This is a genomic window from Bradyrhizobium sp. FW305-F6 (assembly GCF_058782905.1).
Genome location: NZ_JBYSYD010000014.1, coordinates 1 through 40,374, shown reverse-complemented (window position 1 = coordinate 40,374; position 40,374 = coordinate 1). Strand labels below are relative to the sequence as shown.

General features: G+C 59.0%; 40 protein-coding genes and 8 pseudogenes. 29 read left to right on the top strand and 19 right to left on the bottom strand.

Annotation, left to right across the window (positions count from 1 at the left end; genetic code table 11):
• Positions 1-74: 74 nt before the first annotated feature.
• Positions 75-198, bottom strand: a pseudogene (locus AC3WLX_RS35660) (type IV secretory system conjugative DNA transfer family protein); the annotation flags it as partial.
• 410 nt (positions 199-608) lie between these two features.
• Here AC3WLX_RS35660 and AC3WLX_RS35655 point away from each other — a divergent pair.
• From AC3WLX_RS35655 to AC3WLX_RS35635, 5 genes are read left to right on the top strand one after another with little or no spacing between them, the layout of a single operon-like run.
• Positions 609-1,415, top strand: a complete 807-nt coding sequence (locus AC3WLX_RS35655) for a ParA family protein (protein ID WP_492339291.1) — start codon at positions 609-611, stop codon at positions 1,413-1,415.
• On the top strand, positions 1,405-2,385 hold the full coding sequence (locus tag AC3WLX_RS35650) for a ParB/RepB/Spo0J family partition protein (RefSeq protein WP_492339290.1): 981 nt from the start codon (positions 1,405-1,407) through the stop codon (positions 2,383-2,385). The genes AC3WLX_RS35655 and AC3WLX_RS35650 overlap by 11 nt, the downstream gene beginning before the upstream one ends.
• A complete protein-coding gene (locus AC3WLX_RS35645; protein WP_492339289.1) occupies positions 2,382-2,810 on the top strand; it encodes a hypothetical protein in 429 nt (142 codons plus the stop codon). The genes AC3WLX_RS35650 and AC3WLX_RS35645 overlap by 4 nt, the downstream gene beginning before the upstream one ends.
• Entirely contained in the window at positions 2,801-3,319 is a 519-nt protein-coding gene (locus tag AC3WLX_RS35640) for a MobC family plasmid mobilization relaxosome protein (protein WP_492339288.1), read from the top strand. Before AC3WLX_RS35645 ends, AC3WLX_RS35640 begins: the two co-directional genes overlap by 10 nt.
• Positions 3,316-4,389 carry a relaxase/mobilization nuclease domain-containing protein gene (locus tag AC3WLX_RS35635; RefSeq protein ID WP_492339287.1) on the top strand — a complete coding sequence of 358 codons (1,074 nt, stop codon included), beginning with the start codon at positions 3,316-3,318 and terminating at the stop codon, positions 4,387-4,389. Before AC3WLX_RS35640 ends, AC3WLX_RS35635 begins: the two co-directional genes overlap by 4 nt.
• Before the next feature lie 79 nt (positions 4,390-4,468).
• Here AC3WLX_RS35635 and AC3WLX_RS35630 read toward each other — a convergent pair whose 3' ends face one another.
• Positions 4,469-5,557, bottom strand: coding sequence for a recombinase family protein (locus AC3WLX_RS35630; protein ID WP_492339292.1), 1,089 nt, complete (start codon positions 5,555-5,557; stop codon positions 4,469-4,471).
• Positions 5,558-5,671: 114 nt separating this feature from the next.
• Positions 5,672-6,010: a hypothetical protein gene (locus tag AC3WLX_RS35625; RefSeq protein ID WP_492339286.1), complete on the bottom strand. Its 339-nt coding sequence runs from the start codon at positions 6,008-6,010 to the stop codon at positions 5,672-5,674.
• Positions 6,011-6,054: 44 nt separating this feature from the next.
• On the opposite strand from AC3WLX_RS35625, the gene AC3WLX_RS35620 reads away from it, so the two are divergent.
• A complete protein-coding gene (locus tag AC3WLX_RS35620) occupies positions 6,055-6,555 on the top strand; it encodes a hypothetical protein (RefSeq protein ID WP_492339285.1) in 501 nt (166 codons plus the stop codon).
• 352 nt (positions 6,556-6,907) lie between these two features.
• On the opposite strand, the gene AC3WLX_RS35615 is transcribed toward AC3WLX_RS35620, so the two are convergent.
• From AC3WLX_RS35615 to AC3WLX_RS35605, 3 genes are all read right to left on the bottom strand, one after another.
• On the bottom strand, positions 6,908-7,090 hold the full coding sequence (locus AC3WLX_RS35615; RefSeq protein ID WP_492339284.1) for a hypothetical protein: 183 nt from the start codon (positions 7,088-7,090) through the stop codon (positions 6,908-6,910).
• Positions 7,091-7,105: 15 nt separating this feature from the next.
• Positions 7,106-7,450, bottom strand: a complete 345-nt coding sequence (locus tag AC3WLX_RS35610) for a KTSC domain-containing protein (protein WP_492339283.1) — start codon at positions 7,448-7,450, stop codon at positions 7,106-7,108.
• 79 nt (positions 7,451-7,529) lie between these two features.
• The gene (locus AC3WLX_RS35605; RefSeq protein ID WP_492339282.1) at positions 7,530-9,014 is read right to left on the bottom strand and encodes a tetratricopeptide repeat protein; all 1,485 of its coding nucleotides are present in this window, start codon (positions 9,012-9,014) and stop codon (positions 7,530-7,532) included.
• 175 nt (positions 9,015-9,189) lie between these two features.
• Here AC3WLX_RS35605 and AC3WLX_RS35600 point away from each other — a divergent pair, with 175 nt between their 5' ends.
• Positions 9,190-9,384, top strand: coding sequence for a hypothetical protein (locus AC3WLX_RS35600; protein ID WP_492339281.1), 195 nt, complete (start codon positions 9,190-9,192; stop codon positions 9,382-9,384).
• On the opposite strand, the gene AC3WLX_RS35595 is transcribed toward AC3WLX_RS35600, so the two are convergent.
• From AC3WLX_RS35595 to AC3WLX_RS35585, 3 genes are all read right to left on the bottom strand, one after another.
• Positions 9,381-9,995 carry a hypothetical protein gene (locus tag AC3WLX_RS35595; RefSeq protein WP_492339280.1) on the bottom strand — a complete coding sequence of 205 codons (615 nt, stop codon included), beginning with the start codon at positions 9,993-9,995 and terminating at the stop codon, positions 9,381-9,383. The genes AC3WLX_RS35600 and AC3WLX_RS35595 overlap by 4 nt on opposite strands.
• Before the next feature lie 264 nt (positions 9,996-10,259).
• Positions 10,260-11,078, bottom strand: coding sequence for a GIY-YIG nuclease family protein (locus AC3WLX_RS35590; RefSeq protein WP_492339279.1), 819 nt, complete (start codon positions 11,076-11,078; stop codon positions 10,260-10,262).
• Positions 11,079-11,200: 122 nt separating this feature from the next.
• Positions 11,201-12,085 carry a hypothetical protein gene (locus AC3WLX_RS35585; RefSeq protein ID WP_492339278.1) on the bottom strand — a complete coding sequence of 295 codons (885 nt, stop codon included), beginning with the start codon at positions 12,083-12,085 and terminating at the stop codon, positions 11,201-11,203.
• A 372-nt stretch (positions 12,086-12,457) separates the two neighbouring features.
• Here AC3WLX_RS35585 and AC3WLX_RS35580 point away from each other — a divergent pair, with 372 nt between their 5' ends.
• The 3 genes from AC3WLX_RS35580 (at position 12,458) to AC3WLX_RS35570 (ending at position 14,077) form a co-directional block, all read left to right on the top strand.
• Complete coding sequence (locus AC3WLX_RS35580; protein ID WP_492339277.1) at positions 12,458-12,970, top strand: recombinase family protein; 513 nt, start codon at positions 12,458-12,460, stop codon at positions 12,968-12,970.
• Between the two features lie 94 nt (positions 12,971-13,064).
• Complete coding sequence (locus tag AC3WLX_RS35575) at positions 13,065-13,289, top strand: WGR domain-containing protein (protein ID WP_492339276.1); 225 nt, start codon at positions 13,065-13,067, stop codon at positions 13,287-13,289.
• A 125-nt stretch (positions 13,290-13,414) separates the two neighbouring features.
• Positions 13,415-14,077, top strand: a complete 663-nt coding sequence (locus AC3WLX_RS35570; protein ID WP_492339275.1) for a hypothetical protein — start codon at positions 13,415-13,417, stop codon at positions 14,075-14,077.
• Between the two features lie 13 nt (positions 14,078-14,090).
• Here AC3WLX_RS35570 and AC3WLX_RS35565 read toward each other — a convergent pair whose 3' ends face one another.
• From AC3WLX_RS35565 to AC3WLX_RS35555, 3 genes are all read right to left on the bottom strand, one after another.
• Positions 14,091-15,143, bottom strand: coding sequence for a TIR domain-containing protein (locus AC3WLX_RS35565; protein ID WP_492339274.1), 1,053 nt, complete (start codon positions 15,141-15,143; stop codon positions 14,091-14,093).
• A complete protein-coding gene (locus AC3WLX_RS35560; protein ID WP_492339273.1) occupies positions 15,127-15,561 on the bottom strand; it encodes a hypothetical protein in 435 nt (144 codons plus the stop codon). The genes AC3WLX_RS35565 and AC3WLX_RS35560 overlap by 17 nt, the downstream gene beginning before the upstream one ends.
• 186 nt (positions 15,562-15,747) lie before the next feature.
• On the bottom strand, positions 15,748-16,584 hold the full coding sequence (locus tag AC3WLX_RS35555; RefSeq protein ID WP_492339272.1) for a restriction endonuclease: 837 nt from the start codon (positions 16,582-16,584) through the stop codon (positions 15,748-15,750).
• 233 nt (positions 16,585-16,817) lie between these two features.
• Here AC3WLX_RS35555 and AC3WLX_RS35550 point away from each other — a divergent pair, with 233 nt between their 5' ends.
• The 3 genes from AC3WLX_RS35550 (at position 16,818) to AC3WLX_RS35540 (ending at position 20,148) form a co-directional block, all read left to right on the top strand.
• On the top strand, positions 16,818-17,960 hold the full coding sequence (locus AC3WLX_RS35550; protein WP_492339271.1) for a toll/interleukin-1 receptor domain-containing protein: 1,143 nt from the start codon (positions 16,818-16,820) through the stop codon (positions 17,958-17,960).
• Positions 17,961-18,079: 119 nt separating this feature from the next.
• Entirely contained in the window at positions 18,080-19,474 is a 1,395-nt protein-coding gene (locus tag AC3WLX_RS35545; RefSeq protein WP_492339270.1) for a YopA family protein, read from the top strand.
• A gap of 50 nt (positions 19,475-19,524) precedes the next feature.
• Complete coding sequence (locus tag AC3WLX_RS35540) at positions 19,525-20,148, top strand: hypothetical protein (RefSeq protein WP_492339269.1); 624 nt, start codon at positions 19,525-19,527, stop codon at positions 20,146-20,148.
• A gap of 39 nt (positions 20,149-20,187) precedes the next feature.
• Here the strand turns inward: AC3WLX_RS35540 and AC3WLX_RS35535 are convergent, their stop codons facing one another.
• Positions 20,188-20,724 carry a hypothetical protein gene (locus AC3WLX_RS35535; RefSeq protein WP_492339268.1) on the bottom strand — a complete coding sequence of 179 codons (537 nt, stop codon included), beginning with the start codon at positions 20,722-20,724 and terminating at the stop codon, positions 20,188-20,190.
• 559 nt (positions 20,725-21,283) lie between these two features.
• Here AC3WLX_RS35535 and AC3WLX_RS35530 point away from each other — a divergent pair.
• The 3 genes and pseudogenes from AC3WLX_RS35530 (at position 21,284) to AC3WLX_RS35520 (ending at position 25,150) form a co-directional block, all read left to right on the top strand.
• Positions 21,284-22,981 (top strand): UvrD-helicase domain-containing protein, encoded by a 1,698-nt coding sequence (locus AC3WLX_RS35530; RefSeq protein WP_492339267.1) that lies wholly within the window; start codon positions 21,284-21,286, stop codon positions 22,979-22,981.
• Between the two features lie 29 nt (positions 22,982-23,010).
• Positions 23,011-23,577: pseudogene (locus tag AC3WLX_RS35525) on the top strand (Fic family protein); the annotation flags it as partial.
• A gap of 163 nt (positions 23,578-23,740) precedes the next feature.
• Entirely contained in the window at positions 23,741-25,150 is a 1,410-nt protein-coding gene (locus tag AC3WLX_RS35520; RefSeq protein ID WP_492339266.1) for a DUF2130 domain-containing protein, read from the top strand.
• A gap of 33 nt (positions 25,151-25,183) precedes the next feature.
• Here AC3WLX_RS35520 and AC3WLX_RS35515 read toward each other — a convergent pair whose 3' ends face one another.
• Genes AC3WLX_RS35515 through AC3WLX_RS35505 form a run of 3 tightly spaced genes read right to left on the bottom strand, consistent with a single transcriptional unit; the run spans position 25,184 to position 26,992 of the window.
• The gene (locus AC3WLX_RS35515) at positions 25,184-25,594 is read right to left on the bottom strand and encodes a ubiquitination-like system serine protease family protein (RefSeq protein ID WP_492339265.1); all 411 of its coding nucleotides are present in this window, start codon (positions 25,592-25,594) and stop codon (positions 25,184-25,186) included.
• A complete protein-coding gene (locus tag AC3WLX_RS35510; RefSeq protein WP_492339264.1) occupies positions 25,591-26,766 on the bottom strand; it encodes a ThiF family adenylyltransferase in 1,176 nt (391 codons plus the stop codon). The genes AC3WLX_RS35515 and AC3WLX_RS35510 overlap by 4 nt, the downstream gene beginning before the upstream one ends.
• Positions 26,741-26,992, bottom strand: coding sequence for a multiubiquitin domain-containing protein (locus tag AC3WLX_RS35505; protein WP_464149996.1), 252 nt, complete (start codon positions 26,990-26,992; stop codon positions 26,741-26,743). Before AC3WLX_RS35505 ends, AC3WLX_RS35510 begins: the two co-directional genes overlap by 26 nt.
• Before the next feature lie 195 nt (positions 26,993-27,187).
• Between AC3WLX_RS35505 and AC3WLX_RS35500 the strand changes: the two genes are divergently transcribed.
• From AC3WLX_RS35500 to AC3WLX_RS35490, 3 genes are all read left to right on the top strand, one after another.
• Positions 27,188-28,252 (top strand): helix-turn-helix domain-containing protein, encoded by a 1,065-nt coding sequence (locus AC3WLX_RS35500; protein ID WP_492339263.1) that lies wholly within the window; start codon positions 27,188-27,190, stop codon positions 28,250-28,252.
• The gene (locus AC3WLX_RS35495; RefSeq protein ID WP_492339262.1) at positions 28,227-28,769 is read left to right on the top strand and encodes a PIN domain-containing protein; all 543 of its coding nucleotides are present in this window, start codon (positions 28,227-28,229) and stop codon (positions 28,767-28,769) included. The genes AC3WLX_RS35500 and AC3WLX_RS35495 overlap by 26 nt, the downstream gene beginning before the upstream one ends.
• Before the next feature lie 106 nt (positions 28,770-28,875).
• Positions 28,876-29,496 (top strand): hypothetical protein, encoded by a 621-nt coding sequence (locus AC3WLX_RS35490; protein ID WP_492339261.1) that lies wholly within the window; start codon positions 28,876-28,878, stop codon positions 29,494-29,496.
• On the opposite strand, the pseudogene AC3WLX_RS35485 reads toward AC3WLX_RS35490, so the two are convergent.
• The 3 genes and pseudogenes from AC3WLX_RS35485 to AC3WLX_RS35475 form a co-directional block, all read right to left on the bottom strand.
• Positions 29,402-29,626, bottom strand: a pseudogene (locus tag AC3WLX_RS35485) (DUF1622 domain-containing protein); the annotation flags it as partial. The gene AC3WLX_RS35490 and the pseudogene AC3WLX_RS35485 sit on opposite strands and share 95 nt — an antisense overlap.
• A 532-nt stretch (positions 29,627-30,158) precedes the next feature.
• Positions 30,159-32,288: an amylo-alpha-1,6-glucosidase gene (locus AC3WLX_RS35480; protein ID WP_492339260.1), complete on the bottom strand. Its 2,130-nt coding sequence runs from the start codon at positions 32,286-32,288 to the stop codon at positions 30,159-30,161.
• Between the two features lie 109 nt (positions 32,289-32,397).
• A pseudogene (locus tag AC3WLX_RS35475) lies at positions 32,398-33,071 on the bottom strand (glycogen debranching N-terminal domain-containing protein); the annotation flags it as partial.
• 216 nt (positions 33,072-33,287) lie between these two features.
• Between AC3WLX_RS35475 and AC3WLX_RS35470 the strand changes: the two are divergent.
• The 10 genes and pseudogenes from AC3WLX_RS35470 to AC3WLX_RS35425 form a co-directional block, all read left to right on the top strand.
• Positions 33,288-33,693: pseudogene (locus tag AC3WLX_RS35470) on the top strand (glycosyltransferase); the annotation flags it as partial.
• Positions 33,693-34,635, top strand: a pseudogene (locus tag AC3WLX_RS35465) (IS630 family transposase); the annotation flags it as partial. The pseudogenes AC3WLX_RS35470 and AC3WLX_RS35465, both read left to right, overlap by 1 nt.
• Before the next feature lie 9 nt (positions 34,636-34,644).
• Positions 34,645-34,734, top strand: a pseudogene (locus tag AC3WLX_RS35460) (glycosyltransferase); the annotation flags it as partial.
• 68 nt (positions 34,735-34,802) lie between these two features.
• On the top strand, positions 34,803-34,949 hold the full coding sequence (locus AC3WLX_RS35455) for a DUF2933 domain-containing protein (protein ID WP_492339259.1): 147 nt from the start codon (positions 34,803-34,805) through the stop codon (positions 34,947-34,949).
• On the top strand, positions 34,946-35,617 hold the full coding sequence (locus AC3WLX_RS35450; protein WP_492339258.1) for a methyltransferase family protein: 672 nt from the start codon (positions 34,946-34,948) through the stop codon (positions 35,615-35,617). The genes AC3WLX_RS35455 and AC3WLX_RS35450 overlap by 4 nt, the downstream gene beginning before the upstream one ends.
• Positions 35,610-37,138 (top strand): annotated as a pseudogene (locus AC3WLX_RS35445) (DUF3141 domain-containing protein). Before AC3WLX_RS35450 ends, AC3WLX_RS35445 begins: the two are co-directional and overlap by 8 nt.
• Complete coding sequence (locus AC3WLX_RS35440) at positions 37,099-37,458, top strand: DUF3141 domain-containing protein (protein ID WP_492339257.1); 360 nt, start codon at positions 37,099-37,101, stop codon at positions 37,456-37,458. The pseudogene AC3WLX_RS35445 and the gene AC3WLX_RS35440 overlap by 40 nt, the downstream one beginning before the upstream one ends.
• Positions 37,459-37,501: 43 nt before the next feature.
• Positions 37,502-37,912, top strand: a complete 411-nt coding sequence (locus AC3WLX_RS35435; RefSeq protein ID WP_492339256.1) for a hypothetical protein — start codon at positions 37,502-37,504, stop codon at positions 37,910-37,912.
• 553 nt (positions 37,913-38,465) lie between these two features.
• Positions 38,466-38,783 carry a hypothetical protein gene (locus AC3WLX_RS35430; protein ID WP_492339255.1) on the top strand — a complete coding sequence of 106 codons (318 nt, stop codon included), beginning with the start codon at positions 38,466-38,468 and terminating at the stop codon, positions 38,781-38,783.
• 976 nt (positions 38,784-39,759) lie between these two features.
• Complete coding sequence (locus AC3WLX_RS35425) at positions 39,760-39,933, top strand: hypothetical protein (protein WP_492339254.1); 174 nt, start codon at positions 39,760-39,762, stop codon at positions 39,931-39,933.
• Positions 39,934-40,374 lie beyond the last annotated feature (441 nt).

Sequence of the window (40,374 nt, the reverse complement as noted above, 5' to 3'; positions counted from 1 at the left end):
ACGGGTGGGCGACTTCAAATCGGAATGGTGGGCGAGATCATCTCGGAATCCTGGGCGACATCGATCGGAATCCGCATATAGGCCGCTGTCTCGGGATCGTTGATCGCCGAGAACGAGATCCAGGACGCCGCTTTCGAACCATTTGCTCGTCGCATCGCGGCCGCCAGAGGCTTCGCGCATCTGGCCGATCAACTGGTAGCAGGTTGATGCCGTGTTTGCGCCCGACGGCGCCGCGCGGTTCTTACCGTCGTCCAGGTTTGGTGGGCGTCGGCTCCGTCTCGTCTTCCCACACTATACGGAGATTGCGAGGCGCTGCCTCAGAACGTGTTGGTTTGAACCAACACGGCTAGGGCACACGCATCTGGTTTTTGTTGTCTTGTTTCACCTCCGGTGTGCGCCTGCCCAATCGATGCGAACTCATTTCGACTGAGCGCCTCGCTCCGATGTGGCTCGGCCGACCTGACTCTTCTGGCAGGGGATTTTGTGCCTGCCTTTCAGGATTCTGCGCGTGCTGGTTCGCAGCGGGTGTTGGTTCAAACCAACACGGAGGATGAAGAGGTCGGTTTGATCAGGACCGACCCGGCAGGCGAAGCACGGTCTGGAGGAACATGGATGAAACCGGCGCAGATGGTTGCACCAAGGTCGACCCGGTGAACACGATCGTCATCAACAACCAAAAGGGCGGCGTCGGCAAGACGACGCTTGCCGTGCATCTGGCCTGGTTCATGGCGGAAGCGGGCCGCCGGGTTCTGATGATCGATGTTGATGCGCAGGGCAACGCGACCGACACGCTCAAGCAGCATACAGGATCGATTTCGGCGGCCGACCTCTTCAAGCCGGCGACCCGGTTTGTCGCTGGGGAAAACAACGGCATCACACTGGCGCCGGCCGACAGCTCATTGACGGATATCGATCGCGGCAATGCTGTAGCCGTCATGACCCTGCAGCAGAATCTCACTGAGGCCGCGCACCGGTTCGATGTTTGCGTGATCGACACCCCGCCATCGCTTGGCCTTCGCAGCGTCGCTTGCTTGGTTGCCGCCTCGCATGTGTTGGCGCCGATTTACCTCGAAGATTACTCCGTAAAGGGCGTCAAAGCCCTGATGCAGACCGTGATCGGTGTGCAACGACGCTACGGTCGTCAGGACACGCGATTCCTCGGCCTGCTGCCGTCGAACTTCAACACCAAGTCACCGCGCCAACGAACACACTTGGAGCAGTTGTTGCGCGAAGCGGGCAAATACGTGTTCCCAGGCCAGATCGTTGCACGGGACGGCTATGCCGAAGCCGTTGCGGAGCGGGTGCCGGTGTGGAGCTTGAAGCGTCGCTCGGCGCAAGAAGCCGGTCGTGAAATCCGTGCGGTTCTCGCCAAGATAGTAGAACGGCTCGATCAGGAGACGACGAATGACGCTTGATCTCAGCTTCAAGGAGCTCGTCGACGTCGCCGCGAACCCTGGCGCAGCAACGGGGCGGCCGCTCCTGGTCGCGATTGAGTGTATTGACGAAGACCCCGATCAGCCACGCCGCACCTTCAGCGAACAGGAATTGGAGGAGCTCTCCCAATCGATTGCCGAACACGGCGTGCTGCAACCCATCGTGCTTCGTCGTTCCATCGAGAATGGACGCTACGTCATCGCCATGGGTGCGCGCCGGTACCGCGCCGCGCGGCGCGCCGGCTTGCGTGAAATGCCCGCATTCGTTCAAGACGTCGCGTTACCCGACCGATACGCTCAGATGATCGAGAATATCCAGCGGGATGATTTGCGCGCGCCTGAGATCGCGAGGTTCATCGCAGGCCGATTGGACGCCGGCGATAGCCAGGCGGAGATCTCGCGCAAGCTAGGCAAGCCAAGAGACTGGGTGTCGCGTTACGCCTCGGTCCAAGGCATGCCGGACTTCCTTCGGGCGCGGCTTGAGGGCAGTTCGATCCGTGCTCTTTATGAACTCTATCAGGCCTGGCGCACGCATCCTGACGAGATCGAACAGTTATGCGCGACGCGAGACAGCTTTACCGACGCGCAGGCTCGACAACTGGTCCGGGACGTGCGCGGGGAGGGCGGACGCGCCAATCCCCGGAACGAATTGCCTGCTGGACGACCTCGATCCGAAAAATCTTATCTCCTCCCGGAAGCAGTGCACCCGCGCAACGCTGCGAACGACCGCGAAGCGCCAACGGAGGATCAACCGCCAAAAACTCGCGTCGTTTCGCAATCGAAACCGTCGCTAGCAATCAGGGTTCGGTATCAGGACCGGCTCGGACAGCTTGTTGTCGATCGGCTCGCGACGCAAGGCTCCCGTCACGCTGTGGTGTTGGTCGACGGCGCGGACCACGAAGAAGAAGTTCCAGCATCGGCGCTTACAATCGAGGAGATCCTGTCGACATGAACTCGTTCGACACTTTCGCCGCCGCGGCGGCAGACTATCGGTTTGCGCCGGCGGAGCGACTTTCCGATCCGAAGGATGGCGCGTTAGCGCAGCAGCCGAAGGCCGAACGCGCTTCCCACAGCGCCGTAGAGAGGCCGCAGGCTGCTGGAAAGTCGCGGTCCACAGTGCCTGTGTCAGTTATTGCCTTCGTTTCCTGGGTTGCGGGCTTATCGGTCTTCGCGATGCCCACTCCGCCAAGCGAGCGCCGCGAGCAGAGTTCGGTAGCGAGGGCAGGGGCCCTCGATCGCCTTACAGTGGCGAGCGCTGAATGCAGAGAGTTTTGGTTTGAACCAACGAAGGACGAAGTTTTTTGCTTTCTAGTGCAGGATAGGCTTCGCGCCAGCGATGTATTACATCGCGATTGGGATTGGAGTGCATGGCTCTGATCTCGCTTCGCGTCTCCGACGAAGTCGCGGCGGAGTTCTCTGGTCTTGCCGCTACCCAAGGCGGCAAGTCCGCGCTGCTGCGGCGTCTCATTGCCGATGCCCTAGCTGCGCCAGCGCCGCGCATCTTGGCGTTGCCGGTCGGACGGCCGGAGAAGGTGACGGTGCGATTTCGCGAGAGCGAGATGCGGCAGCTCGCGGAAGTTTCCCATCAGCGTGGGATGACCCGAACCGGCTGGATCGTCGCCCTGGTGCGCTCACGATTGGGGTCGCCAGTGCAGCATTCCCCAGATGAGCATGCCGCGCTTCGCGCGATCGTTCGCGAGCTCAATCGGATCGGCGGCAACATCAACCAGATCGCGCGCGCCGCAAACACCAGTGTGCTACAGGGCAGGGCGGTTGAGCCCGATTTGTCGGTAATTCAAGAAGCCAAATTGGTCATCGAAAGAGAGCTCGCGCAATTGCGTAGTGCGCTGCACGGCAACGCGGATTATTGGGATGGACGGCCATGAGCCGGCGCTCGCCGCGGCCGGCCGACCCGGCCTCCGACCTTCCGCCGATCTCGTATGTCTGGGAAACGCCCAATCGGCGCCCACGGCGGGCCGAGTGGGATATCCCCGACCCGGCCGCTCCCGGCCGCCTAACGCCGGCGATGCGTGCAAAGCTCGAACGCATCGTGCGGCGAGCACCAGAGGTGATGGTCAAGATCACCGGTCGCACCAAGGGTGTGGCGCATCTCAAGTCGCACCTTGCATACATCACCCGAAACGGCGAGCTCGATGCGGAAACAGAGCAGGGCGCGACGATGGCAGGTCGTTCCGGATTGAAGGATCTGCAGCAACAATGGGAGGATGATGCTTGTCTCGACGAAAAGCGCCGCCGCGATGGTTCGCTTTCGATTAACATCATTCTGTCGATGCCGGCTGGCACCGATGCCGTCGCCGTTAAGGATTCAGCCCGGGCATTTGCCATCGAGACGTTCGGCCATAATCACGACTACGTCTTCGTTCAGCACCTCGACGACAAGCATCCCCACGTGCACTTGACAGTCCGGTCCCTGGGCCATGACGGCAAGCGCCTCAACCCCCGCAAGGCGGATCTTCAGGCCTGGCGGGAACGATTTGCTGGCGAGCTCCGGCTTCGCGGAATCGCGGCGGAGGCAACGCCGCGGCGAACCCGCGGACGAGTTCGAAAGGCCGATCGCGGGGCAGTGCTCGCTTTGCGCAAGCGAAAGATCACGCCTGATGTCGACCGGCTCGCCCGTAAAGAGGTGCTTTCGGAGGTGAAGGGCGGCAGGACTGCCGAACATCCCTGGGACGAACAGATTAAGTCCCGTCAGGAGGCAATCAGGCGGCAATATCTCGAGTATGCCACCGAGCTGCAGCGCTCTGGAGTGGCAGCAGATCAAACGTTAGCGCGACAGATACGGCAATTCGTCTACGATATGCCTGCTGTCGAAACCCGACGTCATGCGTTGAAGAATGAGCTTGCGGAGCTTGGCAATACTCGGCGCCGCGGCGCGGAGCCGGATGTCGGTAAAGAGCGGCGGGAGAAGACAAGAGGCCAGGAGCCGACCAGATAGTTGAGCCGAATATTCTCGAGCTGAATATGGTCTCTGCCACCATGGGGAGTCGCCAAGGCCGCTAACGACACTGTCAGGCTCATAACCTGAAGGTCATAGGTTCAAATCCTATCCCCGCAACCAGTACACCCCTAGACTCTAGGGGATCGGCAGCCGCCCTCTCAGAAAGTCTGAGCAGGGCGGCGAGCTGGCCGTAAACCTCAATCTCGACCGGTTTGTAACGCCCACGCGGGTGGATCACGACTTTTTCGACAATTTCACGAATGGCTTCGTTGGCCGCCAAGCGGCTGTCTTCGTCCGCTTCAGCCAGCGCCTTTTTCAGGCTGCGAACCTTATCGCGGTAAGCGTTCGCGGCATTCGGATGGAATTCCGCGGCAGGCGGCGCGACCGCAGCAATCTCCGCCTCGATCTCATCCCGCTCTGCCTCCAGTGCCGCGAGGCGGTCCCGCAAGGCACGGCTTGGCGTTTCCGCCAGCAGAACATCGACCGCTTTTGCAATCGCACCGTTGATGTTGCCGAGCCGCTTTTCGAGGTCGCGACGACGATGAGCCGTCGAGCCGCTTAGTTCGCGGGCCATCCGGTGATACTCCCGAACGTACTCCGCGATCAGCTCCGGCGCCGCCAGCTGTTCTTCGATCCCTTTCAAGACCACGGCTTCGACCGCTTCGCGAGCCACCGTGCGCCGGTTCTCACAGAGGCCGGTTTCCTTCATGCGGGTGCAGACCAGGAGCGAGCCGCGCTTGTCGTTGCCTCCCACCACATAGCCCGATCCGCAGCACCCGCATTTGACCAAGCCCGAGAGCAGGTTCTTCGGCCGTGTGGCATACTTGCCTTTGGGGCCGCCGCGATCTTCGCGCCGGGCCCGGACATTGTCCCAAGTCTCGGCATCTATGATCCGCAGATGTTCAGCGTCTGCGGTCATCCACTGGTCGCGCGGGTTTTCGCGGCTGATGCGCTTGCCCGTTTCCGGGTCTTTGATGAAGGTCTGCCGGTTCCAGATGATGCGACCCGCGTACAGTTCGTTTTGCAGAATGCCGTTCAGGCGCTTGCGGCTGCCAGCAATCGTTGACGCGTTCCAGACGCCGCCACGCGGGCCGGGTACATTCTTCTTGTTCAGCGCCGCAGCGATGTCGCGCGGCGATCTGGCATCGAGGTAGTCGGCGAAGATTTTGCGGACGATTGCGGCTTCCGCCTTGTCGATCTCCAGCTCACCGGGCTTTCCGGGGATCGCCCGATAGCCGTAGCTGCGCCCACCGCTTTGAAGGAGGCCGGAGAGAAGGTTCTAAAGATCCTCTCCCGCATCGCTGACCAGCTGGCTACCACTGCGCCATCTGGCGGCCTCCGGGCGATGGTCCGTGAACCCGAGCCGGCCGGTCCGCTGTTTGACATACCGCTCCTGTCCTTCTTTCGACCTGGCGAACCGAACATCGGTTTCCGAAAAGCCGGGCGACAGGTAAAGCAGCACAACGGGCGCGGTTCGGAGCTTTCCGCCGAAATTGGACGGCAGGCAACGCAGGTCAAACCCGTGCGAGTCAGTGAGGCGGGCAAAAACCGGGCGGTCAAGCGGATGAATCGTCTCGGCCTTGCCGATCATCGACCAGAACTTGAAGATGTCTGTCATGAAATTCCTTATGTGGTACCGAGGCGAGCAGCTGGGCGGGCGCGATGAGTGACGACGTAAATCTTTCACCACGGGATCGCGCTCTTTATGAGAAGCTGCACGCCTCACACGGCGACCTGGGCATCGCAAGCTCTTGCGCCCACTATATCCTCAAGAAGGGATGGCACACCCTGTCGTTTCTGCGCCGGGGAAGCGTGCCCCTGCAACAGACCGCTCTTACGACGACAATGATCGTCGCCTATGCCCGTCCATTTGCCGGAGGGCGCGGAAAGGGCATCAATTTCCCGGAGAGACTGCTGCAATACGACGACGAACAGGCTGCCTTCCATGAGCGCTTGCTCAAGCTGAGAAACCAGGAATATGCCCACACCGATGCGTCAACGATCTCGGTGCGGCCGCTCAAGGGCAGCATCGTCACCGATATCCAATCGATCCGTGATATTTCGTTCTCGTCGGACGAGCTGAGGCTCTTTCTCGCCATGACGCAGTGCGTGTCAGGCCGGATTCAGCAGCGGCTCTATGAAATACGCCGCAGCGGAAGCTAGGGCAGGGCAGCCGAAGCTGCCACGCGGCCTGGAATCAAGAGCCCAGGCTAAGGATGAAGAGGATCAGGTAACCCAAGGTCACCAGACCGTAAGCTAACGTATGCAACGTTGAGCTCCTTTGGTCGGAGCGATTTGGGCCCCAAATCAAGGGAGACGATCACCGACCGTTCCGACTATTTTGCTGCACGAGTATCGCTGACCGGCCGGATTCGGCAGATTTTTGCGGAAATATTTTCTGCCCTAGACGCCAGAAAGCCCGCTGGCGCAGCATAAATAGCGCTTACGGTGATCATTCGCGGTGGCGAACCGGAGCCAGCGATCCGGCGCGAAGCTGGCGGGTATCCGCGGGCCACTACTTGCGCGGCTCGTCTTTCTCTTCCCAGGTAATCTGGGCAACCGCCAGCACTTTGCCTTTGAGCTTCGGGTCCGATTGCGCAGCAACCGCATCATTGGCGGTCTTGTGGATACCGCCGCTCGGGTATCTGATACCTTCTTTGTTGATGAAGATGTTGGTGAAGCCCGTGAAAACTGTCATGGCGGTTCCTGTCGGTCAGTATTTGGGGAGCCGGTGGGTGCGGCAGTCGAACGGGCCGTCAGAGCCCGTGCCCTTGATGTTAGCGTTGTAGTATTTGCCCATTGAGGGCGCGTTGAGGAAAGCCTCGAACGTCGTGGCAGGCATTTCGCAATAGGGGTAGTAGACCGCCCTCAGCTGCACGACCATGAACTGCTGTGCCTTGTCATAGCAGGCGCGGTTGATGAAGCTGCTGCGGGTGATGTCCGTGCAGGCGAGGGGCGTCAGGTCGAGCTTGCCATAGTATTTGACGTCGATGGTTTCGGCCGCCGCCCAGCTCGTGCCGGCGACAAGCGCATTGACTACCGAGATAAACCGCAGCACCTGGAGCTCCTGTGTTCTTTGGCGGCGGGACTTGCCGCCCGTTGTAGGTGGACACGCAAGTAGGTAAACGAGGTGCGCGTTAGCGAGTCCCCCTGCGGAGCTGTGCCGCCGCATCAAGGTCCTGCCGGGCCAGTGAGCTGTCGCCGAGCTGCGCGCGGCACCGACTTCGCTGTTCATACATGTTTGCGATGAACTCCGGCGAAGCCAAAGGCGAAGCTGCGGCTATGCCCTTGCCAAAATCGGCAACGGCCTCGGTGTACCGCTCAAGCTTCATCAAGATCGCCGCGCGCGTTCCATAAAGGCCTGGTGGTGCTTTAGGGTGGTATGCTTCGGCCGCATTCAGATCATCAAGAGCCAGCTCCAGGTCGCCGAATTCGTGGTGCGCATCAGCCCGAGCCATGAGCGCCATGAATTGATCTTCGCGGTCTCCGGTCTCTATCGCCCCGGCAAAGTCCGCCAGCGCGTTCGCCTTTCCGGATTCCCCCGTGCGCTGCCAGAGCAATCCGCGGCAATAGTACGAGCTAGAGGACTTATGGCCTCTTTCGATTGCCATGCCGTAGTCTGCGATGGAGGCCGCGCTTTCGTTCTTGGCAGACAGAAGGCCGGCGCGCTGGAAATATCCCTCTGCAAACTCAGGATCGATTTCAATCGCCCGCGTGTAGTCTTCAACGGCCTTGTCGAGGTCTGCAAGTTTCTTCCCGCGATTGTAGTACGAATTGCTCCACGCGACGGCTCGATGGAAATGGATGTCGCGGTCATTTGGCGAGATGCGCAGCGCCGCGGAGAACGCGCTTATAGCGCTATCGAGCCTTTGCTCTCGAATGGCCTTGTGACCCTGTTCGAGAAGCCGATCTATGGGATCTCGACTATGATCTTCCTCCTCGGTCTGACGGTTCAGACCGCTCTCAAAACGCTTTATATCCCAGTTAGAGCGCAGATAGTTGACGGTCGAATCCTTGCTGAGAACGAATGTCCTATCGTTGCTCACCGTGATCTTGAAGCCGCTCGATTCAGCGCGGAGCAGGATTTTGATCGATTCTTCGGTGCAGGTTTCTCCGCTCGCGGTTTGCCTGAATTGCTCCCCGTGATATTTCTCCCGCAGCCTTGATATCTCCCTGCGCAGCATGCCGACAAATAGCAGGTTGTCCTTGTCGATCGCCTTGGCCAGCTGATGGGAGACAGCCGACATTGCACGACCGATCTCATCGAGGGAGTAACCCTTCTTGGAAAAAGAATCGGCGAAATCTGCGAGCCGATCAATCGCGATGTCGGTATGCTGCCGGGGCAGCTCAGGGACGCCAACCTCCATTATTGCTGAGCCCAGCGAGCCAAGCGCCTTCTGTTCGTCTTCAAGTTGACGGCTTAACCGGTTGATCTCTTGCGCGAGCCCTTGAGCGCCCTTGCCTTCCGTTGAAAACGAACTCCCTAGCCCGAGCATCGGCAACGTGATCGCCAGATAGCTGATATCCGCCGACTCCTGAATCTGAACGACGCGCCTTTTCAGCTCCGGAATAAGTTCATTGTCGACGCTTTTCTTGGGCTTGTTTCCAAAGAGACCAAACACCGGCTCGCCCCCTTCAATGCCAAAAAAGTTAGCCTATCATGCTGCAACCAGGCCGGGAACGGGCTTTTGGCTCAGCATTTAGCGCATCGACGATCTCGGTGCTGCCGCTCACCCGCACCCCATCAGGCACAAGAGAGGCGGCCGTGGTCTGGCTCAAGCCTGGAATCGCTGCCTGGTGCCGACGTCGAGCTTCTCGGAATATGCGCCCGAGCCGGTGATCCTCACCACCGATGAGGAGCGCGATATCTGGCTGCGCGCGTCATGGAACGAGGCGAAGTCCCTGCAGCGGCCGCCGCCCGACGACGGCCTAAGAATTGTTATGCGCGGCGCTGACAAGGAAGATCCAGCCGATGCTAAGGTTGATTGTTAGCTGAACAGCGCGAGTAAGGGAGCCCATACGCTTGCGTTCGCGGCCACATTTCCAATAGCTCCACCGATCCCGCCTTCAATAATGGTCTTTAGCGATTTGCCAGCAGCCCTCACGATTCCCTGATCTGGTTCGTTGTCCACCAACTGTGCTTCGATTGTTGCGACAGCCTTGTCAGCTTTTTGACGGTTCGCTGCGCCGAGCTTGAGATCTTCAACGTGCTGCCGATACAGATCGATAACCGCGCGGAGATCGTTCGCAGTCATCTGGTAGTTTGTAGTTTGAACACCGTGGCCACCCGCAGCAATGTGTTGGAAAGGCGAATTATGCACTGATCCGATATTGTATGTGGTCGAACCACTCGGAGGCGGGTTTGCCCTCGCTTTGGCACGTTGTCGGGCCGTCGAGGCCAAATCTACATAAATGATGGCACCAGTCGGGTTTAAGATATCGCCGGCAGTTTCAAGGGCCTGCGCCGCATCAAACATGCGATCCCGATCCCACTCGGGCAGAAATTGCATCTGAGCTTCCCAGATCGACGGCCGTTTTCCGGTCGCGAGATGCCGCGCATAAAGAGCATCGAGGAGTTCTTCCTTGTCTTCATCGACTGACATGCGGCACTCGCGCTGCTGGGGTTTCGGTACCCAACCCTAGCCACCACCCATCGCAAATCAAGGGAAATGCAACGGGAGAGGGGCTCCCTGTGTGAGGTCGTTGACAACTGCGTAGATCCGATATGCATCGCTTGCGCCGGTTTGATAAAGTCGGACGCTATCGTCCGACAACGGCTGGTGAAAATGGTCGAGGGTCACTTTGGTCTGAAGAGCGAAATTCTCGAAGGGTAATCGTATCACTCTGATCTCGAACGGTGGTGCTGCCTATGGCGCAACGAGTCCGGCGTCGATCAAAGTAGCGTTGCCAAAGGTCTTCACCACGAACGCGTGTCCGGCTGCTGTTAGCTTGAGTGTTTCCCGCGTTGGGGTGGCATCGTGGACCTCGATCATCCCATTCGATACCATGTCGCGGCCAACCCCGTTCTCGATGATGTACTCTGTACCTTCGACTTCAAGCCGTCGCGGCAACAAGCAATTGGGTTCAAGCAAGACACCGTTCGCCAATGCGGTGGCGATGATGGCGCCGGCTTGGCGCGGTTTCATGCCAATCGCATTATCATTCTTCCAAAGGCCCGCCGCCCGCGTAAACGCCGCAGCGGGTTTGATGGGGACCGACTTGACCGGCGTCAGTTTCTGAAACCATCGATTGATGGTTTGGCGTTCAGGGTCTTCGGCTTCGCCCCACAGCGAATCCCGGCGACGCTGGCGACTCGCTTCGGAAGGGTTTGACGTCCCTTCGCCGCCGTCAGTTTGATTAGTGAGAGGGCCAAGCTTTAGGTCGTGTCGCCCGATCTCGGCGATCAATGCGCGTTCGCGTGCCAGCGCCCCCGCTTCATCTGGATAGGAGCTGTCGATGCGATAAGCGACCGTCTGGCCTTCGCGATGAAGGCTTCGGATGACGTTCACCTTATGCGTCAAAGCCCTCGTTGTTCGCGCGTCGGCTTCGTGTTGCAGACAGCGGAAATTGACGCCCTTGCCCACATAGAATGGCTGACCACATGGCCGGCACAGGACGTATACGTAGAAGGGATGGTGGTCCCGCAGAACGGTGAGGATGCCGATAGCGTCAAACAGGTTCATCATTTTTGGCAAATATCAGAATAATGCGGCGTTGCGAGAGGAGCTACGGGCAGCGTGGCATGATCGATTGCGGTTGCGGCAGCATAACGTGCGGACACCAGATCGCCTGCGATACAGCCGCAACGTCACTTCGCGGGAGACTTAACGAACTCCACTGCGAGAGGTGTCGGGGGCGGTTGCGGGGTCGGCAACGGCGGTAGCTTTTCCCAGCGAGATTCTTCGAGAGCACTTACAACTCCCTGCAGAAGGATGTCCGCGTAGTTCGTGATAAGGCGGGCGCAAACCGCCGATACGATGCCGCCGTTGGATGCCGAGTAGAAAACCAATCGGGGGCGTTCCGGCGACATGTAGGCTGCCGCTGTGTCCTTATCGGAAGCCAGTGCCTCGGCGAAAGCGAAGCCCATAAATGGTGTACGGTTCTGAGCCGCGCTGAAATCAGCCGGCGATCCGGATGAGGACGCAAGGTCGTCCGGAACTCGATTGTACACGACGGGGCATTTTTGCAGAGGGCCAGCGCCCGTGGATTTGGTGATATTGCTGATGATCAGGTCGTAGGGTTCATGATCTCGCGCCGCCTGCCGCGCAAACTTCAGCGCATCGTCAGGGGACAAGGCCCGCTGGACGCTGACATTCATCGCCGCCAGCGCTTGCCGCTCGACAACATTGTTCGGTAGATTAGTGTCCAGCCATAACACTCGAGCGCCCGAAACGGCACCGCCAACCCTTGCCGCGCGCGCGAGGGCGCCTTGCAAAAACGTGCCATCCGCTTGAAATAGAGGTGCCTTGCCTCTTAGATTCTCAAACGTTTTTTCCGCGTTCGCCCGGTCAAACTTAACCCCGAAAGCTTCACCGTGCGTGATTGTCGAGAACCAGTCGAACAGTCGTTCGCGGTTCGCGTAGGCATAAACCACGACGACGATCGTGACGATGATCCTCAGGAAAGCGCTGGTTTGTCGGAGCAGGCTGTCAACAATCGACTCGGAAGCGGCGGGTGCTGCTTCTTCTTTCATTGGCGGACCCCGTAAATCGAATCGCCTCGATGGATTGGCGAGCCAGCGCTTCATCTTGAAATTTGGCGAGTTGCCACGCTTCGTCATGCGTCTGTGCGTAACCGTTGGAAGCGTCTCGTCATGTCAGTGAGGCGCCGCAATGAACAACCAAAAATTGCGCGAATGGTATCTATGGCTTCTGACGTTGCAAGCGAAATTTCGAGCCGCCTTAGAGGCGATGGTCTTCACTCCCGGGCTGTGGCGATAGGGTGCACCCAAATGCCACACTGCGTCACCCCAAAGAACATGTGTCATTAGGCTCGATTTCGGAATTTCGTGACACGTGAGTCACGACGTCTCAGACTTCACGCCACACAATGAAAGCGTAGGAGTTTGACGGGGCAGGTTGTCGGTTACGTGCGGGTCAGCACACTCGATCAGAAGATCGACCGTCAGCTTGCCGGCCTAGAGCTACAACGGACCTTCACGGACCACGCCTCGGGCAAGGATACTGATCGCCCTGAACTGGCGCAGATGGTCGCCTACGTGCGGGAAGGGGACACGGTCGTCGTTCATTCAATGGACCGCCTGGCCCGCAATCTCGAAGATCTCCGCCGCCTGGTCAGAGAGCTTACGGGGAAGGGTGTTCGAGTTCAGTTTCTCAAGGAGGGCCTCACGTTCACCGCTGAAACATCGCCGATGTCGCAGCTCCTGTTGAACGTCATGGGGTCCTTTGCCGAGTTCGAGCGATCGCTCATTCGGGAACGCCAGCGTGAGGGCATTGCGGTTGCCAAAGCCAAGGGCGTCTACAGAGGACGAAGGTGTGCGCTGTCACCAGACCAGGTCGAGCAGATGAGGGTAAAGGTTGCGGAAGGCGTCAAGAAGACTGCACTTGCCCGCGAATAGAACGTGAGCCGGGAAACCGTGCATCGCTATCTGCGCCATCCTGCGCCGTCGCCGGCACTGGTCCCACACATCAAAAAGAAAGTGGAGGAACGGCATGACCGCGATCATGCTCACCAGAACCAACAACAGTCGTAACATGGCGCGGTTTTATAAGCTTGACGTCCAGCCGACGCTGTTCGGCGAGTGGTCTGTCATCAGGGAGTGGGGCCGCATCGGACGCGCTGGCACGGTGCGCATTGAGGTTTATCCGACGCGTGGCACCGCTGACCTTGCCGTAGTTGCCCACTTCAACCGCAAGACCCGCAAGGGCTATCGCTAAAGCGCCCCACCACACGGCCTGCGCCAAGGCCAAGCCGTCGGCGCTTCACAGCCTTGAACCGTCTGGACGGGCGCAACAGCGGACCTTCCATGTGCTAAGCCAAATGCTGGCTTGGCTGGTCAATAATGCAGGCAGTCGCATTATCGCATTTGCAGTTACACGATTTTGCGCAGGGCCATCGGCAAATCGGGGATGAAATGGCTCAACCGTCAGAAATCCTGGCAGTCAGCCGGACGGCTGGCCGCCTGGCCCTCGGGTACTATGCTTTCCTCGTTGCGCAGTACGTCGCCGCGAACCAGCACTCCATAAACTCGCTGCCTCCGGCAAAGGAGCTAGGGCAGGACCCTACCGGCGAGCTAGAACGCAAGGACGGCACGTTTCACACCTTGAGCATGCGTCACTATCTTGATCTCTTCCGCGAGGATCATGGCGTACAGCGCGAGATTCTGCGATCCTGGGCGATAGGCGCGCTGCTAACCCTCGGTGACGAGTTGACGGTGCATCGATACTTCGACCATGCACCAATACTTGAGTTTGTGTATCACCTTCGAAACGGCGTCGCCCATGGCAACCGTTTCAACATCACAAAGAGTGGCCGGGCGCGGTTGGCGCAGTATCCCGCGCATAATCGGGATGCGGCGGTCAGAAGCCCAGTAGGTGTAGTCTACGAGGTAACGCCTGACCTTTCAGGGCCCGTGCTGTTTGATTTCATCGGGCCGGCCGACATTATCGACGTGCTACAGTCGGTTGAGGTGCATCTGTCCAAAGCGGCTGGCGCCTGGTCGTGATGGAGCGGTCAACCTAGCGGCCTGCCCGCAACGCCGCGGTGTCGATCCAGGCGCCGATGTTCTTGTGGCCTTCCTCGGCAACGTAGTCGTAGATGGCCGTCACGTTGGAAAGCGGCACCACGAAACCCACCTTCGGCGGGTTCGCCTGCATGTATTTCGGCAAGGGCACGGGCGAGATGTACTTGCTGTACTTCTCCCACTGCCACTCCCAGGTAGGCTGCCCTTGTCGCACGACTTGCCGCAGCACGCGCTCATAGAGGTAATAGATGCCCGCCTGTTTCGGGCACCCCACAGCCATGTAGTCGAGCGGGTTATCTCCGTGCGCATCGGGGGCTTGGCGCTGATGATGCCGCAGGCTGTTGAGGTGGACGGCCAGCAGGCCCTTCTTGTCGATGACGGAGCGGGCGATTTCGTACCTGACCCACGGCCGCACCCAGGTTTCGGTGCCTACCAGCACACAGACCACGGAGGCGTGGGTCATGCCTCCGCGAATCAGGCTCTTGAGGCCTTCCGGGTTCTTGCGCTGGACGGACTCCCACAGGCTGCGGTCGAAAAACTGGCGCTTGTCCTCGCGGCCGGGGCAATTGATCTTCCAGGACTGGCGCACGTTGTTGACGCGCCAAATATCGGCGTAGTGGAAGGAAAAGAAGCCCTTCCGCTTGATCGTGGCCGGTGCGTACATTGGCGCCGGCCTTGGAGGCGCCACTGGTGGTGCAATCAGGTCGGCAAGCCGGGGCAGGGGCCAACGAGGCGGCGCTGGCGAGGGGACCGGGGCAGGGGTGAGGAAGGGCGCGAACAGGTTTTGCGCGGTCGACGGCGCCGACAGTCCAAAGGCGCCGAGCAGGCCCGATTCGGCGTCGGTGGAAAGTGACGACGGTTGTCCGATCAGGCCAAGCAATCCCGTAAAAGCATTTTGCTGCGATTGCGCCGGGGCGGGTGAAGGAACGAACAGCGAGCCAAATTCAGCGTTCCGCAGCGCGGAGCCGAAGGGTGATTCCGTGGTGGGCGCCGTCGACTTGCCGAGCAGCGCGTTTATCAGTGCATCCTTGTCATAAGAGCTTGTCATAGACCTGCCTTGCAATGCCTACCGCCAAGACTGCCACAACCGCGAGCGGCAAATAGAATCCCGCCACCGACCAGCTGAAGAAGGCAGGCCAATATGGCGAAACCGGGTTGTCCTTGTTGCCCATGTCGAACGCGGGCGGGGTGTCCCAACCTTCTGCAGCGACTGCGTCGAATCGCTTCCGGAATCGGCGCTCGACCTGAAGGTAGCGCGCGTCCAGGAAGGCGAAGGCCAGGATCGGCACGAGCGTCAGCAAGGCGACAACGGGGCGCTGCAGGGTGATGGCAAAGCCGGCGATGGCGACCGAGATGGTGACACAATAGTTCTTCAGGGTCGCGCACTGCGCCGCCATGCGCGTCACCACCCCTTGAAGCATCTCCAGCTGCTTCAGCCTCAGATCGGCGATTTTTTCCGGCGACAACGGCATCCGGGCAGGTTAGAACGGATGTGGAACATCGACAAGGCGGTTCCCGGCGCTATCCATTGGAATTTCAATGAGAAAGGGCCCGGGAGCTTTCGCTCGACCGGGCCCCTTAAAAAGCTTGCCCCGATGGCGTTCTGCAATTCCTGCCGGTGATTTAATGCGTTAATTTTCGGATGATCATTCCTAAAGGCTCTTTTTTGCCAGCCTCACGAGCCACTCTTGAAGCTGCTTCCCGTTAACCAGTTCGAGTCGCGTCGGCATCAGCGCTGCGTACTTCGGATTCGTATAGATCTTTGGCGCGAAGTCTGAGGTGGTCGTGATGATGCCTTTCGACGAATCTGGCTCCATCGCTAGTACGCCAACCAGTGCCCTTACATCATCGTGGCGCACCAAGCGGCCAGGTCCGTATGCCTTCACCGAGCCCAATATTTTTACAGTCCCGATACCTTTCCTTATCGCAATCACATCTCGACCATCATCGCCCGAGCGTGGTGTCAGAATTACTTCATCGTAGCCTTCCGCTTTGAAGGCGCCTGCGATGATTTCTTCCCATTTTTCTGGCGGGATTTCGTGCGCGTGATCCCAATTTTTCTCCAGGTGCTTGACGATCGCTTGCCACGAGAGGGTTATTGTCTGAATGCTCAAGCCATCAGCGACCGTGGCTTCGGGCACTATGAGTGCTGACACAATAAGCGTGGAAACCGGTTTCTCTGCGGCTTCCACTTCAAGATCAACAGCACGCGCTGAGCCGTGATGAGGGACTTTAAGCAGAAATTCCTTTAGTCCAGAATCGTACAAACCTTCAAAATTATCTATTAGCCAGATCGAAGGCTTGATGTCTGAATGAATCGGAAAGCTTCCCTGTACCTTGATATCGCGCGATCGCTTGAGTAGTTGAAGCGCGCGACGTATCTGCTCCGTTTTCGAAGTCGGGCCGAAGCGGTCTGCCAACTCTTCAACCTGTTGGGCGAGCTCCGGCGAAATGTCGATGCCCAACCGAACTTTCGGCTTGTCGGCCATAAATCGCGTTTCTCCCTTTCCCGAGCGCGCGTACAATGCACGAATCTTCTATTCTTGCGTAATGAGGACGTTCAGGCGACAGCGCTAGAGTGCGGTCGGGATCAAGCAAAGTACTTTATTACACTATCCGCCGGCATCAAAGGCGAAGAGATTCTGAGCATAGAGGTCTGCCCGTGATCAAATTTTCAAGGGGGGGCAAAGCGCTAGATCCCCGCGATCTCAAGGATGCCGTCATGGCATCTGCGCTGGAAGGCGTTCGCGAACAAATCCGCCGGAAGCTCGGCAACATTCGCGATCCGGACACAGGCGAATTCCCGACCATCGTCATTCGCGGCGACAGCCTCGATGATCTTAAGATTCAGGTTGAGGGTTCGCCCGCGCTTGTTGCCCTGGTCAACGAAAGGTTTGGGGGAGAAACGATGGGTGAGCCCGAAGGAGCCACAAATCTAAATCCGCGCGTGTTCCTGAGTTACACATCCGACGATGTTGAAATCGCGCGTCGGGTCGCGGAAGCGCTGGAAGCTGCCGGCATCGAGGTATGGTGGGACAAGTGGTGCATCGCGGCCGGTGACAGCCTTCGTCGGAAGATCGACGAGGGAATCGGCGGCTGCACGCATTTCCTCGTTCTGCTGACGCCACGCTCGATTAATAAGCCGTGGGTCAATCAGGAAATGGATGCAGGCCTGGTCCGTAAGCTCAACGACCAATGCCGCTTCCTACCGATCCGGCATGAGTTGCCGCCATCCGAACTGCCGCCGCTTTTGTCGGGCATCGCATCGGCATCCATTACGGCCGACACCGACATCGCCCAGCTGATCAACGACATTTACGGGGTGACACGAAGGCCACCGCGCGGCCAGACGCCTGCGGCTGTGCAGTCCGGTCAGGCGGTCAAAACAGGTTACTCGCCAGCCGCCAATGCGATTACCCGTTATTTCGTGGAGGGTACGAAGGACGCCTTGTTCGGCGACCCGATGCCCGAAGTCGACGAGCTTGCCGCGGCGGTCGGTCTCAGTGTCGAAGACACGGAAGATGCCATTCACGAGCTTTCGGGCTTTCTCCGGTTCTCGACCAGCCATGTCCTTGTGGAAGGGGCGCTGTTCGCCGAATTCGACCGCTATTGGAAGCCTTGGAAGACGGCCGATGACGCGCTGCGGTTGGCGGCTGACATCATCAGCGATGAGAATTTCCCATGTAACAGTGCAGAGATCGCAGCGCGGTATCAATGGGAGCCTCGGCGTCTAAACTCCACCGCATATTATTTGTACGAGAGGGCTCTTATCCAAGACAACCAAGGCGTTGGTACTGCGCCGTGGGCCTTCTTCAGAATTGTCGGCATCCCCAACATGCGTCGATTTGTGAAGAGCCGCTCCTAGCCTGCTCTCCGGCACGCTCGCATAACCGCAGGGCAGAGTAACGCACGGTCACAGGCCTGTGTGGCGCGTCGATGGCGGCCTTATAAGACCTCATGCTCAAACGAGCAGAGGAGCGGCTAATGACTGGATTCCAGATGGGTGATAACGACACCGCTCCACGCCTTCCGGTTCGCTCACCATTGGATTCTGGCTTCAACATTGTCCCCGAGGCAGACAGCGTAAGGCTTTGCGAAGCTGAAATTCAGCTGACGGCCGGTTCTGAAGTGATCCAGGGAGGCGGCCGCGCGATGCTGCAGCTGCAGCCCAAGCTCACCCTCATGGTTCATGCAGAGTTTCTGCATTCACCGGAAACTGCATTTGCCGCATTCGACGGGCCGGACCAGGTTGAGTTCAAGTTTGGCGATGGCTTTCAAAGCACCAAGGCAATTGCCACGTCTCTCACCTTGAATGCGGATGAGAGCTCGGCAACAGCGCTTGCGGAACTAGTCCCGAACCCGCAGCGAATGCGGCGAGGTCAGCCAAACGAGCTTATCAAGCGCCTGCTATTCCATGTTGCCAACTTCCCAAACTTCTTAGGCGGGGAAACCTCTTCTGCAGACTTTATCTGTCGCACCGCTGCCGGCGGATTGAAGCGTTTAGGCAATGTGATCCTTGCAGACCCTCCCTGGAGCATTCAACTTCAAGCGATGGTCGGGACGGCCAAGACGATCGAGAGACTCAACAGGGGCGGAGGATACGGAATAACCCACGTCGCCGAATTGACGCGCTCAGACGGCCAGACCTTTGCGGCCGACGAGGCTGAGGACGTGCTGCACAAGTTTTACCTTTTCGTTTCCTTCGCGCGAGGGGCATGGGCGCCCATCATCCTCAACGCGGGGTTCGATGCGGCAGGCAATCGCGTCTATGAAAACTGGGGTGTGCAGATCGGCACGCCATGGGAGGCTTGCCGCGGGTGGTTCGATCGTAACCGGGGCCAAGCCTTGGGCGCTGTCTATCCCGGTTTCAGCGCTCTGTTGCGCGATCCCATGATGCGGCAGGCGGTAAGTCGCACACTCTATTGGTATCTGCGCAGCAACCGCGGCGGTGATGGACCGGGCATCGACAGTGGAATCATCTTGAGCCAGGCCGCGCTTGAACTGTTGGCATCGGCCTACCTGGAGTCACAGAAAATCAAGCTGCCTGCCCGCAGCAGGGCCGCCGACCAACTGCGTGAAGCGCTGTGCCAGCTTGGTATTCCCGTTGCGATTCCCGACGTGTTGGCTGGCCTAAAGGAAGGACAGCGACAAAATTGCTGGCAAGATGGGCCTGAGGCGATTACTCGCATCAGGAACGAGCTAGTGCATCCCAAGCGGAAGCTGCCGATCAAATTGGGAGCCGTCGTTCCGAACGCCTGGAGCTTAGCGCAATGGTATATTGAGCTTCTGCTCTTAAGGCTCTCTGGCTACAGCGGCCAGTATTCAAACCGTCTGGAGGCGCGCTGGGTCGGCGAGGTCGAAGACGTTCCTTGGAAGTAGTGTGTGAGGCTGCCACGCACATTTTATCTTAGAAGGTCTTTAGTTCGGTCATGACAAACGAAACGACCCCATTGGAAGCGCGCCTCGGGCGGATAGAGAAGTTTGAAGGCGAACTCATGCGCAAGGCGGTCGCCTCGATGGGTAAGAGCGCCAATATGTCCCATGCCGACATGTTTGTGATGGGGGCACTCCGACGCACGCTCGCACAGGCCCACGGGTTTCGAGACTTGATTGTGGCCAAGAACTTCCCTTGCGCGGCGGGCGTTCTTCGAATGCAGCTTGATACCGCCATGCGCGTGAATGCCCTCCTGTTGGTCGCAGACCGAGATCAATTCTGCAATGAGGTGCTGAGTGGCAAGCAGTTCAACAAGTTAAAGGATGCGACTGCGAACAGGCTCGCCGACGCTCATCTGCGGCAGAAGCTGGCCGAAGACCACCCTTGGATTAGCAAGGTCTACGAGCAAACCTCGGATTTCATCCACTTGTCGTGGAAGCATTTCTACAACTCGATTGCCACCGTGGACGGAGAGACGCGGACGGCTCACTTTGTCATCACTGGCAAGGATCCTCCACGACCGGACGAAACCTACTTCGAAATCGTTGACGCGTTTCTTGAAGCTAGCAAAATCGCCGGCATATTGATGCTTGGCCATTTCGAGTCCCGCATACCCTAAAGGCTTAGCCAGCAAGCCGCGGTCGTCCAAGATAATGTTTCAGTTCTGGCAGGCGCGGCGAACCTCGGTTCCTACTCGTTGCTGGATGTCGTCGGGATACCGGCCGTCCTTCTCAAAGGCGACCATATCGGCGCGTGTGAGCTTGGCTGCAAAACTCGTCGCAAAGCACTCGCACTGACTCGCCGCGCGCGCCGGCAGTTTTCCGTCGAAGCCGACCGTCTTGAGGGCTTCCGCTTTGCAGGCCTGTTCGAAGCCGGGGCGGACGACCTCGGTTTTGAAGCGCTCCAACTCCGTCTCCGAAAGCGTCGAGATGTTGAACGTCTTGGTCGACGGATACGCCGCCTTGTGCCAATCGAAATTGGCGTCCCAAATGTAATAGGCGCCCATTACCGCGAGGATGAGGAAACCGAGCTGGCCGATGACGGGGATGCAAGCAAGCAGGATTGCACCGACGAGCGCACCAAACCAGGACCATCCAAAAAGATGCATTAATGCGATGACGTTCAGCGGGAGCGAAAAGAGCGCGAAGGCGCTGATCATCAGGCCAAATGTCGAGCCGAGCAGGCCGGTGATCACACTCAGAACCGCCTCACCAATACCTCGCCTTTTCGTCGGCGTAGGATATCGAGGTACCTCTTGCGTCGGCCCGCCTGCGTAGGGTGCCGGCGCGGGCCGAGGTACCGGCGCTGGTCGAGGCGTTACGGGTGCCGGGGTCTGCGTGGTGGGGCGGGGCGGTTGCGGTGCCGGCGTAGGGCGCGGAGCTGGTGCTGGCGGGGGTGGTGAGACCGGACGCGTGGGCGCCGGCTGCGGGCCGGTGGCTGGGTCCTGCGGGACCTTGGGATAGAGCGGCTCGAAGGGAGCCGGCGTAGGAGCCGGGGCCGGTGGCGTTCGGGGCCTTTCCGGAGCTGCTGCCCTTGGCGGGGCCGGCTCATCGCAGACATGCTGCTGGTCGCCCTCAAAGGCTACCCACTGGCCATGCGGCATCTGCCGCAGGTTAATCCTGCGCCCGCAATGCCTGCACGGTCTGGTGTAGCTGGACATCGCTCCCCTGCTCAGCCGGGAGTACCACCGATGGTAGCAGAGGTTCAAGTTGTTGTGATAATGTATAGGGCTGGCTGCAGGGAGGCATTTTTCGGTGTCGCGCCAATATGCGAGTTGGTCGATTGCGCAACTCGAAGAGCAATTTGAACGCGCCCAAGACGGCGGCGACAGAGCGGCAATAGAAAGGGTCGTCAGCGAACTCCGCTTTCGCACCACCGCGAAGGCCCGCTCGCTGCTCCAGGCCGCGGAAAGATTCCTGGGCGTTTCCGAGCAGCCGCGCAGCGAACCGCGGGGCGCGGCGAAACCGCCGCCGAACACGAAGGCGGGTCCGACGCCAAAGCCGCCTCCTGCTGGCAAGGGCAAGCCGTCGCGAAAGCCGACAGCGGAGCAGCAGCAAGCCATCGATCAGTTTCAGCGCGGTGGGTCTGTGAAGATCAACGCCTATGCCGGCACCGGCAAGACCTCGACACTCGAATTCCTGGCGCACAGTACATCCAGGCGCGGCCAGTATATCGCCTTCAATCGCGACATTGTCCGCGATGCCAAGGAGAAGTTCCCTAACACGGTGAACTGCTCGACCAGCCACGGTCTCGCCTTTAGGGCAACGTCGTCAGCCTACCGAAACAACTCAGACAAGATGACGGGGAAGGTCAACGCCAATCAGCTTGCCGACATGCTGATGCTGAAGCGTTGGGACGTCGATGGCCGGCACGTCCTACAACCGCGATCGCAGGGATATCTCATCCTCGACACGCTGCGCCGCTATATGCAAAGCGCCGATGTCGAGCTGGCGACGCATCACGTTCCCCGACACGGGTCACTGCTTGCCGCCCCCGAGGCCACCATGCAGGCCGTGACGGGATTCGCACTCCACGGCGCAAAATATGTCTGGGGTCGAATGAGCAGCGCATCCGACCCGATGCCGCTCGGTCACGACGGCTACTTAAAACTGTGGGCTCTCAGCAATCCTGCGATTGCTGCTGACTTCATCCTTCTCGATGAGGCACAAGACACCAACCCGGTTGTGCTGGACGTGCTGCGGAAGCAGCCCGCCCAGATGATCTACGTGGGCGATAAGTACCAGCAAATCTACGAGTGGCGCGGCGCCGTGAACGCGATGGAGAAGATCGAGACCCAGGGGGAGACCTACCTCACCACCTCGTTCCGCTTCGGCCCTGCCATCGCGGAATGGGCCTCAAAACTTCTGGCCCTTCTCGGCGAGAAGCGTCCGCTCAGGGGGAACGAGACGGTCAAGAGCCGGGTCGGGAGCGTCGAGCCGCGGACCATCCTGGCGCGCACCAACGCCTCCACCATTTCCGCGATCATCGGTTGCCTAGATGAAGGCAAGAAGCCTCACCTGGTCGGCGGCACCGATGAGGTGATGGACATGCTGCGTGGCGTGCAGGATCTCAAAGAAGGCAAGCAGAGCACGGTCCCTGACTTCTTCGGTTTTGACAAATGGGCGGAGGTTGTCGAATTCGCGAAGAGCGGGGAGGGGGACCACCTGCTGTCGTTCGTCAACCTGGTCGAGGCGCGCGGCGAGCGTCAACTGATGTGGGCCCTCAACCGCACCGTTGACGAAGAGCGAGGCGACCTGACGATCTCGACCGCCCACAAAGCAAAGGGTCGCGAGTGGAGCACTGTTCGGCTCATGGATGATTTCCTGCGCAACCAGCCGGGAAAGAAGACCAATGGCCCTGATCCCGCCGAGGTACGGCTTTTCTACGTTGCCCTGACGCGCGCAAAGGAGGTCGTAGAGGTGCCGCCGACGGTGTTGTCGCTGATCCGATGATCGCGCCCTCGTGCACGAGCGCTACGCGCCCTTTGCCGGCGATCACGCGCTCCGCCCTCGCCCACCTCTACTTCGTCAGCATCCATCCATTCGAAGATGGGAATGGCCGAATCGCGCGCGCACTGGCGGAAAAATCACTCGCGCAAAATCTAGGGCAGCCGACCCTCATTGCGTTGGCCTACACCATCGAACGCAAAAGGAAGGCCTATTACGAGGCCCTCGAACGCAACAACAAGAGCACGGAGATAACGAATTGGCTGCTTCACTTCGGCAGCACAATCCTTGAAGCGCAGGAAAATACCAACAAGCGAGTGGATTTCTACATCGCGAAGACGAAGTTCTATGAGCGCCTGCGCGGGCAATTCAATGACCGCCAGGAGAAGGTCATTGCTCGAATGTTCAAAGAGGGGATTGATGGTTTCAAGGGCGGCTTGAGCGCGGAGAACTACATTACGCTCACAAAGGCGCCACGCGCGACTACAACGCGTGACCTTCAGGACCTCGTCGCCAAAGGCGCGTTGACCAGGACGGGCGAGCTCCGGCATACGCGTTATCATCTGAACCTTAGCGACCCCACGCCTCCTGCCAAATCCTGATCGGAAAACCGTGGATTTCCGGCTGAAAATGCCGGGAATTCCGGCGCTTTACTTGACCGTCAAAGCCCTCATGTTCTAATTCTGTTCTCAACAGGCGGGATCGATTCTGTCGGCCATAGCCTTGTTTGAATGACAACAGCAGCGCCCCCAGCTGGCCAGGACCATGCACGAGATCATCTGCCCCCACTGTACCAAGGCCTTCAAGGTCGATGAATCCGGCTATGCCGAGATTCTGAAGCAGGTGCGTGACGCCGATTTCGCAAAGCAACTGCACGAACGGCTGGAATTGGCCGAGCGCGACAAGCAAAGCGCTGTTGAATTGGCCAAAGCCCAGGTCGGTGGAGATCTGCAGAAGACCGCCGCTGCCAAGGATGCCGAAATCCGGGAGTTGAAGTCCAAGCTTGAGGGAAGCGAGGTCGCTCAGAAGCTTGCTGTCACAGAAGCGCTCGGTGCGGTCGAAAAGGAACGTGACAGGCTGGCGCACGCGCTGGCCGAATCGGAGCGCGAGAAGAAGGCTGCCTCAGAGCTTGCTGAGGCGCTTTTGGCCAGCGAGCAGCACAAGATCACGGCCGGCAAGGAAAAAGAAATCCAGGAGTTGAAGGCTAAGCTTCAGGCCGTCGAGCTGGAGAAGAAACTCGCCGTGACTGAAGCCGTCGGTGCCGTCGAGAAAGAGCGCGATGAACTGAAAAACGGCATTAAGCAGGTCCAGCTTGAAAAGCAGCTTTCTGAGCAGTCGCTCAAGGACAAGTACGAAACCCAGATTAAGGATCGGGACGACGCGATCGAACGCCTCAAGGATATGAAGGCCCGCCTCTCGACCAAGATGGTCGGCGAGACCCTCGAACAGCACTGCGAGACCGAGTTCAACCGGGTGCGCTCGATGGCGTTTCCGCGGGCGTATTTCGAGAAAGACAACGACGCGCGGACCGGCAGCAAGGGCGACTACATCTTTCGCGATGCGGACGAATCCGGCACCGAGCTCATCTCGATCATGTTCGAGATGAAGAACGAGAGCGACAAAACCGCGACGAAGAGCAAGAACGAGGATTTTCTCAAGGAGCTTGACCGCGATCGCACCGAGAAGGGGTGCGAGTACGCGATCCTGGTCTCATTGCTCGAACCGGACAACGAACTCTACAACACGGGCATCGTCGACGTCTTTCACCGCTATCCGAAGATGTACGTCATTCGGCCGCAGTTCTTCCTGCCGATGATCACGCTGCTGCGGAATGCCTCTCTCAATTCCTTGAAATACCGGACTGAGCTAGCGTTGGTTAAGGCGCAGAATATCGACATCACCCAGTTCGAAAGCCAGCTGGAGACGTTCAAGAACGGATTCTTGAAAAACACTGATCTCGCTTCCAGGCACTTCCATACCGCGATCTCGGAGATCGATAAGTCCATCGATCACCTGCAGAAGACGAAAGATGCGTTGATCGGCGCTGACCGCAATCTGCGCCTTGCGAATGACAAGGCGCAGGACGTAACGATCAAGAAGCTGACCCGGGGTAACCCCACGATGGCGGCGAAATTTGCAGAGCTTAAGAACCCGCCCGCTGAAGCCGCGGAGTGAGCCACCCAGTAGTTCGTTCTCGATCCAAGTGGTTTACTTGCCGAACAGCTTGCGCACGGCGCGCACCAGCCACTGCCAGAGCTGATCGAGGATACCCGTCGGCTGCTTCGACGCGTAGTAGGCCTCGCGGCGCCGTTCTTCAGCGCTGCGGCCGGTCAGCACCTGTGCGTCGGTCCATGCACCCGCCCAGTCGATGCGCCCTTGATTGATGATGTAATGTGATCGGCAGGGCAGTTGCCAGTTGCCGATCGAGGGCCAGAGGGAGGGCTGGCCGCCGCGTTCAGTGAAGGACCATTCCGCAGGACCGAGTGGAGTGACGACCTTGTTGCCGCAGCCGCAGGCGCAGAGGTGGCCCGCCACCGAATATTTCTCCGACACGTAAAGGATGCCGGGGGAGAGCTGCTTCGGCATGTACTGCACGCGCTCAAGCTTGATCGTGTTCACGGACCCTCCTGCCCGAACAGCTTGAGCCCGGCGGTATCAAAAAGCATGTGGAACGGCGCCTGCTTGTCCAGATAGAAAGCGCGCAGCTGCTTGTAGCGCAACACCGCGAGGCAGGCGTTCATCGCGTTCAGCTCAGAGATTTGGACCTGGGCGCGGTAGACGTCGTCAGGATGATCCGCGAGCTCGGCAAGTTGCATGTCGCGCCCCGCCGCGGCCTGGTCGGTCGGGTAGTAGGTGGCGCGCAGCGTGCCGGCGAGCGGCCCCTCCTTGCGGTTGAACCCCATGCCGACGTCGATGAAGGGAATGCCCAGCTTGATCAGCAGGTCGAAGATCCCGGCGCGCGCTGAGCCCTTGTCGACGCAGACGAAGGCGAAGGTCACGCCCTCGAGGTCGGCGGCCGACGTGCCGTCGATGTAGGTCTGCTTGAGCTTGAGGTTGTGGCGGAAATTGTCGTAGCGCCGCTGGTAGACGTCGGCCTTGGCCTTGCCGAGGTCCTGCTCGTCGAGATGGCCGGGCGAGCGGTAGGCGTTGTGGACGAAGTAGAAGTCGCCATCGAAGCCGCGGATCTCCTTGACCGGCGTCTTCACCATGAAGTCGAGGATGTAGCAGCCGGTGCCGCCGAGGCCGATGATCGCGATGACCTCGTCCTTGAACACGGCGGCGAGATCGCCGATCTCGGCGCGGCTGGTCAGCGTGTCGCGGAACTTGAAGACCGAGTCGCCGACGACGTCGCCGTCGACACCGAAGGTGTAGGGGTTGAAGCCGTACAGGCTCATCGCCGGCCCCCCGACCAGGTTGAGATAGTGCTCGATCTTGGCGAAGAAGTCGGTGAAGTGGCCGGCTGCCGGCTTGTTCGAGAAGCTCCGCTGCACGACGACATCGGTCTTCTGCAGCGTCAGCGACGTCGTGCTGCCGCCCAGGTTGGGGACGGGGTTGCCGTCGAGCCCATAGGGGACCGATCCCGCAAAGAAGATCTGATGGTCCTGCTGCTGGATGTGGACCTTGTCCACGAACACGAGCTTGGTGACGATGGCTCCTACCTGGAGCGCCTTGTTGGCGTCCAGATAGGGGATGTCGCGAACGACCAGATACTCGCTGTCATACCTCAGGGCGAAGCCCTTATCGAGGAGACGGCGGATATCGTCGTTATGACTGGCCAGTTCGATTAACACGGAATTCCATCCCGTCCTTGACTTCGACGCTGCCGCCCGGCGGCAGGATCCCCTCATGATGCCCCCGCGTGTAGGTCACCGAGTAGGTGATCTCCGGATGCTGGGGGTAATCGGGATACGCCAGGGTAACGACCTGGGCGTAGGTGACCTTGCCCTTCGGCACCTCGTGAGGGGTGCCGTCGACGATGATGGTGACCGTCTTTACCTTCTCTTCCGTCTCGGCCATGGCCGAATCTCCTTCAGTTTTCCTTTGACCACGGCCCGGGACTCAGCCCTTCTGGGGTAGATTTGCCGTACACATGACCAGGTTTCGCCAACAGGGGGTTGATATAGATGCGGTTCGAGACCTATATTTAACTCCCGGTTGATAAATGGCATCTAAAAATACAAATGTCAACCGTCTGATGGGAGAGGTATAACCATGGCGTTTGGAGAAAGACTCCGGCTCGCTCGATTGCGGGCCGGACTGTCGTTGGCTGCGTTGGCGGAGAAGGTGACCCCGAAGGTCTCCCCGCAGGCCATCAACAAGTATGAACAAAGCGAGATGCTGCCGAGCTCCAGCGTACTGGTCGGTCTCGCGCAGGCGCTGGGCGTGTCGCTCGACTTCCTGATGAGCAACCAGGTGGTCGCGCTCGACGGCGTGGAGTTCCGCAAGCGGTCGGCCACGTCCGAGAAGGAGCGCGCGTTGGTCGAGGCGGAGGTCATCGACCATGTCGAGCGCTACCTCGCCATCGAGGACATCCTGGCGCTACCGGAAAGACCTAGCGACCTCGACGCAATCGAACCGGCGGACATTGATGATCTGGATGCTGCCGAAGAGAAAGCATCCTGGTTGCGCGACAAATGGAATATCGGCGGCGACCCCATTCCAAGCATGGCGGCGCTGCTTGAGGAGCGCAACGTGCGCGTAATCGAGATCGATGGTCATGACGGCTTCTTCGGTCTGACCTGCCACGTCAAGCGCCCGGAGGGGAAACCGCCGATTCGTGTAGTGGTCAGGCGCAACGTCAACGTTGAGCGGAATCGCTTTACGCTGGCCCACGAAGTGGGGCATGCCGTGATCGGCGACTGTAAGGGAGCAAAGCTCGAAAAAGCCATAGACAGGTTTGCTGGCGCCTTCCTGGTGCCTGCAGATCACCTCAAGAAAGAGATCGGCACCGGCAGAACCGCATTCGCTTACGAGGAACTTGTCCGCTTGAAACATCTTTACGGCGTCTCGATGTGGGCCTTGCACTATCGCCTCAGGGATGTCGGCATCATCTCGGAGGCCAATCTGAAAAACCTGTTCCGTACGCCGGCACGGGCGTGGCTCAAGTCAGAGCCAGAAGAACTCAAGCAGGACGGAGAAACTGCGAGGCTGGAAAAGCCGCAGCGCTTCGAGTCGCACGTCTATCGCGCGTTGGCCGAAGGCTTCATCGCCTCGACCAAGGCTGCCACCTTGCTGAGACGGCCGATAGCCGATGTCGAACGCGCCTTCAAAGGGTAGAAAGTCGGTCAGGCGCGTCGTCATCAATGACGCGTCCTGCCTGATCGATTTGCACAAGGTGGGACTGGTTGAGGTGATGCTTCAGCTGCCCTACCACTTTGTGGTCGCTTTGCCTGTTGCCCATAACGAGGTGCTCGATTTCACGGCCGCGGACTGGCAACGCTTCTCCGCCGCCGGTCTCGTGCAGGTCGATCTCGATCCCGGTCAGGTCGGCCGCGCGATAGTGCACCGCTCGCAATACGCCAAGCTGACGGCGGAAGACTGTTTCTCACTGGTCTTGGCGGAAGATCACAAGAATTCGATCCTGCTTACCGGTGACGCCGAGCTTCGCAACGTGGCCGCCGGCAAGGGGTGCGAGGTCCACGGCGTCATCTGGGTGACAGACGAGATCCACAGCCGCAGTCTGTTGGCCAGCTCGAAGCTCACGCAATGCCTGGAGGCGTGGCTGAATGATCCGCTCGTCCGCCTGCCAACGGGGCATTTGAACAGCAGACTCAAGCTTCTTGCAAAGAAATAGCCTACGCCGGTCTGTAGGAGCCAATTCCCGCTTCGGCGCAATTGCGATTTTGCGAGAATGTGCTTTTGCGACGATGTTAGCTCGCGGCGGAATACGGGGAACGAAGATGGCATTTTCCAGGAGCAGGGCCAAGGTACGCGTCTATCATTTTGTTGACCGAGACTACGGGCTCGATGATCTTCGCAGGCGACGCCTGAAGATTGCGACCGTTGCCAACCTCAATGATCCCTTTGAGCTTTTGCCCTCATCCACCGACAAGGCGCTCCGGGCACGATTTCGCGCCTGGCGGATGCAATTCGACCAAGCCTTCGGAATGCTCTGCTTCAGTCGCCATTGGAGAAATCCCGTGCAATGGTCGCACTACGCGGTGAAGCATACCGGCCTGTGCTTTGGTTTTGACATTCCTGCGAACCTGCTCACGAAGGTCCGTTATGCTGCCAATCGACTCCCGGCCCGCGTTGACGTCATAGAGGGTGGTGGGTTCGAGGCTCAGAAGGAAATACTCACCGTGGCCCGCCGCAATCCAATTAAAATGCCGTATAAGCCTTTGATTTATCCTAGTGTATTTGATTCGCATAACCTTCATTATGGAATATCCGAAGTTGAGTTTGAATCGTGCTGCCGAAGCATGTCTAGCCGATATTCATTGCAGTTCGGCGCCGCCACGGCAAACGGCTTTCGATTTCAATCTGAAGCGAGAAGCTCAAAAATGTGCGGATTACAATAATCAAGCCCAGAATTCCGAGGTGCTCGAAAGTCGGCACGATGGCAACCACGCCGATGATGTCGGCTGCGATTAAGAACTCTAGTCCCAATAGGATGCCGCGGCCAAGATTTTCCCGACAAGATCGGAAAGCTCAGGAGTGAGCGATGGAAAAGGTTATTCTTAGCGCGCTGAGATTAGTAGCACTTTCGCTATCAAATCCCCTGGTTGTTGCGATTTGGCTGCCCGCCCGTACGCCAAGCACCGATGATCGCCTCGCCGCCAATCTATAACTGGACTATATCGGCGGCTATATTGGAGGAGCGTTCAGTGGCAATAACAGTAATTTCGGCCCGACTGTGACCGGCGGCAACGGCGGCGGTGTAGAATATACATGTTCGCCCCGAACTGGTCGGCCAGGCTGAGTACATATATTGCAACTTCGATCGTAGCACGTTCATCACGCCAGTCGCGCTGGCCACATTCGAAAGCTTTCGCATCGACGAGCATACTTTCAAGATTGGCCTGAACTATCGGTTCGGCTGGGCTGCCGGAGCTATCGCCGCGCGCTACTGATCAATTTTGACTTAGCAAACCGAAAGCCCCGGAGTGTCCATGGCCTTTTTTGCGTTCACCACCTAATCCGGAATACAACATCTACCCCGTGTCCACGTACGGGGGGAAGATCAACGTCTCACGACAGCATGAGAATTTCCTCTCAGCACCTCATGACGGGTTTCCTCGCCTTGTCGCCAGAAGCGAATGTCGAAACTCTTTGCTCCGAGATGCAGGTCCATTACCGTCACGTCGGGAAGCCAATCCGGCAGCCTGGCATCAATGTATAGGCGGCCTGATATTGAATCAGGCTCAAGTCCTAAAATCGACTGCAGCAGCATAAAGGCGGAGCCTGCAGCCCAAGCTTGTGGAACGTTGGCGCCAAGATACTGGACGGGAAATCCGCCAGGCTGGCGCGAGATCCCGGCATACAGCTCGGGTAGCTGATTGAGCAGGAAGTGGCTGGCCGCCTCGCTCACATCGCGCGCAATTTGAGCAGCTTCGACGACATAGCCGTAGCGCTTGAAGCCGAGTGCGATGATGCCGTTGTCGTGCGGCCAAACTGAGCCGCACTGATAGGAATAAGGGTTGTAGCACGGGTGCAGTGAAGAAAGCGTGCGAATGCCCCAGCCGCTCCACATGTCGGGCGCCATCAGGCGTGCCACTACACGCTTTGCGCGATCGGGTGGGACGATTCCGGACCAGAGGCAGTGTCCGGGATTGGAGGCGACAGTGAGGACCTTCCGCTTTGCGCCATCAAGTGCATAAGCGTAAAAGCCCATCTCCTCGTCCCAGAATGCTTCATTGAAGCGTCGAAACAGAGTATCCGCCTTCTCCCGCAAGTTCCGGGCGCGGTCCGCGCGGTCGAGCGCGTCGTAGATCTCTGCCATCCGAATCCAGGCATCATACACGTAGCCCTGCAATTCGCAGAGGGCTTTTGGCCCCTTAACGAGTGATCCGTCCGGATAAGGAACGGCATCACCAGCGTCCTTCCAGGACATATTTTCGTAGCCGACCGGAGAGCGCGTCTGATACTCCTGAAAGCCGTCGCCATCGCGATCACCAAACTCGTCGATCCAAACCAGGCAGGCTTCCGCCGCCGCCAAATGGCGCTCTAGCAAGCCTTGATCGCCGGTGGCGCGCCAAGCGGCATGCAAGGTGACCACGTAGAGTGGTGTCGCATCTGCCGTGCCATAATAGGGCGTATGCGGAATGAGCTTGAAATGCGCCAGTTCTCCATGGCGCATCTCGTGGAGGATCTTGCCCGGCTCGGCATCACGGTAGTCGTCCCGTTCACGTGCCTGAAGGTTGCCGAGCACCTCCAGCGTGCCGCGAGAAAAGTCCGGATAGACCAGCATGGTCTGCAGGCTGACGATCAGACTGTCGCGACCGAACAGTGCGAGGAACCAGGGCAGGCCAGCGGCGGGGACGGACACCGTGTGATCGATGCCCGCGTGCGGCAGCCGCAGTGCGGCGGTATCGTCGATTGCCTGGTGGAAGAAGCGGTAGAACTCCTCGTTGCTGGTGCGCATCTTGAGCGCGGGCTGCGGCCTGTCCGCCCGCATCTCTGCGGCATGGGCGGTCGGGGCGTGACTAATGCAGTGGGGCGGGGCTGCGAAGCCTCGGCCACAGTCGGTCATCTCGTACAGCAAGCAGCAATGCCACGCCTCGCCGGGGGTAAGCTTCACCTCGAAACTAACGCGACCGTTGGCATAAACGGCGGTAGGTTTGCCATCGCGCGGGCCGACTTCGATCGCGCGAGAGAAATCGGCGTTGCGGTAGGTCGTGCGCAGACGCTGTTCTATATCCAACCATTCGGTAGTTACGCGACCGCGGCGAACGATGTGGCCTGATTTTACCTCGAAGATGTCGGCGAAGTCGCACCGGAGCGCAATCTCCAGGTTGAAGCGCACTGTCTTCGGGCCGTAATTGGTGACGTCAAGGTCCTCATGCATGCCACCGCTGATGGAGCGGCCGATGACGAGCCCCAAGGTGCGGGCCGAAACCGCTCCGTCCTCAGTGTCGAAAACTCGGTTGGTGAGGAAGATGCGCGCGGCGTCGTAGCTGATAGCACCGCCATTCAGCAGGTCCCAGGACACCCCATTGGCATAAATGGCCCAGGCACTAATCAAGCGGGTGTCGAGGAAGTAGAGCCCTTTCTCGGACGGATAGTCGATCTGTCCGCTCAGATCGCAAACAAGCACAGTCTGGCCTTCGCGAATGGCAATTTGCGGCGGGCCGACCTGGACCTTGAAGGACACTAGTTTCCGCCTTCCTTCGACCGGTGCTGGATGAACAAACCAGGCCCGTCAAAGTTCCTGGGATGAAAGACCGGCTCGAGAGACTAACTAATAAGTGCGGAGCCTTCCTTAGCGAGGTTGCCTGTTGTGGACCCAGATCAAGATGATGGTCGCGGCATTTACCGCCAACCGCCCTGGCGGCGGCTCAAAATGCAACGCCGTGCCGCGCGACTTGGTGTCCAATCCAACATATTCCAGCGCCACGTCCGCCGGGCCAAGCAGCTTGCTGTATCCCGTCCCACGGCGCGCGCGCGTCTCTCCCAAAAGATCGGCGAAGTCGCTGTCGAACAGCAGTTTCGATTCGATTCGAAACTCGTTGGGCGGTCACCGTGATTTTGTAGGCCAATGCGCTGATAAGCGGTGCCACCACCATAAAGTTATTCGCACGATGTGCGCCATATCCTTCTGCAACACGATGCGGCCGTGGTGATAGACGTCGGGATTCGTGAGATCGACGGTCAGCGCCGAATTGTCATCGCGCAAATCGATCACAATAGCAGCGGCTGCACTTCGTCCAGTACGATGCGAGCGGGCGAGATAATGGTGTCGCAATTGAACAATCCGTCAGACCCGGCCCGGCGGATGCCGATATCGTCATGGCTGTCGAGAACGATGAAGGTATCGTCATGTTTAAGTGAACGGCGTGGCCTCGCCGCCGAGCCTGTCATGGGTAATTTAAAACGGCGATTCCGAAACCGCCTCGACGGTCTCAATCACCGTTAGTGCAATGACGTTAGCTGAAATTCGATTAGTTCATTCGCTGTCTTCAAGGGCGCTTGTGAATCAAGACGGCGACACCATACGACGGGGATCCCACCGTGGGAATTGCTCTTGTCGGGCCGAATAGCATTTGAAAGATCAGAGTGCGAAATAGAAGCGGAGCTTCGGGAACTTGGCGGATGAGCAAACGTTCCCTTCGAAGCTGTTTTTCCCCGGTCAGAATGGTCAAGAACCGAGTAGATGCGCATCGCGCAAATACCCCCGCTGACGGAGGCCGTTCCGCCAAAACTTTATGGCGGTACCGAGCGAGTGGTGCATTGGCTTACAGAGGAATTGGTCGCTCGGACACGATGTAACACTATTCGCCAGCGGCGATTCTAGTACTCCCGCGAAACTGGACGCAATTTGGCCAAAAGCTCTGCGCCTCGATGGCTCAGTACGCGATCCCAACGCATTGCACATGGTGATGCTGGGGCGAGTGCAACAGAAATGCGCTGAGGAAGAATTTGATAATTTACACTTTCGCTTGGACTATTATCCGTTCTCGCTGTTCTCCCGGCAGCCGACACCATTCCTCACCACACTACACGGCAGGCTCGATCTGCCGGAACTTCAGCCGGTCTTCACCACATTCTCCTCAGTGCCGTGGCGGCAGAGGGGGTGGCAAGCCGGGCGATCGGGCGTACCGTTGGCTGCACGACTGGGACAGCGTCGAAGTGGCGGGTGCGCTATGCCGAAAGGCGGTTTGCGGCCTCGACGAAACGGGCGACCGAGGTGGCGTCAGAATACAGGGCAGAAACAGACCAACGCATTCTGCCGATGTTGGATCAGCCAAAGCCAAAGGGATATGCCCGCTGGTCGGGACCGCTGCTTGCCGCGGCACTCGGCGACGTCGATGTGCAGTATATCTGGCGCTTCTTGCGAGCCCAGAAGATCGATCTCGCCGGGCGCAAATCCTCGTGCGAGAGCAGCGATCCGGAGTTTGCCGCCAAGGCGGCCGACGTGGTCGAGCTCTATATGGTGCCACCGGAGAACGCGATCGTCCTTTGCGTCGATGAAAAGCCCTCGATCCAGGCGCTGGAGCGCGCCCAGGGCTATCTGAAAATGCCGAACGGCCGAGCACTGGGGGTCACAGTCACGATTACAAGCGCAACGGGACATCGACGCTTTTCGCAGCCTTCGAGGTGGCCACCGGCAAGGTGACGGCCGCTCGCAAGAAGCGACGGCGGCGCATCGAGTTCCTCGACTTCATGAACGACATTGTCGCCGCCGGCCGGCCAAAGCCATCCACGTCATTCTCGACAACCTCAACACCCACAAACCCAGGAACGACCGTTGGCTCAAGCGGCATCCGAACGTGAGGTTCCACTTCACGCCAACCCGGGCCTCATGGCTCAACCAGGTCGAGATATGGTTCTCAATTCTGCAGGAAATGTCTCTGTCAGACGAATCCTTCACCTCCGTCAAACAGCTTAGAAAGCTCATCGATGCGTTCATCGATCACTACAACGTCGGTGCCAAGCCGTTCGCCTGGACCAAGTCCGAAGTCCACCAAAAGCGGCTCAAAGCACGCTTCGCGGATCAATGATTCCGGGTACTAGTGATGATTGAGGCCATGGCGTGCGGTACGCCCGTAATCGCATACAACCGCGGTTCCGCTGCCGAGATCATTGATGAAGGCCTAAGCGAGGCAGCTTTCTGACCTCACGTGCGGGATTTGTTTTCATTGGATTCGCTGTCATCGCCGGCGCGCTTTTGTTCACCGAGCACCGAGCCCATGTCTTCGGTGTGCTGATCTGGCTGCCGCTCCTCGCTTGCCCTTTCATGCATCTCTTCATGCGTCATGGGCATGGCGGTCATGGAGGACATAGTCAGCCAAGGGAAGAGACGAAGACGCCATGACTGATTCACCCGCCTATGGCCTATGGGGCTTGGTACTCGTCAATTCGGTTGTCTTTATCTTGTTCGCTTACAGCTTCTTCAAGCCACAGACGACCCGGGACTGGCGATCGTTCAGCGCGTTTGGCGCCTTTCTCATCGCGTTGTTTGCGGAGATGTACGGATTCCCGCTTACCATCTATTTCCTCTCTGGATGGCTGCAAAGCCACTATCCGAATGTCGACTGGTTTTCCCACGACGCCGGCCATCTGCTGGAGATGATGTTCGGCTGGAAGACGAATCCGCACGCCGGGCCGTTCCATATTCTCAGCTTCGTGTTCATTATAGCCGGATTCTTCCTGATTTCCGCAGCCTGGAAGACCCTCTACGAAGCCCAGCAGCATGCCGGCCTGGCGATCACGGGGACTTACAGCTACGTTCGCCATCCGCAATATGTCGGCTTTATTCTCGTGATGTTCGGCTTTATAGTGCAGTGGCCAACGCTTCTCACGCTCGCGATGTTTCCGGTACTCGTCGTAATGTACGTCAAACTTGCGAAGAATGAGGAGCGCGAGGCGCTCGCATCTTTCGGCGACGATTACCGCAGATACATGGCGGACGTGCCCGGATTCATTCCGCATCTTTCGCGCCTGTTCGGAGGCCCGGCGCAGAAGAGATTTGGCAATGGCTGACGTGATGGAGGCCGCCAAGGCGGATAAGAGCCCCCAAAGATCCGCAGCGACGCGTCTGAGCCCGGCATCAGCGCAGGGACCGGATTTGCGCGCGAAACCTGAAAATGAACTCGCGGCGCCTACCGCCAGCCGAACAGGCAACCCTTCAGCCATTTCGCCTTTCGTTGACGTCATGGCCTATCAGCGAGACGTCTGGAAACGCTGGATTCTTTTCGCCGACACGTTGCGCCAGCGTGCGGACGATTTGCTGGCCCACGACCGTGCTGGCAAACCACCGCTCCTTGATTTCGACTACGAGCTCATTCTAGATGCTTGCAGGTTCGAAATGCCGGCAAACTATGCGTTGCTACGTATCACCCGCGTTGCCGACGATTGCATTGCGGATTGTCTCGACCTCTCCAAGCCCCCTCTGATTATTGTCGATCCGCGTGCCGGTCATGGTCCGGGTATCGGCGGGTTCAAGCGCGAGTCGGAAGTCGGCATAGCCTTGCATGAGGGGTATTCGGTCTATTTCGTCGTCTTCTTTCCCGAGCCATGCCCGGGCCAGACAATCGCCGACGTGCTGCACGCCTTGCATCGTTTCGTCGAGGAAGTGGCGGGCCGCCATTCCGGATCGCCGCCGATCCTTTACGGAAACTGCCAGGCCGGATGGGCAATTACATTGCTCGCCGCCGATTGCGAAGGTCTCGCCGGTCCAATCGTCTTGAACGGATCGCCACTTTCCTATTGGGCCGGCGATTCCGGTGCCAACCCGATGCGCATTTCCGGCGGCCTGTTAGGCGGAGCCTGGCCTGCGCACCTCATGGCCGACCTCGGAAATGGGCGTTTTGACGGCGCCTGGCTTGTGCAGAATTTCGAGGGACTGAGGCCGGAGGCGGTGTGGGAGAAATACACGAACCTGTTCTTTCATGTCGATAGCGAGCGCGAGCGCTTTCTCGGGTTCGAACGCTGGTGGGGCAGTTTCTATTTCCTCAACCGCGAAGAGATACTTTCCATCATTGGGAACCTGTTTGTCGGCAATCGGCTGGAACAAGGCACCTTTCCCATCTGCGACGAGTGCTTTGCTGATCTGCGCCGAATTCACAATCCGATCGTTATCTTCGCCTCGTCCGGCGACAACATTATTCCGCCTCATCAAGCGATGGGTGGATTCCCGTCGTCTACAAGGACACCGAGGATCTGAAGCGGGCTGGCCAGCGGATCGTCTATCTCCCCAATTCCCACGTCGGCCATCTCGGGAGTTTTGTCTCCGCTTCCGTCGCGAAACTGGAACATCGAGCAATCCTCGACAGCCTGGCCGAAATCGCCGCACTGCCACCGGGTCTCTACGAAATGAAGATCGACAACCCCACGGGCGATCCCGATTGCCGGAAGGGAGCGTACAATATCCGGTTCGAGGAACGGCAAGTCGAAGACATTCGGTTCCCCGTCGATCGACCGGCTTTCGAGCGCGTCCGGAGACTCTCAGAGCAACTGGCAGCGTGTACACAGCCACACTTTCCAAGTGGGTCCAGTCGGTGACGACTCCGTACACGGCTACCCTCATGGAATGGCTCCACCCCATGCGAGTCAGCCGTCACATGTTCGGCTCATCATTCAACCCGAGTATGCCCGTCATTGCTTCCCTCGCATCGACGATCAGGAGCGACCGGCATGCCGTGCCCGACGATGCTCCTCTCAAGAAAGCCGAAGCCGCAATGTTCGATGCGGTACGCGAGACCCTGAGCCGGGCTCGCGTGACGCGTGACGACGCGCTGGAGCAGGTGTTCGATCGGGTTTATGGCAGCGGCGGCGCGTCAGTCGACGACCATTTGGCGGATGTGAACAAGAAAATCGGTTGATGGGATGCGCTCAGAAAGCAAGCCTTGGGCGCCCTCATCGATCATGCTGATCATGGCAGGGGTGACTCTGATTGGCATGGGGCTGTATTTCATTTTGCTGCGTCCGCCGCTGCTACCCGAAGACGTGCGCTACATGGCCTTGCCGGCGGCCCAGCTTGATATCCTCAGGCCGCGACTGGAGTTGTGGCTTATGCACGTCTTCCGCGTCATGGGTGGCTACGTGCTGGCGACAGGTGTACTGGCGGTCACTTTGGCAGCAACGGCGTTCCGTGCGCATCAAATGGGTGCGGCAATAGGCGCCCTGATCGGCGGAGCCGCTTCCATCGGCTGGATGGCGGCTGTTAATTTTATGATAGACTCGGACTTCAAATGGTTCCTGCTTGGAATCGCGCTGCTATGGGCCTGCAGCCTAGGACTCTTTTGGCGCGAGCGTTTGGTTCGTACTCAACGTTGAAGCGGCTCGGGCCGCGATGAGCTCAATGGCATCCACCAAATTGTCGCGCCTGCACAAGATGCTCATGGGATCCGGCAGGTGCTGGCCGACAACCTCTGTCGCCAGTAAACGTCAAAGCCACTGCTGCAATGTCGCGCAGCATTAATGGCCCTTAGGGCCGCCGTAATATCGATGAGCATTATACTGGGGAACATCGCTTCCTATAAAGTTGTAATTCGTTGACGCCCTCGCGTTCCTCATAGCGTGCTCTTCTGTTTTCGGTCCGCCTTGATAGCGATGCGCGCTATCCGGCTTGACGGCGCGCGTCATTCCGGGAGCGATCATCAACTGCAGTATAGCTGCGGCTAAGAGTGTTTTTCGTACAAACATCCGCGTCTCCCGTTTTGGTATAGCATTGCACACTGACTTAAATTTCATAGACGATGCGGATCGTCGGAAAGTTGACCCAGATCAACAAGCGCTGCATTCTCAGACGTTAACTTGAGTTTCAATTCGCAGCATGCGGATTTTAGCGTAGCCGGCCGTTGGACCGGCGCTCAGGAGAACACATCCTATGAAGTACGTCTTTGGCGCCGCGGCTATTTTAGCGTTGGCAGGTATGGGTAATCTCGCGCTGGCTCAGCAACCGGCCACGACGACCCCGGCACCAGCGGCGGGTGCCCAGGATCAACCGTCGGGCACGTCCACGATGGCCCCCGGTTATATGGAGCACGAGAAGGGGATGAACAAGATGGGCCACGAAAAGGGAATGGGAATGGGAAAGGACATGGGTTCGACGACGAGCGGTCAGAGCCGCCAGGGTCCGATGGGCGGGATGCCCTCCTGCCCGTCCGGCCAGACCGCGTCGGGTACACCCTCCACCTGCAAATAGACTACCGATAGCGCCAGAGCGACCCGCCGAGGGATAACTAGCGCCCCGGCGGGCCTATACGGGGGCCCGAGAACTGCGTCACTACTATTCTAAGCACGCAGCCGAATCCTGCACCGTCGAACAGCCGTACCCCGGACGTCCTTCGCTGCACATTGGAATGCTGCCTACACAAAACTCTGAAATGCCCCGCAAGGCCCTGCAAACTCGCGAAGCGCTTTATCGATATTGCGGGTGGAGAACGAGCGGCGGGTTATCCAAACGACGGTTCAAAAGGAGTAATTTCAAGCGGCGAAAGGTTACCGAGTCGTGGTCCCCCAGCTAATCAACCTTCACGACCAAACGACAGATGTCCTGTGTGGTGATGGCGAAGACGCCCATCGAAAGATCGGTCGCTATCGACGGACCCGTCGCCTAACCCCACGGCCTTCAGGACCCTATGATCCTGCTATTCGCGATGCGGCCACGGTGGGCCGAATCGCAGAAGCTAGGTCCTTTTGGACCAATGAGGCACCACTTCGCCGAACGGCGATACCGTGCTCGGATCCCCAGACAACTGCTCGAACACGCTTGCGATTTCGGCGTTGGCAAGTTTGGGTTTTCCTGGGCAGCATTCTGGTTGCGTGCGGAAGCCTCTCGGCTTCGGTCGGACCTGTCTTTGCCCAGGACAACCCGGATGCGCATAGCGCGCATCACCCCCCGCTACCTCGGAACAGTCTAGCCCGCCTCCGAATTCCGGTACCGCGCCGGCTGCCATGCCCACAACACCCGCGACCCCGCCCCAGGCAAACCCGATGGGCGGTATGGGCGAGATGATGGGGCAGCTGATGAAGCAGCCGGCAAAGCAGTTCTATCCCTCGCTGATGAACATGCCGACGCTGACGCCCGAGGCGCGCCAATATATCGAGCGGGAGGCCCAGCAGCGTCTGGCAACGGGTACTCAGTCCATTGGCTCCGGGAGACGGAGCTTCATCACGCGATGGCGCAAAAAGATGCTGTCGCCATTCAGAAGGCTGCGGCGCGGGTGCGCGAAGGCCTGCTGCAAACCGAGAGCGGGGCTGCGGCGTTGCGCGCGCTCAGCGAGGGACAAGAGCCGCGCCAGTTCGCGCTCGCCTGGTTCAAGGGTCAGATGAGCCTGCCGGTCAAAGACTGATGTCTGGCGACGGACTTTGGGGCTTGTCTTGGTACCACCTGACAATGATGGCCTTTTTGGTCGCATTCCTGCTCGGGGCCGTCCTGATCCACTACGCCCGGCTGCGCAGCATCAGCAAGCTAGTCCAGCGACTGACTCCCGCACCGGCCGGCTCGGCGGCCCCCGTTGCACCGACTCCGTCGGCCCCCCCGTCGCCTTCGGCGGCCCCGCCAGCTCCCGCTCAAGCCCCTGTAGTAGCTGCGGCAACTTCAACCGCGGCCGGCGCACCGAAGCGGCCGTGGTCGGGCCTGCTGCGCGTCGCCGCGATTTTCGAGGAAACTCCCAACGTCAAGACGTTCAGGTTTGTGGGAACCGACGCTGGTGCCTGCGGATTCCGACGAAGTCGCCCAGGCGTACCGATATGAAGTCGCCCGTGGATTCCGAGAGGATGTCGCCCACCTT

Coding starts and splice junctions, on each gene's coding strand:
- AC3WLX_RS35650 (WP_492339290.1), top strand. CDS start 1,405: ATGACGCTTGATCTCAGCTTCAAGGAGCTCGTCGACGTCGCCGCGAAC.
- AC3WLX_RS35595 (WP_492339280.1), bottom strand. CDS start 9,995: ATGTCAGTCGATGAAGACAAGGAAGAACTCCTCGATGCTCTTTATGCG.
- AC3WLX_RS35450 (WP_492339258.1), top strand. CDS start 34,946: ATGACTGATTCACCCGCCTATGGCCTATGGGGCTTGGTACTCGTCAAT.
- AC3WLX_RS35490 (WP_492339261.1), top strand. CDS start 28,876: ATGGCATTTTCCAGGAGCAGGGCCAAGGTACGCGTCTATCATTTTGTT.
- AC3WLX_RS35435 (WP_492339256.1), top strand. CDS start 37,502: ATGCTGATCATGGCAGGGGTGACTCTGATTGGCATGGGGCTGTATTTC.
- AC3WLX_RS35620 (WP_492339285.1), top strand. CDS start 6,055: ATGAGTGACGACGTAAATCTTTCACCACGGGATCGCGCTCTTTATGAG.
- AC3WLX_RS35545 (WP_492339270.1), top strand. CDS start 18,080: ATGACTGGATTCCAGATGGGTGATAACGACACCGCTCCACGCCTTCCG.
- AC3WLX_RS35565 (WP_492339274.1), bottom strand. CDS start 15,143: ATGACAAGCTCTTATGACAAGGATGCACTGATAAACGCGCTGCTCGGC.
- AC3WLX_RS35585 (WP_492339278.1), bottom strand. CDS start 12,085: ATGAAAGAAGAAGCAGCACCCGCCGCTTCCGAGTCGATTGTTGACAGC.
- AC3WLX_RS35425 (WP_492339254.1), top strand. CDS start 39,760: ATGGCGCAAAAAGATGCTGTCGCCATTCAGAAGGCTGCGGCGCGGGTG.
- AC3WLX_RS35575 (WP_492339276.1), top strand. CDS start 13,065: ATGACCGCGATCATGCTCACCAGAACCAACAACAGTCGTAACATGGCG.
- AC3WLX_RS35430 (WP_492339255.1), top strand. CDS start 38,466: ATGAAGTACGTCTTTGGCGCCGCGGCTATTTTAGCGTTGGCAGGTATG.
- AC3WLX_RS35655 (WP_492339291.1), top strand. CDS start 609: ATGGATGAAACCGGCGCAGATGGTTGCACCAAGGTCGACCCGGTGAAC.
- AC3WLX_RS35540 (WP_492339269.1), top strand. CDS start 19,525: ATGACAAACGAAACGACCCCATTGGAAGCGCGCCTCGGGCGGATAGAG.
- AC3WLX_RS35615 (WP_492339284.1), bottom strand. CDS start 7,090: ATGACAGTTTTCACGGGCTTCACCAACATCTTCATCAACAAAGAAGGT.
- AC3WLX_RS35495 (WP_492339262.1), top strand. CDS start 28,227: ATGTCGAACGCGCCTTCAAAGGGTAGAAAGTCGGTCAGGCGCGTCGTC.
- AC3WLX_RS35570 (WP_492339275.1), top strand. CDS start 13,415: ATGCAGGCAGTCGCATTATCGCATTTGCAGTTACACGATTTTGCGCAG.
- AC3WLX_RS35550 (WP_492339271.1), top strand. CDS start 16,818: ATGGCATCTGCGCTGGAAGGCGTTCGCGAACAAATCCGCCGGAAGCTC.
- AC3WLX_RS35645 (WP_492339289.1), top strand. CDS start 2,382: ATGAACTCGTTCGACACTTTCGCCGCCGCGGCGGCAGACTATCGGTTT.
- AC3WLX_RS35640 (WP_492339288.1), top strand. CDS start 2,801: ATGGCTCTGATCTCGCTTCGCGTCTCCGACGAAGTCGCGGCGGAGTTC.
- AC3WLX_RS35635 (WP_492339287.1), top strand. CDS start 3,316: ATGAGCCGGCGCTCGCCGCGGCCGGCCGACCCGGCCTCCGACCTTCCG.
- AC3WLX_RS35555 (WP_492339272.1), bottom strand. CDS start 16,584: ATGGCCGACAAGCCGAAAGTTCGGTTGGGCATCGACATTTCGCCGGAG.
- AC3WLX_RS35520 (WP_492339266.1), top strand. CDS start 23,741: ATGCACGAGATCATCTGCCCCCACTGTACCAAGGCCTTCAAGGTCGAT.
- AC3WLX_RS35590 (WP_492339279.1), bottom strand. CDS start 11,078: ATGATGAACCTGTTTGACGCTATCGGCATCCTCACCGTTCTGCGGGAC.
- AC3WLX_RS35505 (WP_464149996.1), bottom strand. CDS start 26,992: ATGGCCGAGACGGAAGAGAAGGTAAAGACGGTCACCATCATCGTCGAC.
- AC3WLX_RS35500 (WP_492339263.1), top strand. CDS start 27,188: ATGGCGTTTGGAGAAAGACTCCGGCTCGCTCGATTGCGGGCCGGACTG.
- AC3WLX_RS35625 (WP_492339286.1), bottom strand. CDS start 6,010: ATGACAGACATCTTCAAGTTCTGGTCGATGATCGGCAAGGCCGAGACG.